The organism is Pseudomonas sp. UBA6310 (genome assembly GCF_002438225.1).
GTDB lineage: Bacteria > Pseudomonadota > Gammaproteobacteria > Pseudomonadales > Pseudomonadaceae > Pseudomonas_O > Pseudomonas_O kuykendallii.
The window spans coordinates 1-54517 of the sequence record NZ_DJTK01000043.1; the positions used below are offsets into that span (position 1 = coordinate 1).

General features: G+C 66.3%; 58 protein-coding genes (1 of these 58 cut by a window edge). 33 read left to right on the plus strand and 25 right to left on the minus strand.

The features are described 5' to 3' along the window. The 4 genes from B3E91_RS09675 to pncB form a co-directional block, all read left to right on the plus strand. Window positions 1-947, plus strand: a 947-nt coding sequence (locus B3E91_RS09675; RefSeq protein ID WP_287029239.1) for a type VI secretion system Vgr family protein, incomplete at its 5' end; no start/stop codon positions are given. A gap of 32 nt (window positions 948-979) precedes the next feature. Continuing rightward, window positions 980-3646, plus strand: a complete 2667-nt coding sequence (locus B3E91_RS09680) for an N-acetylmuramidase domain-containing protein (RefSeq protein WP_287029242.1) — start codon at window positions 980-982, stop codon at window positions 3644-3646. Further along, entirely contained in the window at window positions 3646-4365 is a 720-nt protein-coding gene (locus B3E91_RS09685; protein WP_287029243.1) for a hypothetical protein, read from the plus strand. The genes B3E91_RS09680 and B3E91_RS09685 overlap by 1 nt, the downstream gene beginning before the upstream one ends. 111 nt (window positions 4366-4476) lie before the next feature. Then, window positions 4477-5682 (plus strand): nicotinate phosphoribosyltransferase, encoded by a 1206-nt coding sequence (gene pncB / locus B3E91_RS09690; RefSeq protein WP_287029244.1) that lies wholly within the window; start codon window positions 4477-4479, stop codon window positions 5680-5682. 69 nt (window positions 5683-5751) lie between these two features. Here the strand turns inward: pncB and B3E91_RS09695 are convergent, their stop codons facing one another. Further along, window positions 5752-6807, minus strand: coding sequence for a fatty acid desaturase (locus B3E91_RS09695; RefSeq protein ID WP_287029245.1), 1056 nt, complete (start codon window positions 6805-6807; stop codon window positions 5752-5754). Window positions 6808-6917: 110 nt separating this feature from the next. Between B3E91_RS09695 and B3E91_RS09700 the strand changes: the two genes are divergently transcribed. Beyond that, on the plus strand, window positions 6918-7925 hold the full coding sequence (locus B3E91_RS09700; protein ID WP_287029246.1) for an AraC family transcriptional regulator: 1008 nt from the start codon (window positions 6918-6920) through the stop codon (window positions 7923-7925). Window positions 7926-7983: 58 nt separating this feature from the next. Here the strand turns inward: B3E91_RS09700 and B3E91_RS09705 are convergent, their stop codons facing one another. Further along, window positions 7984-8940, minus strand: coding sequence for an AEC family transporter (locus B3E91_RS09705; RefSeq protein WP_287029247.1), 957 nt, complete (start codon window positions 8938-8940; stop codon window positions 7984-7986). 32 nt (window positions 8941-8972) lie between these two features. Here B3E91_RS09705 and B3E91_RS09710 point away from each other — a divergent pair, with 32 nt between their 5' ends. Next, entirely contained in the window at window positions 8973-9374 is a 402-nt protein-coding gene (locus tag B3E91_RS09710) for a GFA family protein (protein ID WP_287029248.1), read from the plus strand. On the opposite strand, the gene aroE is transcribed toward B3E91_RS09710, so the two are convergent. Both aroE and hemF read right to left on the minus strand, forming a co-directional pair. Further along, window positions 9371-10195: a shikimate dehydrogenase gene (gene aroE / locus B3E91_RS09715; RefSeq protein WP_090231366.1), complete on the minus strand. Its 825-nt coding sequence runs from the start codon at window positions 10193-10195 to the stop codon at window positions 9371-9373. The two genes, B3E91_RS09710 and aroE, sit on opposite strands and share 4 nt — an antisense overlap. 43 nt (window positions 10196-10238) lie before the next feature. Continuing rightward, a complete protein-coding gene (gene hemF / locus B3E91_RS09720) occupies window positions 10239-11156 on the minus strand; it encodes an oxygen-dependent coproporphyrinogen oxidase (RefSeq protein WP_287029249.1) in 918 nt (305 codons plus the stop codon). 183 nt (window positions 11157-11339) lie between these two features. On the opposite strand from hemF, the gene B3E91_RS09725 reads away from it, so the two are divergent. Beyond that, window positions 11340-12320, plus strand: a complete 981-nt coding sequence (locus B3E91_RS09725; RefSeq protein ID WP_287029250.1) for an NADPH:quinone reductase — start codon at window positions 11340-11342, stop codon at window positions 12318-12320. A 9-nt stretch (window positions 12321-12329) separates the two neighbouring features. On the opposite strand, the gene B3E91_RS09730 is transcribed toward B3E91_RS09725, so the two are convergent. The 3 genes from B3E91_RS09730 to B3E91_RS09740 all read right to left on the minus strand — a co-directional run bounded on the left by B3E91_RS09730 (window position 12330) and on the right by B3E91_RS09740 (window position 15149). Next, window positions 12330-12887 (minus strand): L-threonylcarbamoyladenylate synthase, encoded by a 558-nt coding sequence (locus B3E91_RS09730; protein ID WP_282342484.1) that lies wholly within the window; start codon window positions 12885-12887, stop codon window positions 12330-12332. Window positions 12888-12947: 60 nt separating this feature from the next. Next, the gene (gene dprA, locus B3E91_RS09735; protein WP_287029251.1) at window positions 12948-14039 is read right to left on the minus strand and encodes a DNA-processing protein DprA; all 1092 of its coding nucleotides are present in this window, start codon (window positions 14037-14039) and stop codon (window positions 12948-12950) included. Window positions 14040-14120: 81 nt separating this feature from the next. Continuing rightward, a complete protein-coding gene (locus B3E91_RS09740; protein WP_282342481.1) occupies window positions 14121-15149 on the minus strand; it encodes a LysM peptidoglycan-binding domain-containing protein in 1029 nt (342 codons plus the stop codon). A 140-nt stretch (window positions 15150-15289) separates the two neighbouring features. On the opposite strand from B3E91_RS09740, the gene def reads away from it, so the two are divergent. Genes def through B3E91_RS09765 form a run of 5 tightly spaced genes read left to right on the plus strand, consistent with a single transcriptional unit; the run spans window position 15290 to window position 19811 of the window. Then, window positions 15290-15796, plus strand: a complete 507-nt coding sequence (def, locus tag B3E91_RS09745; RefSeq protein WP_090231372.1) for a peptide deformylase — start codon at window positions 15290-15292, stop codon at window positions 15794-15796. 54 nt (window positions 15797-15850) lie between these two features. Beyond that, window positions 15851-16783 carry a methionyl-tRNA formyltransferase gene (gene fmt / locus B3E91_RS09750; RefSeq protein WP_287029252.1) on the plus strand — a complete coding sequence of 311 codons (933 nt, stop codon included), beginning with the start codon at window positions 15851-15853 and terminating at the stop codon, window positions 16781-16783. Next, entirely contained in the window at window positions 16780-18102 is a 1323-nt protein-coding gene (gene rsmB, locus B3E91_RS09755) for a 16S rRNA (cytosine(967)-C(5))-methyltransferase RsmB (protein WP_287029253.1), read from the plus strand. Before fmt ends, rsmB begins: the two co-directional genes overlap by 4 nt. Further along, window positions 18099-19472 carry a Trk system potassium transporter TrkA gene (trkA, locus tag B3E91_RS09760; RefSeq protein ID WP_090231375.1) on the plus strand — a complete coding sequence of 458 codons (1374 nt, stop codon included), beginning with the start codon at window positions 18099-18101 and terminating at the stop codon, window positions 19470-19472. Before rsmB ends, trkA begins: the two co-directional genes overlap by 4 nt. A 15-nt stretch (window positions 19473-19487) precedes the next feature. Continuing rightward, entirely contained in the window at window positions 19488-19811 is a 324-nt protein-coding gene (locus tag B3E91_RS09765; protein WP_287029254.1) for a tetratricopeptide repeat protein, read from the plus strand. 12 nt (window positions 19812-19823) lie between these two features. Here the strand turns inward: B3E91_RS09765 and B3E91_RS09770 are convergent, their stop codons facing one another. The 4 genes from B3E91_RS09770 to B3E91_RS09785 all read right to left on the minus strand — a co-directional run bounded on the left by B3E91_RS09770 (window position 19824) and on the right by B3E91_RS09785 (window position 22449). Beyond that, window positions 19824-20477, minus strand: coding sequence for a 7-cyano-7-deazaguanine/7-aminomethyl-7-deazaguanine transporter (locus B3E91_RS09770; RefSeq protein ID WP_273233654.1), 654 nt, complete (start codon window positions 20475-20477; stop codon window positions 19824-19826). A 114-nt stretch (window positions 20478-20591) separates the two neighbouring features. Further along, window positions 20592-20867, minus strand: a complete 276-nt coding sequence (locus tag B3E91_RS09775; RefSeq protein ID WP_287029255.1) for a PilZ domain-containing protein — start codon at window positions 20865-20867, stop codon at window positions 20592-20594. 70 nt (window positions 20868-20937) lie between these two features. Next, window positions 20938-21825: a lysophospholipid acyltransferase gene (locus tag B3E91_RS09780; RefSeq protein ID WP_273233652.1), complete on the minus strand. Its 888-nt coding sequence runs from the start codon at window positions 21823-21825 to the stop codon at window positions 20938-20940. 69 nt (window positions 21826-21894) lie between these two features. Further along, the gene (locus tag B3E91_RS09785; protein ID WP_287029256.1) at window positions 21895-22449 is read right to left on the minus strand and encodes a DNA-3-methyladenine glycosylase I; all 555 of its coding nucleotides are present in this window, start codon (window positions 22447-22449) and stop codon (window positions 21895-21897) included. Between the two features lie 177 nt (window positions 22450-22626). Here B3E91_RS09785 and glyQ point away from each other — a divergent pair, with 177 nt between their 5' ends. Both glyQ and glyS read left to right on the plus strand, forming a co-directional pair. Beyond that, a complete protein-coding gene (gene glyQ / locus B3E91_RS09790; protein WP_287029257.1) occupies window positions 22627-23574 on the plus strand; it encodes a glycine--tRNA ligase subunit alpha in 948 nt (315 codons plus the stop codon). After that, window positions 23574-25628: a glycine--tRNA ligase subunit beta gene (gene glyS, locus B3E91_RS09795; RefSeq protein ID WP_287029258.1), complete on the plus strand. Its 2055-nt coding sequence runs from the start codon at window positions 23574-23576 to the stop codon at window positions 25626-25628. Before glyQ ends, glyS begins: the two co-directional genes overlap by 1 nt. 123 nt (window positions 25629-25751) lie before the next feature. Here glyS and B3E91_RS09800 read toward each other — a convergent pair whose 3' ends face one another. From B3E91_RS09800 to rsxA, 7 genes are read right to left on the minus strand one after another with little or no spacing between them, the layout of a single operon-like run. Then, a complete protein-coding gene (locus B3E91_RS09800; RefSeq protein WP_090231383.1) occupies window positions 25752-26036 on the minus strand; it encodes an RnfH family protein in 285 nt (94 codons plus the stop codon). 18 nt (window positions 26037-26054) lie between these two features. Beyond that, window positions 26055-26750, minus strand: coding sequence for an electron transport complex subunit E (locus tag B3E91_RS09805; RefSeq protein WP_414708234.1), 696 nt, complete (start codon window positions 26748-26750; stop codon window positions 26055-26057). Beyond that, complete coding sequence (gene rsxG / locus B3E91_RS09810; RefSeq protein WP_287029260.1) at window positions 26741-27373, minus strand: electron transport complex subunit RsxG; 633 nt, start codon at window positions 27371-27373, stop codon at window positions 26741-26743. The genes B3E91_RS09805 and rsxG overlap by 10 nt, the downstream gene beginning before the upstream one ends. After that, the gene (locus tag B3E91_RS09815; protein ID WP_287029261.1) at window positions 27370-28446 is read right to left on the minus strand and encodes an RnfABCDGE type electron transport complex subunit D; all 1077 of its coding nucleotides are present in this window, start codon (window positions 28444-28446) and stop codon (window positions 27370-27372) included. The genes rsxG and B3E91_RS09815 overlap by 4 nt, the downstream gene beginning before the upstream one ends. After that, entirely contained in the window at window positions 28443-29882 is a 1440-nt protein-coding gene (rsxC, locus tag B3E91_RS09820; RefSeq protein ID WP_287029262.1) for an electron transport complex subunit RsxC, read from the minus strand. Before rsxC ends, B3E91_RS09815 begins: the two co-directional genes overlap by 4 nt. Window positions 29883-29884: 2 nt before the next feature. After that, window positions 29885-30421, minus strand: a complete 537-nt coding sequence (locus B3E91_RS09825; protein ID WP_287029263.1) for an RnfABCDGE type electron transport complex subunit B — start codon at window positions 30419-30421, stop codon at window positions 29885-29887. An 11-nt stretch (window positions 30422-30432) separates the two neighbouring features. Continuing rightward, complete coding sequence (rsxA, locus tag B3E91_RS09830; RefSeq protein ID WP_273233644.1) at window positions 30433-31014, minus strand: electron transport complex subunit RsxA; 582 nt, start codon at window positions 31012-31014, stop codon at window positions 30433-30435. A gap of 285 nt (window positions 31015-31299) precedes the next feature. On the opposite strand from rsxA, the gene nifL reads away from it, so the two are divergent. Next, window positions 31300-32844, plus strand: a complete 1545-nt coding sequence (gene nifL, locus B3E91_RS09835) for a nitrogen fixation negative regulator NifL (RefSeq protein WP_287029265.1) — start codon at window positions 31300-31302, stop codon at window positions 32842-32844. Beyond that, complete coding sequence (gene nifA / locus B3E91_RS09840) at window positions 32837-34384, plus strand: nif-specific transcriptional activator NifA (protein ID WP_090231391.1); 1548 nt, start codon at window positions 32837-32839, stop codon at window positions 34382-34384. Before nifL ends, nifA begins: the two co-directional genes overlap by 8 nt. A gap of 69 nt (window positions 34385-34453) precedes the next feature. On the opposite strand, the gene cowN is transcribed toward nifA, so the two are convergent. Both cowN and B3E91_RS09850 read right to left on the minus strand, forming a co-directional pair. Further along, window positions 34454-34759 (minus strand): N(2)-fixation sustaining protein CowN, encoded by a 306-nt coding sequence (cowN, locus tag B3E91_RS09845; RefSeq protein WP_090231392.1) that lies wholly within the window; start codon window positions 34757-34759, stop codon window positions 34454-34456. An 82-nt stretch (window positions 34760-34841) separates the two neighbouring features. Further along, the gene (locus tag B3E91_RS09850) at window positions 34842-35546 is read right to left on the minus strand and encodes a Crp/Fnr family transcriptional regulator (RefSeq protein WP_287029267.1); all 705 of its coding nucleotides are present in this window, start codon (window positions 35544-35546) and stop codon (window positions 34842-34844) included. Between the two features lie 343 nt (window positions 35547-35889). Here B3E91_RS09850 and nifB point away from each other — a divergent pair, with 343 nt between their 5' ends. Genes nifB through B3E91_RS09865 form a run of 3 tightly spaced genes read left to right on the plus strand, consistent with a single transcriptional unit; the run spans window position 35890 to window position 38120 of the window. Next, the gene (gene nifB, locus B3E91_RS09855; RefSeq protein WP_287029269.1) at window positions 35890-37377 is read left to right on the plus strand and encodes a nitrogenase cofactor biosynthesis protein NifB; all 1488 of its coding nucleotides are present in this window, start codon (window positions 35890-35892) and stop codon (window positions 37375-37377) included. Window positions 37378-37437: 60 nt separating this feature from the next. Then, complete coding sequence (locus B3E91_RS09860; RefSeq protein WP_273233640.1) at window positions 37438-37719, plus strand: 4Fe-4S binding protein; 282 nt, start codon at window positions 37438-37440, stop codon at window positions 37717-37719. Then, window positions 37716-38120, plus strand: coding sequence for an ArsC/Spx/MgsR family protein (locus B3E91_RS09865; RefSeq protein WP_287029272.1), 405 nt, complete (start codon window positions 37716-37718; stop codon window positions 38118-38120). The genes B3E91_RS09860 and B3E91_RS09865 overlap by 4 nt, the downstream gene beginning before the upstream one ends. Before the next feature lie 366 nt (window positions 38121-38486). Here B3E91_RS09865 and B3E91_RS09870 read toward each other — a convergent pair whose 3' ends face one another. From B3E91_RS09870 to B3E91_RS09890, 5 genes are all read right to left on the minus strand, one after another. Continuing rightward, entirely contained in the window at window positions 38487-39044 is a 558-nt protein-coding gene (locus B3E91_RS09870) for a nitrogen fixation protein NifQ (protein ID WP_287029274.1), read from the minus strand. 38 nt (window positions 39045-39082) lie between these two features. Further along, window positions 39083-39505 (minus strand): hemerythrin family protein, encoded by a 423-nt coding sequence (locus B3E91_RS09875; RefSeq protein WP_287029277.1) that lies wholly within the window; start codon window positions 39503-39505, stop codon window positions 39083-39085. Beyond that, window positions 39502-40380 (minus strand): SIR2 family protein, encoded by an 879-nt coding sequence (locus B3E91_RS09880; protein WP_287029279.1) that lies wholly within the window; start codon window positions 40378-40380, stop codon window positions 39502-39504. The genes B3E91_RS09875 and B3E91_RS09880 overlap by 4 nt, the downstream gene beginning before the upstream one ends. 143 nt (window positions 40381-40523) lie before the next feature. After that, window positions 40524-41363, minus strand: coding sequence for a ModD protein (gene modD / locus B3E91_RS09885; protein WP_287029281.1), 840 nt, complete (start codon window positions 41361-41363; stop codon window positions 40524-40526). Window positions 41364-41366: 3 nt separating this feature from the next. Continuing rightward, entirely contained in the window at window positions 41367-41744 is a 378-nt protein-coding gene (locus B3E91_RS09890; RefSeq protein ID WP_090231400.1) for a NifB/NifX family molybdenum-iron cluster-binding protein, read from the minus strand. Between the two features lie 273 nt (window positions 41745-42017). On the opposite strand from B3E91_RS09890, the gene nifH reads away from it, so the two are divergent. From nifH to B3E91_RS09960, 14 genes are all read left to right on the plus strand, one after another. Beyond that, on the plus strand, window positions 42018-42902 hold the full coding sequence (gene nifH, locus B3E91_RS09895) for a nitrogenase iron protein (protein ID WP_090231401.1): 885 nt from the start codon (window positions 42018-42020) through the stop codon (window positions 42900-42902). A 108-nt stretch (window positions 42903-43010) separates the two neighbouring features. After that, window positions 43011-44480, plus strand: a complete 1470-nt coding sequence (gene nifD / locus B3E91_RS09900; RefSeq protein WP_090231402.1) for a nitrogenase molybdenum-iron protein alpha chain — start codon at window positions 43011-43013, stop codon at window positions 44478-44480. Between the two features lie 127 nt (window positions 44481-44607). Continuing rightward, the gene (nifK, locus tag B3E91_RS09905; RefSeq protein ID WP_287029286.1) at window positions 44608-46179 is read left to right on the plus strand and encodes a nitrogenase molybdenum-iron protein subunit beta; all 1572 of its coding nucleotides are present in this window, start codon (window positions 44608-44610) and stop codon (window positions 46177-46179) included. Window positions 46180-46321: 142 nt separating this feature from the next. Further along, entirely contained in the window at window positions 46322-46549 is a 228-nt protein-coding gene (gene nifT / locus B3E91_RS09910) for a putative nitrogen fixation protein NifT (RefSeq protein ID WP_090231404.1), read from the plus strand. A 102-nt stretch (window positions 46550-46651) separates the two neighbouring features. Next, complete coding sequence (locus tag B3E91_RS09915; protein WP_287029290.1) at window positions 46652-47356, plus strand: dinitrogenase iron-molybdenum cofactor biosynthesis protein; 705 nt, start codon at window positions 46652-46654, stop codon at window positions 47354-47356. Between the two features lie 9 nt (window positions 47357-47365). Then, window positions 47366-47635, plus strand: a complete 270-nt coding sequence (locus B3E91_RS09920) for a DUF6129 family protein (RefSeq protein ID WP_273233630.1) — start codon at window positions 47366-47368, stop codon at window positions 47633-47635. Between the two features lie 22 nt (window positions 47636-47657). Next, window positions 47658-48434 (plus strand): TOBE domain-containing protein, encoded by a 777-nt coding sequence (locus B3E91_RS09925; protein ID WP_287029291.1) that lies wholly within the window; start codon window positions 47658-47660, stop codon window positions 48432-48434. Between the two features lie 16 nt (window positions 48435-48450). Continuing rightward, on the plus strand, window positions 48451-49257 hold the full coding sequence (locus B3E91_RS09930) for a 4Fe4S-binding leucine-rich repeat protein (protein WP_273233628.1): 807 nt from the start codon (window positions 48451-48453) through the stop codon (window positions 49255-49257). Next, window positions 49242-50195 carry a hypothetical protein gene (locus B3E91_RS09935; protein WP_287029292.1) on the plus strand — a complete coding sequence of 318 codons (954 nt, stop codon included), beginning with the start codon at window positions 49242-49244 and terminating at the stop codon, window positions 50193-50195. The genes B3E91_RS09930 and B3E91_RS09935 overlap by 16 nt, the downstream gene beginning before the upstream one ends. Window positions 50196-50392: 197 nt before the next feature. After that, the gene (gene nifE / locus B3E91_RS09940) at window positions 50393-51796 is read left to right on the plus strand and encodes a nitrogenase iron-molybdenum cofactor biosynthesis protein NifE (RefSeq protein ID WP_287029293.1); all 1404 of its coding nucleotides are present in this window, start codon (window positions 50393-50395) and stop codon (window positions 51794-51796) included. Between the two features lie 3 nt (window positions 51797-51799). Beyond that, window positions 51800-53206 carry a nitrogenase iron-molybdenum cofactor biosynthesis protein NifN gene (gene nifN, locus B3E91_RS09945; protein WP_287029295.1) on the plus strand — a complete coding sequence of 469 codons (1407 nt, stop codon included), beginning with the start codon at window positions 51800-51802 and terminating at the stop codon, window positions 53204-53206. A gap of 29 nt (window positions 53207-53235) precedes the next feature. Then, the gene (locus B3E91_RS09950) at window positions 53236-53664 is read left to right on the plus strand and encodes a NifB/NifX family molybdenum-iron cluster-binding protein (RefSeq protein ID WP_287029298.1); all 429 of its coding nucleotides are present in this window, start codon (window positions 53236-53238) and stop codon (window positions 53662-53664) included. Beyond that, a complete protein-coding gene (locus B3E91_RS09955; RefSeq protein WP_090231413.1) occupies window positions 53661-54071 on the plus strand; it encodes a SoxR reducing system RseC family protein in 411 nt (136 codons plus the stop codon). Before B3E91_RS09950 ends, B3E91_RS09955 begins: the two co-directional genes overlap by 4 nt. Further along, window positions 54068-54517, plus strand: partial view of a NifX-associated nitrogen fixation protein gene (locus B3E91_RS09960; RefSeq protein ID WP_287029301.1) — the 5' portion only. The gene runs 9 nt beyond the window's last position; only the first 450 of its 459 coding nucleotides appear in the window; the start codon lies at window positions 54068-54070; its stop codon lies off the right edge, out of view. The genes B3E91_RS09955 and B3E91_RS09960 overlap by 4 nt, the downstream gene beginning before the upstream one ends.

Consider the following 54517-nt stretch of genomic DNA (forward strand, 5'->3'; position numbering starts at 1 on the left):
CGCCCTTGAACCATCCCAAGCCACGCATCCTCGGCAGCCAGAGCGCAGTGGTCACCGGCCCGCCCGGCGAGGAAATCCACTGCGACGAATACGGCCGGGTCAAGGTGCAGTTCTTCTGGGACCGTCACGGCCAGGCCGACGACAGGACCAGCTGCTGGCTGCGGGTGTCCAGCAGCTGGGCGGGCGACCGCTATGGCGGCATCGCCATCCCGCGGGTCGGCATGGAAGTGCTGGTGAGCTTTCTCGAAGGCGACCCGGACCAGCCGCTGATCAGCGGCTGCCTGTACCACAAGGAACACGTGGTGCCCTACGCGCTACCGGCGAACAAGACCCGCAGCGTGTTCAAGACCCTCAGCTCGCCAGGCGGCGCCGGCTACAACGAACTGCGCATCGAAGACCGCCAGGGCCAGGAACAGATCTACCTGCACGCCCAGCGCGACTGGGACGAAAACATCGAGCACGACCAGAAGGTCCGCATCGGCCACGAACGCCACGACACGGTGGAAGCCAACAGCTACACCGAGCTCAAGGCCGAGGAACACCGCACCACCCACGCCGACCGCCGGGTGGAGGTGAGGGCCGATGATCATCTGGGGATTGGGGGGAGTCAGCACCTGAAAGTTGGCCTGGCGCAACTGATCGACGCCGGAAACGAGATACACCTGAAAGCCGGCCAGAAGATGGTCATCGAAGCCGGCACCGAGCTGACCCTGAATGCCGGAGGCGCCTTCATCAAGCTCGATCCGGGCGGCGTCACCCTCAACGGCGCGCTGGTCAGGATCAACGCCGGCGGCTCGCCGGGCCATGGCACGGGGATTGGCATCAAGCCGCCAATCCTGCCGGGCGCGGCAGACAGGGACAGCGCCGGAAACCTCCTCGACGAAGGGCTGAAGAACAGCCTCGAGGAGCCGCCGAAGCCACGACGGATGCTGAATTTCAGCAGTTGAAGGTAGCGCGACTCAAGGATGAGAAAGGCACCATGACCGAACAACAGAAGATCACCAACTGGAGTTACCCCTTCAAGGCCAGAGCGACCCCTGGAGCCGAGCGGGCCGAGGATGCCTGGCTCTATCAGGAGGCCCTGGCCAATGCGCTGGGCGGCCACTATCCGCTGGGAACGAATGGCCTCTGGCACGGTGGCGTGCACTTCGATCAGGGCACCGCGGGGCTGCTCGACCAGTCCTCGGTGCACTGCATCGCCGATGGCGAAGTCATCGCCTACCGCATCGACGAGCGCTACCCGGTCTCCGAGTACGAGTCGGGGCCCAAGCCCTACTCCACCGGCTTCGTGCTGGTGCGGCACCACCTCGAAGTGCCGAAACCGACGCCGGTCGACGCTACCCAGACGGCCGCCGAAGCCGCAAGCCCTTCCCCCTCGCTGACGCTGTTCAGCCTCTACATGCACCTGCTCGACTGGGATCACTACGGGCTGGAAGCGGCACCCAACCCACCCGCCTTCATAAGCGAAACGCTCTACACCGTTAAGCCCGACAAGGCCACCGACCCCACGCTCGGACTGCGCGTGCGCGCCACGCCCGGCAACGGAACGGTCCTGGCGCTTCTGCCGAAGGGTACCCGGGTGGAAGTCGGCGATACCCATCCGGGCTCGGTGAAATGGCGCCGCTTGATAAACGTAATAGAGGGCAGCGCGCTGCCCTCATTGGCGGGCTGCGACAGCGGCTGGGTCTTCACCGGAGAAATGGAATCGACGCCCGCGCCCAATGTCTTTCTGGTCGGCGAACACGCCAACGACCATGAGCCGAACCTGGCGCCACACCGCGGCCTGAACGTCCGCAAGACCGGTCGCGGAAATGCCAGCGACGCGAAAACCGGCCTGCTTCCCGAAGGCACCCGCGTCTCGCTGGAGCCGGGAACCACGCCCTACCGCAAGATCAAAGCCATTATCGAAGGCACGGCGCTTCCGCCACTGGCCGCAAACAGTGTCCAGAACATCCAGGGTTATGTGCATTTCGATTCGTTACAGGCGACGCGGACCACGCCCGTCTGCGGAGCGGTCCACCTGCTGGACCCGCCCTACCCGATCAAGGCCGGCGAACTGATCGGCCATCCGGGCCACTACCAGAACCATAACGACGGCGCCCCGCAAACACTGCTGCATCTGGAAGTGTTCAGCTGCGACGACGTCCCCGCCTTCATCGCCCAAAGCCGCGCCCTGGCCGCCGCGTTACCCGCAGAACAGAAAACCCAACTGAAGATCCACAAGGGCGCAAGCAAACTGATCCCGCACCGCGAAGGCATCGACGCCAACCACCCGCCCTCGATCACCGATGCCGGCACAACCATCGGGGTAGACCTGATCATTCCCTTGAGCACACTGGAACGCCTGCCGCCCAGCCACAAGATCAGCATCAATACAGCAACCAGTCCCGGCCCGGTCACCCACTGGTGGCGCCTGGATAACCTCCTGGCCGACAACGACGGCAACCCCATCAACGGCTGGCTGGCCGAACAGGACCTGATCACCACCCGACACAGTCCGTGGGAGTGGGAGGGGTTTGAGTGTGTTGAATACACGGAGCCATCGCGATCAGGTTTTTCTTATTACCTAAATGCCTGCAACCAGCTTAATGATAAGGAAAAGACCGACAATAAAGCAGCCATTGAGCAGGCTGAACAGGCCCCACTAAGAAGTCGCCTGCATGAAATCATTGATAGTAACCGCGACGGAAAACTTACAAGAATAGAAATTAGAACTGCCCTGAAAAAACCTTGGTTGTCACAGCCCATCAGCCAACTTATAACTAAGCACACAAGTGAATGGTTTTGGGATCCGTTGCGCTGGAATGGGCTAGACGACCTGATGAGACTTACAACCAATTATCCGAATCAGGACTGGACGGAAGAGAAGAAGAAGATCGAGATTTCAAGCTGGTGGGAGCGGGCCCCAGGAAAACTATCACTTGATGTTAGTGGTGTTATATGGAGCTTTCACGCAACTAGATTGCTCAATCAGATTAAAAGCGGGAGCCGTTGCTACTGCTTCGAACAAGGTGTAGTCGGCAGTCCATGTTCCCAAGGGCTTAAGGATGTATCAAAAGATCATTTTGAGAGCCTAGCTACACAGCTGGATATTGAGCGCGAAGTATTACGGGCAATTGCAATAGCTGAAACTGGAGACAAAGCCCCCTTCAAAGAGTTTGTGGAAGGAGTGCAGCATGCAAAAATACTCTATGAGCGCCATTACATGCGCAGATTATTGCTAAAAAAAGGATATCCAAGCGATTTGATTGAACAGCTTTCAATTGACGATCCAGAGATCGTACATTCATATCAACCCAACTATCAGTACGGCACCGAAAGCGTGCAGTATGAAAGACTCCTAAGAGCAAGAAATATCAACGAGGACGCGGCCAACATGTCTTGCTCTTGGGGAAAATTCCAAGTCATGGGAGAGCATTACAAACATCTTTATAAAACATCGCAGGAGATGGTTGAGGCGCAAAACTACTGTGCCCTGCAGCACCTCCAATACTTCAAGATCTTCTTAATAAAAGAGAAGAATATGCTAGCACCAATGAAAAACAAAAATTGGATTTCTATAGCAGAAAAATATAACGGCCTTAGTCAAGTCGGGTACAACACTAAAATAGAACAAGCCTACGACAAACTAAAAGGGAAATGGTAGTGCGTATTCTACCTTTTTTGCTGTTATTCTTTTCTCAACTCTCCCTATCGCAAGGGGGCTTAACTTGTTCTGTTCTTCAGCCGAATAACGAGGAAATATTCCAAGAAATTATATACAAAAAATGGCTAGCTTGCATATATAGCCCAACCGAGAACAAAGAAACTGTCATAATTCGCTTCTTTAAAAAAGAAAAAAACGCCTATCACACTATTGCGAAAAACAGCACATTACTGCGCCCAGATGAAATGCACTCAAACCCACCAACTCTAGAGGCGACCAACCAAAATAGATTCCAGATTGTATATTCATTCCCAAGAGACACTTACGTCATCGGCCTGCAAGCCGTAGGTTCGAAAATATCCTTATCGAAAATATACAAATCTATAAGATTGAATCTTCCTGAAGAAGATCCGATCACAATCACAATCTCAAAAAAAGAGTCCGAGCTAGAAAAATTAAAATTTGAAACATTAACTCAAGCGAATGCCTTCAATAGCGGGTCAATGCAGTTATCACCCACCAGCATCGGTGAAAAGGTAAAAATATCCGCAATGAAAGCCACTCTTTTCAATGGACCGTCACCTGACAAAAAAACTAATTCCTATTTAATAAAGAACGACGAAATTGAGTTAATAGAGGTCAGTGGCGAGTGGCTATACGTTAGGTACAAAAGTAAAACAACAATAGAGAAATGGATAAATATATCTGACATACTATAAAATATAGGATCGGTTGCACCTACAACAAAGTATAAATTTAGCCTTACACCTCATGCCGTATTAGGACAAGATGCCCCACGACCCTGTCCCAAACGTCATCAGGAGCCACCCATGCGCGAAAGCGTATTCGCTGAGCGGATCGTGCAGAACACGCTGGACACCGACTTCTACAAGCTCACGCAGATGCAGGCGGTGCTGCACAACTACCCGAATGCGGAGGTGGAGTGGGAGTTTCGTTGTCGCAATGACGAGGACCTGCGCCCCTATCTGAGCGAGATCCGTCAGCAGATCGAGCAGCTCGCCGATACCTCGGCGACGGCCGATCAGATCGGGTTTCTCGAGCGGATTCCCTTCATGAAGGCGGATTTCATCCGCTTCCTCAGCCTGTTTCGCTTCAACATGCGCTATGTGCAGACCGGGGTGGAGAACGGTCAGGTCTTCGTTCGCCTGCGCGGGCCCTGGCTGCATGTGATCCTGTTCGAGATTCCGCTGCTGGCGATCATCAGCGAGGTGCGCAATCGGGCGCGTTATCCGGGCGTGTTGCTGGAGCAGGTCAGCGAGCAGCTGTATCGCAAGCTCGACTGGCTGCGCAAGGAGGCCAGCGACGATGAGCTCAGCGGCTTCCAGCTCGCCGACTTCGGCACGCGGCGGCGCTTTTCCTATCGTACCCAGGAAGAGGTCGTGCATATCCTCAAGCGCGATTTCCCCGGGCGTTTCGTGGGCACCAGCAACGTGCATCTGGCCCGCGAGTACGACCTCAAGCCGATCGGCACCATGGCCCACGAATGGCTGATGGCGCACCAGCAGCTCGGCCCGCGGCTGATCGACAGCCAGGCCGCCGCGCTGCAGACCTGGGTGCAGGAGTACCGCGGCCAGCTCGGAATCGCCTTGACCGACTGCATCACCATGGATGCCTTCCTGCACGACTTCGACCTGTACTTCGCCAAGCTCTTCGACGGCCTGCGGCATGACTCCGGGGACCCGTTGGCGTGGGCGGAGAAGGCCATCGCGCACTACCGCAGGCTGGGCATCGACCCGCAGACCAAGACGCTGATCTTCAGCGACGGGCTGACCTTTCCCGCCGCGCTGTCGCTGTATCGCCAGCTGCACGAACGGATCAACGTCAGTTTCGGCATCGGCACCAACCTCACTTGCGACATCCCCGGCGTGGAGCCGATGAACATCGTGCTGAAGATGATCAGTTGCAACGGCGAGCCGGTGGCGAAGATTTCCGACACGCCAGGCAAGAGCCAGTGCAAGGACGAGAGCTTCCTCGCCTACCTGCGCCATGTGTTCCGCGTCGACGGCGGGCGCTGATCCAAGGCGCGAGCTGAAACGAAACGGCCCGGTGATTCCGGGCCGTTTCGTTCATGCCTGACGGAGACGTCAGGAGGTCGCCGGCGCGCCCTGGACGGCGGTTTCCTCCTGCTTGTGCCAGCGGTTGGCCCGGGCAAAGGTGCCGAAGTCGTTGAAGCGTACACCGGCATCGCGCATCACCCGATGGGCCAGCGGCGCGGTCATCTGGCGAATGTAGAAGGGCTCCTTCACCACGAAGTGATGGATCGCGTGGGTGCTGCCGAAGTTGAAGCAGAACGCCTGCAGCGGCCACATCCACCAGGGGTTGAGCACCTGGGTTTGCTGGATCACGTTGCCCGGCTCGACATCGCCGTAGTAGTGCATGTTGGAGCTGACGAAGTGCAGGCAGAAGGTGCGCAGCACGTTGGGGCCGACCAGCACCACCACCGCGATATCGACGATGTTCATCACCTCCCGCGTGGTCGCCGACCATTCCACCGGTGCTCCGAGCAGGCCGCTCGCACCATCGATGGCATGGAAGCCTAGGAACAGGTACCAGGTGCCCCAGTTCAGCAGCGCCAGCGGCGCATAGACCCTGAGCGTGCGCGCCAGGATGCTGCGTTTGTGCGCCCAGGTTTTGGCCCGCAGCATGCGGATGAGCGAGGACATCACGTTGTCGCCGACCATCAGCAGACGGGCGATACCCCAGGGCTCGCCGTTGGTGATGGCGCGCTCCTCCATGTCGGTCTCCGTACCGGAGACCTTGTGATGGTTGAGGTGCAGGTGGCGACGGATCCACGGGTTGATGGTGCTCGGCCGCGCCATCCAGACCAGCGCCAGCATCAGGTTGTGCGGCACGCGCTGCTTGCGGAAGTACATCGAGTGGATCAGGTCGTGTTCGAGCTCATGGGTCAGCGAGGCGAAGAAGGCATTCGCCAGCAGGCAGGCCCACCAGGCAATCGCGCCATTCAGGTAGAGCAGCGCCGAGCCGATCATCCCGGCGAGGGCGAAGGCGAGGATGCCGGCGCCCAGTGCGTCCTGGTGGTTGAGGATTGGGTAGCGTCGACGCAGTTCGACGCCGCGCGCCATCACCGCTTCACGGATGTGTGCGGAGCGCTGCTGATCGGTCAGGGCAGTGGAATTCATTGGCGTGTCCTTTTGTTATCGTCTGTTGAGGCACGCCGCTACTCTGCGACATGCTGACGCGGATCGCCCGACCCTGGACGCCAACCTGTTGACCGGACACGCCAACCTGCATGACTGCCGAACCCACCACCCTGGCCAGCTGGACCCGCGCGCTGCGCAAGCAGCTCGACGCGCTCGGGCTGGACAGCGCCGCGCTCTGCCGCGAAGCCGGCCTCGACCCGGCGTTGATGGATGACCCCAACGCGCGCTATCCACTGTCCGCCACCACGCGGCTCTGGCACCTGGCGGTAGCGGCCAGCGGCGATCCGGCGCTGGGCCTGAAGATTTCCAGCTACGTCAGCCCGACCACCTTCCACGCGCTGGGCTACGCGCTGATCGCCAGCACGACCCTGCGCGAGGTGTTCGAGCGCATCGTGCGCTATCACCGGGTGGTCAGTGATGCGATGGAACTGGACCTGCGCGAGCGCGACGGGCACTACGAATTCCGTTTCCGCGCGCCGCCAGGCAGCCCCGAACCGGCGGCCGAGGCAATGGACGCCTTCGCCGCGATCTACGTGCGCACCTGCCGCGCCCGTCTCGGCCGGGAGTATGCGCCGCAGGCGGTGTACCTGAGCCGCGCCGAGCCCGCCGACAGCCGTCCGTGGCAGGAGGTGTTCCGCGCACCGGTGCATTTCGGCGCGGCGGAGAATCGCCTGGAATTCGCCCGCATCGATCTCGAGCGACCGCTGGACGACGGCAACCCCGAGCTGGCCGAACACAACGAAACCGTACTGAAGAAGACCCTCGAACAGCTCCAGGCGCCGACCTGGACACGCCAGGTGCGCGCGGCGCTGGAGGCGCGCCTGCCGGACGGCGAACCCTCGGCCGAAGCCATCGCCGGGTCGTTGCACCTGAGCCTGCGCAGCCTGCAGCGGCATCTGGCGGAGGAGGGCGTCGGCTACGAGGCGCTGCTGGCCGAGACCCGCCGTGCGCTGGCCCTGCGCTACCTCGACGACCCACGCAACGCGCTGGGGGAAATCGCCTACCTGCTCGGCTTCGCCGACACCAGCAGCTTCAGCCGCGCCTTCAAGCGCTGGACCGGGAAGACTCCCAGCCAGTACCGGGAGGGGGGACGCTAGCCTCGCCAGAGGTGGCGCCGCACATGGCGCATCCTGGCGAGAACCACGCGCACCGCGATCAGACCAGCCCCTGGATACCCGCCAGCACCAGCAGCAGCGAGCCGGCGGCGAGCAGCGTCTGCAGGGTGATGATGCCCGCCATCAGGTGACCGTCGCCGCCCAGCTGGGTAGTCAGCACATAAGACGTCGGCGCGGTGGGCAGGGCGAAGAACAGGATCAGTACGCTGCTTTCCAGCGTCGGCAGACCACTCAGACGCGCCACGCCGAACGCCAGCAGCGGCATCGCCAGCAGGCGCACGGCGCAGTTCCAGCCCAGCGCCGGGACTTCCCCGGCGAGCTCCTGCGGTCGCAGCGCGGCGCCCACGCAGAGCAGGCCGAGGGGCAGGCTGGCGGCACCGAGCATGCTCAGCAGGCGCTCGCTGCCGCCGGGCAGGCCGACGCCAGAGAGGTTGACCACGGCGCCACCCAGGCAGGCGAGAATCAGCGGATTCTTCAGGATCGGCAGGGCCAGCGAGCGCAGGCTGACGCCACGCTCGGCGGTCAGCGCCCATACCGACATCACATTCACCGCCGGCACCATCAGCGCCAGCATCAAGGCCGCCAGGGTCAGCCCCGGCTTGCCGAACAGGCTGCCGACCACGGCCAGTCCGAGGTAGGTATTGAAACGCAGCACGCCCTGGGCGAACGCGCCGAAGCGTGCCGCCGGCCAGCCGCGCAGGCGACGCATCAGCAGCAGCCCGAGCCAGGCGGCGCCCAGCCCGATCAGCACCGCCGCGGCCAGGCGCGGCAACGCCGGGTTGTCCAGCGGCGCGCTGGCGAGGTTGCCGAAGAGCAGGGCGGGGAACAGCAGGAAGTAGTTGATCCGCTCGGCGCCGGGCCAGAAGGCTTCGCTGGGAAAGCCGCTACGCCGCAGGAGGAAACCGCCGATAATCAGGGCGAACAATGGCCACAGGGCCAACAGCAGATCAGTCACGGGAACCCCCGGTAGTGGTGGAGGCCAATCCTGGCGAGCCACGCGGCGGTCGGTCAATGGCCGAGGAGGAATTCATGCAGGAGAGTCACCAGGGCGGCTGCCACTGCGGCGCGCTGCGTTACCGCTTCGCCGCGCCGCTGCGCGATATCGCCCACTGCCACTGCTCGATCTGCCGGCGCACCAGCGGCGGCCTGGTCACGACATGGATCGGCGTGCCGCTCGAGACGTTCGAGTGGCTCCACGGCACGCCGGCGCAATACGCCTCGTCCGACACCTGCACCCGCTACTTCTGCGGCACCTGCGGCGCCCAGCTGGCGCTGTTCACCCGCCTCAGCCCGCTGACCCTGGACGTCACCATTGCCACCCTGGACGAACCGCAGCGAGCGCCCGCCGACCGGCATATCTGGGTGACCACCCGACTGCCCTGGCTGACACTCGACCCGCACTTGCCCAGCGAGGACGAAGAAGCGCTCTAGCCTGCCGCCAGCTGCCGGCGCAGCTCCGCCAGCACCGGCGCGCTGTCCGGGCGCACACCGCGCCACAGCAGGAAGGCCTCGGCCGCCTGCTCCACCAGCATGCCCAGCCCATCCAGGGCCGCGCGCGCGCCGTGCTCGACGGCCCACTGGCAGAACGCCGTCGGCTGGCGGGAATACATCATGTCGTAGCACAGCGTGTGGCCAGGCTCGATCAGGCTGGCCGCGATCGGTGGCACCTCGCCGGTCAGGCTCGCCGAGGTGCCGTTGACGATCAGGTCGACCGGCGCGTCCAGCCAGTCGAAACCGCTGGCCATGATCGGCCCGAGGTCGGCGAACTCGGCGGCCAGCGCCTCGGCCTTCGCCACGCTGCGGTTGGCCACCACCAGCGCCTTCGGCCGTTCGCCGAGGAAAGGCTCCAGCACGCCGCGCACCGCTCCTCCCGCGCCGAGCAGGAGGATGCGCTTTCCGCTCAGCGAGAAGCCTGCGTTCACCGCGAGGTCGCGCAGCAGCCCGGCACCGTCGGTGTTGTCGCCCAGCAGGCGGCCGTCGGCGAGCTTCTTCAGCGTGTTCACCGCCCCGGCGCGTTGCGCCCGTGCGCTGAGCTGGTCGGCGAGCTGGAAGGCCTGCTCCTTGAACGGCACGGTGACGTTCCCGCCCAGGCCCTCGGCGAAGAAACCGCGGGCGAACCCGGCGAAGTCGTCCAGCGGCGCCAGCAGTGCCTCGTAGCTGAGGGCCTGGCCGGTCTGCTCGGCGAACAGGCGGTGGATCAGCGGCGACTTGCTGTGGCCGATGGGGTTGCCGAAGACGCAGTAGCGGTCCATGGAAGCGGCTCCTCGAAGGGTATGGGTCTGCGGCGCGGCGGGCTCAGGGCTGCAGGCCCAGCCAGTCGCGATCGGTGAGGAAATACTCGGTCAGCCGTGCCTCTTCGCTGCCCGGCTCGGGCTTCCAGTCGTAGCCCCAGCGCACCTGCGGCGGCAGCGACATGAGGATCGACTCGGTGCGCCCGCCGGATTGCAGGCCGAACAGCGTGCCGCGGTCGTAGACCAGGTTGAACTCGACGTAGCGCCCGCGGCGGAAGGCCTGAAACTCGCGCTGCTGCTCGCTGAACGGGGTCGCCTTGCGGCGCTGGATGATCGGCAGGTAAGCCTCGAGGTAGGCATCGCCCACCGCGCGCATGAAGGCGAAGCTGGTGTCGAAATCCCAGGCATTGAGGTCGTCGAAGAACAGCCCGCCGATGCCGCGCGCCTCGCCACGGTGCTTGAGGTGGAAGTAGCTGTCGCACCACTTCTTGTAGCGCGGATAGACATCGGCGCCGAACGGCGCGCAGGCGGCGCGGGCCACCTCGTGCCAGTGCACGCAATCCTCTTCCACGGCGTAGAAGGGCGTCAGGTCGAAGCCGCCGCCGAACCACCAGACCGACTCCTCGCCCTCCTTCTCGGCGCTGAAGAACCGCACGTTGGCGTGGGACGTGGGCACGTGCGGGTTCTCCGGGTGGATCACCAGCGACACGCCGAGCGCCTGGAAGCCGCGCCCGGCCAACTCCGGGCGGTGCGCGCTGGCCGACGGCGGCAGGCCGGTGCCGAACACGTGGGAAAAGTTGACCCCGCCTTTTTCGATCAGCGCGCCGTCGCCGATGACCCGCGTGCGGCCACCGCCACCCGCCGGGCGCTCCCAGGCGTCCTCGGCGAAGCGCGCGCGGCCGTCCTCGGCCTCCAGCGCGGCGCAGATACGGTCCTGGAGGTCGAGCAGATAGGCCTTCACGGCCCCGGTCTTGTCGTTCACGAAAATCACCCTGCAAACAGCGGCCAAGGCCCGCGCGGCGGCGGCCGGCGGGCGGAAAAGGGCGCCAGCATAGCATTCGCCCGCGGCCTGCCGCAGTTGACGCTGTCGGCCCGAGGCGGTTGGATAAGGGCCTTTCGCCGCGACGCCAACAGGCGTCGACGACCCATCACCGAGGAGTTGCACATGGCCAAACGTATCCAGTTCAGCCGCCACGGCGGTCCCGAAGTGCTCGAATACGTCGACTACGAACCCGCCCAACCCGGCCCGAACGAAGTCCGCGTGCGCAACCGCGCGATCGGCCTCAATTTCATCGACAACTACTACCGCGACGGTCTGTATGCGCCGCCTGCGCTGCCCTCCAGCCTCGGCACCGAAGGTGCCGGCGAGATCGAGGCGGTAGGCGCCGGGGTGACGCACCTCAAGGTCGGTGAGCGCGTCGCCTACGCCACCGGACCGCTGGGCTCCTACAGCGAACTGCACGTATTGCCCGCCGCCAACGTGGTCCGGCTGCCGGAGAGCATCAGTTTCGAGCAGGCTGCGGCGGTGATCCTCAAGGGCCTCACCGTGCAATACCTGCTGCGCCAGACCTATCCGGTCAAACGCGGCGACATCGTGCTGTTCCACGCGGCGGCCGGCGGGGTCGGCTCCATCGCCTGCCAGTGGGCCAGGTCGCTGGGAGCGAAGCTGATCGGTGTGGTCGGCTCGGCGCAGAAGGCCGAGCAGGCGAAGGCCTTGGGCGCCTGGGCGACCATCGACCGGACCCTGGAAGACATCCGCCAGCGCGTGCTGGAACTGACCGACGGAGCGAAATGCCCGGTGGTCTACGACTCGGTGGGCAAGGACACCTGGGGGATTTCCCTCGACTGCGTGGCGCCACGCGGTCTGATGGTCAGCTTCGGCAATTCCTCCGGCGCGGTCAGCGGCGTGAACCTCGGCATCCTCGCGCAGAAGGGTTCGCTGTACGTCACCCGGCCGACGCTGGGGAGCTATGCGAACAGCGCCGAGAACCTGCAGACAATGGCCGACGAGCTGTTCGAGATGATCGCCAGCGGCGCGATCACGGTGGACGTCGCCCAGCGCGTGGCGTTGAGCGACGCGGCCCGCGCGCAGACCGAACTGGCCGCCGGCCGCACCACCGGCTCTACGGTACTGCTGCCGGACTGACCGCCGCCGTCAGGCCTCGCGCACCACCTTGCCGGTGCGCAGGTCGCGGATCAGGCTGGGGTTCTTGCGTCCGCCCAGATAGCCGCCGAGGACGTGGTCCAGCTGCTTCGGAAAGTACTGCTCGACACGCAGGCGACTGCGCGCGGCGGGACGCCCGGAAGGGTTCGCCGACGTGGACACCAGCGGGCCGGTGAGGGCGCAGAGTTCGCCGACCAGCGAATGGTCGCTGACGCGCAGCGCAACGCTGTCGTGTTCGCCGGTGATCCATTCCGGCAGGCGGTTCTGGTGCGGCACCAGCCAGGTATTCGGGCCGGGCCAGGTGCTCGCCAGCCGCGCCAGCCACGCCTCGGGCAGGTCGTCGAGAAGGAAGTCGAACTGGCGAATGGTGTCGGCGACCAGGATCAACCCCTTCTCCACGGGGCGCTCCTTGAGCGCCAACAGCCGGTACACCGCCTCGCTGCACCAGGGATCGCAGCCCAGTCCCCAGACCGCCTCGGTCGGATAGGCGATCACCCCGCCATTGCGGACCACCCGTGCCGCCTGTTGCACTTTCCAGCTGCTGACCATCGCTCGTCTCCCGTCGCAAAAACCTGCGCAGTGTACCCAAGCGAGGCGGCGCTGGAAGCGCTAGCGCCGCACGCCGAGCCAGCGACCGGCTTCGCTGGCGACGCGGCCGTCCAGTTCGAGATCGGTGAGTGCGGCGAGCACCTTCGGCAACGGCCAGCCACTGGCCTCGGCCAATGCCTCGCTGCTGTAAGGCGCGGCGAACAGCAGCTCCAGCAGCGGATGCGTCGGCGCTGGGGGCTCGCCGACGGACGCGGTGGGCGAAACGACCTGCCAGCCGCGCAGGGCTTCGAGGATGTGCTCGACGCTCTCCACCAGCAGCGCGCCGTCGCGGATCAGCTGGTGGCAACCGCGCGCGCCGGGATGATGGATCGAGCCAGGGATCGCATAGACCTCGCGGCCCTGCTCGGCGGCCAGCCGCGCGGTGATCAGCGAACCGCTGGAGGGGCTCGCCTCGACCACCAGCACACCGACGGACAGTCCGCTGATGATCCGGTTGCGCCGCGGAAAGTTGCTCGCCTGCGGCGGGCTGTCCAGCGGCAGCTCGGACACCAGCGCGCCGCCCTCGCGGGCGATGCGTTCGGCCAGCGCCTTGTGCCGCTGCGGGTAGATGCACTGCAGGCCGGTGCCCAGCACCGCCACGGTGGCGCCGCCCGCCTCCAGAGCGCCCAGGTGCGCGGCGCCGTCGATACCCAGGGCCAGCCCGCTGGTGATCACGAAGCCGCCACGTGCCAGGCTGCGCGCGAAGCTTTGCGCGGTATCCAGACCGGGCCTGGAGGCGCGCCGGCTGCCGACGATGGCCAGCTGCGGACGCTCCAGCAGGTTTACGTCGCCGGCGACGAACAGCAGCGGCGGGGCGTCCGGCAGCTCGGCGAGCAACGCCGGATAGCGCGGGTCATCCCACATCAGCAGATGGTGGTTCGGCTGTTCCAGCCAGGCCAGCGCCGCCGCGGCGCGTTCACGAATGTCCTGGCTGCGTCGCGGCTCCGCACAACCGGCCGGCAGCCCGAGCGCGCGCCAGGCGGCGGCTGGCGCGCTGAGGGCAGCGGAAGCGCCAGCGAAGGCCTGCATCAGTCGGGCGAAGCGCCGTGGCCCCAGTTCGGGCAGGCAGTGCAGGCGAAGACGGGCTTCGAGTTCCGCGGGGGAAAGGCTCATCGGCGATCATCCTTGATCGACGCGCCGGCCAGCGGCCGGCGCCAGATAGCAGAAGCCCCGCAGTGCGGGGCTTCGGGGTGGTCAGGGGTTCTTGACCTTGTCCAGCACCGACAACTGCCGGCTGGCGGCCAGCACCAGCCCGTAACTGAGTTTCTCGTAGGTGCGAAAGACCATCATCAGGCCGGCGCGCTCGTCGGGAATCTTCACCGATTCGCCGGTGACACGGTCGCGCACGGTTTCGCCGGTCTTGTACACCGCGAGCACGTTGCCTTCGGCCAGGCCATCGCGGCGGCCCTTGTTGATGGTCACCACGTCGAACTGACCGATCTGGTTGACGCCGCGCGGCACGTCGAGAATCACGCCATCCTCGATCGTCCGGGCCGGCTCACCGGGCATGAAGGAGGAGTTGATCGCGCGTTCCTCGGTGGGGAACAGGCGATCACCGAGGCGCACTTCCTGTGTCGAGCGGGTCAGCATCACGGTCGCAACGTCGCCTTCCTGGGCGACCATTTCGGCAGTGCCGATGTCGTCGGCGTTGATGCCGAGGAACTCCCCGGTTTTCGGATCCTTGTAGGTGCGGCCCTGGCGGAAGATGCCGTAGGCCGGCTGGTCGTCCTCGAAGGTGCCGCGGGCGTAGACGCGGTCACCGCTGCCACTGACGACGCGTTCGGCATTGCCGGCGACGATGTAGGGCGCGCGGAGGAACTCCTCGGGCGTATCGACGATGCGGTTGCTCAGGAGGAAGCTGTTGATGGCGTTCAGCGGGATGGTCGGGATGGCTTCGGCCATCGGCGTGCTGCGTACCTGCGGCGACAGCTTGATGGTTCCGCGCGAGGCGCCGCGCTCAAGTTGCAGGCGCGGCTGGCCGTCGACATAGAAGAGGGTGAGGACATCGCCGGGGTAGATCAGGTGGGGGTTTTCGATTTGCGGGTTGGCGTGCCAGATTTCCGGCCACTTCCAGGGTTCACGTAGAAACTTGCCGGAAATATCCCAGAGGGTGTCGCCGCTGACCACCGTATAGCGATCCGGATGACCTTCCTTGAGCTGCACGGCTGCCTGAGCCAGACCGCCGAAGGCGAGCAGCACCAGGGCGAACAGTGATTTCCTCATGCGGTGAATCCCTTTATCATGTCCATTCACGTGAAACGCTTGGAAGCCGCCCCGTGCGGGCTTTTCAGGCGTTTTTCAAAGCTGCTCATCATCTTAGCAGCGCTATTTGAATTTATTCCACAAGTGCATCACAAACGCATATGGCGATACTGAATATCCTCGAATTTCCCGATCCGCGCCTGCGCACCATCGCCAAACCGGTGGTCAGCGTCGACGATTCCACGCGCCAGCTGATCGACGACATGTTCGAGACCATGTACGACGCACCCGGGATAGGACTGGCCGCCACCCAGGTCAACGTGCACCAGCGCATCGTGGTGATGGACCTGTCCGAAGACAAAACCGAGCCACGGGTATTCATCAACCCGGAGTTCGAGGTGCTGACCGACGAAATGGGCCAGTACCAGGAGGGGTGCCTGTCGGTACCCGGTTTCTACGAGAACGTCGACCGCCCGCAGCAGGTCCGGATCAAGGCGCTGGACCGCGACGGCCAGCCCTTCGAACTGCTCGCCGAAGGCCTGCTGGCGATCTGCATCCAGCACGAATGCGATCACCTCAACGGCAAGCTGTTCGTCGACTACCTGTCCAACCTCAAGCGCGACCGGATCAAGAAGAAGCTGGAAAAACAGCACCGCCAGCAGGCTTGATCAGGTTTCCAAGGCTTGCTCCGGCAAGCCTTTTTGCATTCTGGAGCTCCTCTTTTGCGCATCGTTTTCGCCGGTACGCCGGAATTCGCCGCCCGCCACCTGCAGGTTCTGCTCGACGCCGGGCAGCCGATCGTCGCCGTCTACACCCAGCCGGACCGCCCGGCCGGACGCGGGCAGAAGCTGATGCTCAGCCCGGTGAAGCAGCTCGCCACGCAGCACGGGATTCCGGTGCTGCAACCGGCGACCCTGCGCGACCCCGCTGCCCAGGCCGAACTGGCGGCGCTGCAGCCGGACCTGCTGCTGGTGGTCGCCTACGGGCTGATCCTGCCGCAGGTCGTGCTCGACATCCCGCGCCTGGGCTGCGTCAACAGCCACGCCTCGCTGCTGCCGCGCTGGCGCGGCGCAGCACCGATCCAGCGCGCGGTGGAAGCCGGCGACAGTGAAAGTGGCGTGACCGTGATGCGCATGGAGGCTGGCCTGGACACCGGGCCGATGCTGCTCAAGGTGCGCACGCCGATCGCCGACGACGACACCGGCGGCAGCCTGCACGACCGCCTCGCCGAGCTGGGTGCCCAGGCGCTGCTGCAGGCGGTCGGCGGGCTCGCCGCGGGAAGCCTGGTCGACGAGATCCAGGACGATGCGCTCGCCACCTACGCGCGCAAGCTGGACAAGGACGAGGCGCGCCTCGACTGGACGCGTCCGGCCGTCGAGCTGGAGCGCCAGGTGCGCGCCTTCAATCCCTGGCCGGTGTGCCATTCGACCCTCGCCGGCGAACCCCTGAAGGTGCTCGCGGCGCGGCTTGGTGAAGGCCAGGGCCGGCCCGGCGAGATTCTCGCGGCCAGCCGTGACGGCCTGAGCGTTGCCTGCGGGGAGGGCGCGCTGCTGCTCACCCGCCTGCAGTTGCCTGGCGGCAAACCGCTGGACTTCGCCGACCATTACAACAGTCGCCGCGAACGCTTCCTGCCCGGCACGGTGCTCGGCCAATGAACCCGCGTCTGGCCGCCGCGCGAGCCCTGGCGGCGGTGTTGTCCGGCAAGGCCTCGCTGGGCAGCAGCCTGCCGCCGCTGCTGGAGCGGGTGGACGCCCGCGACCGTGGCCTGGCTCAGGACCTCGCCTTCGGCACCGCCCGCTGGCAACCGCGCCTGGCGCTGCTCGCCGAGAAGCTGCTGCAGAAACCGTTCAAGGCCGCCGACCGCGATGTCGAGGCCCTGCTGCTTATCGGCCTCTACCAGCTGTTCCATACGCGCATTCCGCCACACGCCGCGATCGGCGAGACCGTCGCCTGCGCCGACGGCCTGAAGAAGTCGTCGCTCAAGGGCCTGCTCAATGCCGTGCTGCGCAACGCCCAGCGCGACGGCGATGCGCTGACCGCCAGCCTGGAGCGCGATCCGGTGCTGCACAGCGCGCATCCACGCTGGCTGCAGAAGGCCCTGAAGGGGTTCTGGCCGGAGCACTGGCAGGCCATCTGCGCGGCGAACAACGCCCATCCGCCGTTGATCCTGCGGGTCAACCGCCAGCACGGCGCGCGCGATGCCTACCTCGCCGAATTGCAGGCCGCCGGCATCGCCGCCGCGCCCTGTGAATTCAGCCGCGACGGCGTGCGCCTGCTCGAAGCGCGCGACGTGAAGACCCTGCCAGGCTTCGCCGAGGGTCGCGTCAGCGTTCAGGACGAAGCCGCGCAGCTGGCCGCCGGCCTGCTCGACCTGGCGCCCGGCCAGCACGTGCTCGACGCCTGCTGCGCGCCGGGTGGCAAGACCTGCCACCTGCTGGAAGCCGAGCCGACGCTCGACGTGCTCGGCGTCGACCTGGAAGAAAAACGCCTGGTGCGGGTGCGCGAAAACCTCGCCCGCCTGGGCCTGAAAGCACGCCTGATCGCCGCCGACGGTCGCGCCACCGGCGATTGGTGGGACGGCCGGCCGTTCCAGCGCATCCTGCTCGACGCGCCGTGCTCGGCCACCGGCGTCATCCGCCGCCACCCGGACATCAAGCTGACCCGCCAGCCGGCGGACATCCCGGCGCTGGCCGCGCTGCAGGGCGAGCTGCTGGACGCGCTGTGGCCAACGCTGGAAGTCGGCGGCGTGCTGCTCTACGCCACCTGCTCGGTGCTGCCGACGGAAAACAGCGAGGTGATAGGTGCCTTCCTCGCCCGCCAGCCCGGCGCGCGCGAACTGGCGATCGCCGGCGGCTTCGGCATCGACCAGCCGCACGGCCGCCAGCTGCTGCCGCAGGAGGACGGCCACGACGGTTTCTACTATGCCAAGCTGGTGAAGATCGCCGCGACGCCGGCGAGCAAGGAGATCGGTTGAAAATCATCATCCTCGGCGCCGGCCAGGTCGGCGGCACCCTTGCCGAGCACCTCGCCAGCGAAGCCAACGACATCACCGTGGTCGACACCGACGGCGAGCGCCTGCGCGCCCTCGGCGACCGCCTCGACATCCGCACCATCCAGGGCCGCGGCTCGTTCCCCACGGTGCTGCGCCAGGCCGGCGCGGACGATGCCGACATGCTGGTGGCGGTGACCAACAGTGACGAGACCAACATGGTCGCCTGCCAGGTCGCCTTCACCCTGTTCCACACCCCGACCAAGATCGCCCGGGTGCGCGAGTCGGCCTACCTGACGCGCTCCGGCCTGTTCGACAACGACGCCATCCCGGTGGACGTGCTGATCAGCCCCGAGCAGGTGGTGACCAACTACATCAAGCGCCTGATCGAGTACCCCGGCGCGCTGCAGGTGATCGACTTCGCCGACGGCAAGGCGCAGCTGGTGGCGGTGCGCGCCTACTACGGCGGGCCGCTGGTCGGCCAGCAGCTGCGCCAGCTGCGCGAACACATGCCCAACGTCGACACCCGCGTGGCGGCGATCTTCCGTCGCAACCGGCCGATCACGCCGCAGGGCGACACCGTGATCGAGGCGGACGACGAGGTGTTCTTCATCGCCGCGACCGGGCACATCCGCGCGGTGATGAGCGAGATGCGCCGGCTGGAAAGCGACTACAAGCGCGTGGTGATCGCCGGTGGCGGGCAGATCGGCGAACGCCTGGCCGAGGCCATCGAGAGCCGCTACCAGGTCAAGGTGATCGAGATGAACCCGGCGCGCTGCCGGCACCTGTCGGACTCGCTGGACAGCACCATCGTGCTGCAGGGCAGCGCCTCGGACCGCGACCTGCTGCTGGAGGAAAACATCGCCGACGCCGACATCTTCCTAGCCCTGACCAACGACGACGAAGCCAACATCATGTCCTCGCTGCTGGCCAAGCGGCTCGGTGCACGCAAGGTGATGAGCATCATCAACAACCCGGCCTACGTGGACCTGATCCAGGGCGGCGACATCGACGTGGCGATCAGCCCGCAGCTGGCGACCATCGGTTCGCTGCTGTCCCACGTGCGTCGCGGCGACATCGTCAGCGCGCACTCGCTGCGGCGCGGCGCCGCCGAAGCCATCGAGATCGTCGCCCATGGCGACTCGCGCTCGAGCAAGGTGGTCGGGCGCATGGTCGAGGAAATCGCCCTGCCGTCGGGCACCACCATCGGCGCCGTGGTGCGTGACGAGCAGGTGCTGATCGCCCACGACGACACGCTGATCGAGTCCGGCGACCACGTGATCCTGTTCCTCGTCGACAAGAAGCACATCCGTGACGTCGAGCGCCTGTTCCAGGCCGGCCTGACGTTCTTCTGATCCGACGGAGGGCGCATGCTCGAATCGCTGGAAAAGATGCTCGCCAGGGGCGTCGACAATTCGCTGCTGCGCTTCGGCCTCGGCAAGGGCTACCTGGACGCCGGCGACTTCCCGCGCGCCGCCGGGCACCTGCGCCGCTGCGTCGAGCTGGATGCCACCTATTCCGCGGCCTGGAAGCTGCTCGGCAAGGCGCTGTTGCAGGCCGGAGATCCAGCGGCCGCACGCGAGGCCTGGGGCCAGGGCCTGCAAGCCGCGCAGGCGCGCGGCGACAAGCAGGCGGAGAAGGAGATGACGGTGTTCCTGCGCAAGCTGGACAAGCCGTCGCCCGCGCAGCGCTGAGGTGCTAGCGGATCAGGACGACAGCGCCGGACTGCGCGGCAGCTGGCGCACGATCCAGTTCAGCAGAATCCCGTAGAGCGGCACGAAGAGGATCAGGCTGACTGTCAGCTTGATCGCGTAGTCGACGCTGGCGATCTCCACCCAGTTCGCCGCCATGAACGGGTCGCTGCTGTGCCAGAAGGCGATGGAGAAGAACACGAAGGTGTCCAGCAGGTTGCCGAGGATGGTCGAGGCGGTCGGCGCGATCCACCACTGGCGCATGCGCCGCAGGCGGTCGAACACCTGGATGTCGAGCAATTGGCCGAAGGCGTAGGCGAGGAAGCTGGCCAGGGCGATGCGGAAGACGAACAGGTTGAACTCGCCCAGCGCGGCGAAGCCGCCGAAGGCGCCATCGTGGAACAGCACCGAGACGATGTAGGAGGCGACCAGCGCCGGCAGCATCACCTTGGCGATCACCCGCCGCGCCGGTTCCTTGCCGAGCAGACGCACGGTGAGGTCGGTGGCCAGGAAGATGAACGGGAAGCTGAACGCGCCCCAGGTGGTGTGCCAGCCGAACAGCGAGATCGGCAGCTGCACCAGGTAATTGCTGGCGATGATGATGAGGATGTGGAAAGCGATCAGACCGGCCAGCGTCGCGCGGCGGGCCGATGAGGAAAACGTCGGCATCTTGCGTCCTTTTTGGAGTGATGGGGTGAGGGAACCCATTTCAGCGGCCGGCATTCTAGCCGCAGTGTCGCCTGCTGGTAAGCGTTTTCGTCGGCTCGGCGGCGAGCGGCGCGCCTAGCCGGCCTCCTCGTCGAGGATGAAGCGCACGCCGACGCCTTCGCCCTCCGTACGCATCACCTGCATCCTCAGCACCGGCGCCTCGATCGGCAGGTCCTGCACCTGGCCGCTGATCAGCGTGCCGATGGCGAGCCCGGCCAGTTGCGGGTGACGGATGAAGACGCCGCCGTCGGAGAGGTCGCGGGTCTGCGCGATGAGCTCGCCGAAGCTCTCATGGCTGATCTTGATTCTGCACTTGAGCGGGATGCGCGGATGACGACGCTGGTTGGACATGAGCAGCTTCCTCGGCATGGTGGCCACTTAATACCGTAGTTCGCCCGTCACGCCCAGCCCGCAGGGCGCTTCAGTACCAGCGGGCTTCCCCTTCCGGGCGCTTCTTGAAGCGCTTCATCGTCCACATGTACTGGCTGGGGTAGGTGCGCACGTAGTTGCCGATGGTCTCGCTCATGGACGCCACCGCCGCCTCGACGTCCTCGCCGTACATGGCCTCCGGCGCCGCTTCGATGATTACCCGATAACCGGAGCCGTCTTCCAGGCGCAACGCGTGGAGGAACACGCCCAGGGATTTCTTGTGGTCGAGCATGCCGGGGACGAACTTGCTGGTCAGCGCCCGCGTGCCGAGGAAGGGCACGAAGAAGCCGGCGGAAAGCGACGGCTCGGGGTCGGCGGGAATCCCTACGGCGCCGCCGCGGCGGACTTCCTTGATCACGCTGAGGATGCCTTCGCGGGTCGATGGCGCAACGCGATTGCCCATCTGCACGCGCTGGCGTTGCAGCAGGTCGTCGACCGCCTTGAGCTTCGGCGGGCGGTAGAAGATGATCGGTTTGCACTGCGCGCAGTAGAAATGATTGAGCACTTCCCAGTTGCCCAGGTGGCTGGTGATGCCGACCACGCCCTTGCCCGAGGCGAGTGCCTGCTGCAGCACCTCGAGCCCCTGGACTTCCCGCACCAGCGCCAGCGACTTGCTCGCCGGCCAGATCCACGCGCAGGCGCTTTCGGTGAGGGTCTTGCCGATGTCGATCAGGCTTCGGCGCAGGAGCTTTTCCAGCGCATCGGCGTCCAGTTCCGGGAAGCACTTGCTCAGGTTGGTCCGCGCCACTTCGCGCGTATCGGTGGGCAGGCGCCACATCAGCCAGCCGATGAATGCGCCGAGCCCCTGCACCACGCGCCAGGGCAGCAGCGCGAACAGGCGCAGGAAGCCTACGACCAACGCGCCTTTGAACTTCTCCACAACGGTCTCCGATTTTCAAAGGCCCGCATTGTACCCGTCTCGCCCACGCCTTTCAGCGCTACGGAGGTATCAGTTCATTGACAGAGCGCTATGACGATCGCATTCGAGGGTGTGGTCCATCACCATTCCGGTGGCTTGCATGTACGCGTAGCAGATGGTCGGGCCGATGAAGGTGAAGCCGAGTTTCCTGAGCGCCTTGCTCATCGCTTCGGCTTGCGCGGTCACCGCCGGCACGTCGCCGCGCCCGTCGAAGCGGTTGATCCTCGGTTGGCCGCCAACGAACGACCAGAGCAGCGTCACCGGGTCCTCGAGCTTCAGCCAGGCCTGCGCATTCCGGCGCGCGGCCTGCAGTTTGAGCCGGTTGCGGATGATGCCGGGGTCCTGCATGCGCTCCTCGATCTCCTCGTCGGTCATCCGCGCCAGGCGCTCGGCATCGAAACCGAACAGCACCTCACGGTAGCGCTCGCGCTTCTTCAGCACGGTTATCCACGACAGTCCCGCCTGGAAACCTTCGAGCAGCAGCATCTCGAACAGCCGCTGCGGATCGCGCTGCGGCACACCCCATTCCTCGTCGTGGTAGGCAATGTAGAGGGGATCGTCGGTGCACCAGAAGCAGCGCGGCATGGGCGTGGACCTGAGGGGGAAGGGCTGGACACTATAGCCAGGATACTGGTTAAAAAAACAGGTATCGAGTGGCGATTCGCGCGTCGACGACCGACGTCGGGCTGCGCGCCCTGCGGGATGGCCGCGGCTTCGGTATACTCCCCGGTTTTTCGTCGCAGCCTCAACGGGTGATCTTTCTTGAGCCAGACCAAGCCCTCCGTGCGCACCTTCCAGGATCTGATTCTCGCCCTCCAGCAGTACTGGGCCGAGCAGGGCTGCGTGGTGATGCAGCCCTACGACATGGAAGTGGGCGCCGGCACCTTCCACACCGCCACGTTCCTGCGCGCCATCGGCCCGGAAACCTGGAACGCCGCCTACGTGCAGCCTTCCCGGCGTCCGGCCGACGGCCGCTATGGCGAGAACCCCAACCGCCTGCAGCACTACTACCAGTTCCAGGTGGTGCTCAAACCCAATCCGGAAAACTTCCAGGAGCTTTACCTCGGCTCGCTGAAGCGCATCGGCCTCGACCCGCTGGTGCATGACATCCGTTTCGTCGAGGACAACTGGGAATCGCCAACCCTCGGCGCCTGGGGTCTTGGCTGGGAGATCTGGCTGAACGGCATGGAAGTCACCCAGTTCACCTATTTCCAGCAGGTCGGCGGCATCGAGTGCTACCCGGTGACCGGCGAGATCACCTACGGCCTGGAACGCCTGGCCATGTACCTGCAGGGCGTCGACTCGGTCTACGACCTGGTCTGGACCGACGGTCCGTTCGGCACCGTGACCTACGGCGACGTGTTCCACCAGAACGAGGTGGAGCAGTCCACCTACAACTTCGAGCACGCCAACGTCGACAAGCTGTTCGAGCTCTTCGATTTCTACGAGTCCGAGGCCAACCGCCTGATCGAGCTGGAGCTGCCGCTGCCGACCTACGAGATGGTCCTGAAGGCGTCGCACACCTTCAACCTGCTCGACGCCCGCCGCGCCATCTCGGTGACCGCGCGCCAGCAGTACATCCTGCGCGTTCGCGCACTCGCCCGCGCCGTGGCGCAGAGCTACCTGCAGGCCCGCGCGCGCCTCGGCTTCCCGATGGCCACTCCCGAATTGCGTGACGAAGTACTGGCCAAGCTGAAGGAGGCCGAATAATGACCGCCAAGGATTTTCTGGTTGAACTGGGCACCGAAGAGCTGCCGCCGAAAGCGCTGAAGAGCCTCGGCGATGCCTTCCTCGCCGGCATCGAAAAAGGCCTCAAGGGCGCCGGCCTCGGCTACGCTTCCGCGCGCGTCTACGCCGCGCCGCGGCGCCTCGCGGTGCTGGTCGAGCAGTTGGACAGCCAGCAGCCGGACCGCAGCGTCAACCTCGACGGCCCGCCGATCCAGGCCGCCTTCGACGCCGAAGGCAACCCCACCGCCGCGGCCCTGGGCTTCGCCAAGAAATGCGGCGTCGACCTCGCCGAGGTCGACCGCAGCGGCGCCAAGCTGAAGTTCAGCCGCAGCATCCCCGGCCAGCCCGCCATCGGCCTGCTGCCGGGCCTCGTCGAGACCTCGCTGAACGACCTGCCGATTCCCAAGCGCATGCGCTGGGCGGCGCGCAAGGAAGAGTTCGTGCGCCCAACGCAATGGCTGGTGATGCTCTTCGGCGACGACGTGATCGACTGCGAGATCCTCGCCCAGACCGCCGGCCGCGAGAGCCGCGGCCACCGTTTCCATCACCCCGACGCGGTGACCATCGCCAGTCCGGCCGCTTACGCCGAAACCCTGCGCGGCGCCCACGTGATCGCCGACTTCGCCGAGCGCCGGGCGCTGATCGCCGCCCGCGTCGCCGAACTGGCCGCGGCCGAGCAGGGCAGCGCGATCGTGCCGCCGGCGCTGCTCGACGAGGTCGCCGCGCTGGTCGAATGGCCGGTGCCGCTGGTCTGTTCGTTCGAGGAACGCTTCCTCGCCGTGCCGCAGGAAGCGCTGATCTCCACCATGCAGGACAACCAGAAGTACTTCTGCCTGCTGGACGCCCACGGCAAGCTGCTGCCGCGCTTCATCACGGTGGCCAACATCGACAGCCTGGACGCGACGCAGATCGTCTCCGGCAACGAGAAGGTGGTGCGTCCGCGCCTCACCGACGCCGAGTTCTTCTTCAAGCAGGACAAGAAGCAGCCGCTGGAAAGCTTCAACGAGCGGCTGAAGAAGGTGGTCTTCCAGGCCCAGCTCGGCACCGTCTACGACAAGGCCGTGCGCGTCTCGAAACTGGCGGCGTTCATCGCCGAACGGGTCGGCGGCGATGCGCGCAACGCCGCGCGTGCCGGCCTGCTGAGCAAGTGCGACCTGGCCACCGAGATGGTCGGCGAGTTCCCCGAGATGCAGGGCATCGCCGGTTACTACTACGCGCTCAACGGCGGCGAGCCGGAAGACGTGGCGCTGGCGCTGAACGAGCAGTACATGCCGCGCGGCGCCGGCGCCGAGCTGCCGACCACCCTGACCGGCGCCGCCGTGGCGGTGGCCGACAAGCTCGACACCCTGGTCGGCATCTTCGGCATCGGCATGCTGCCCACCGGCAGCAAGGACCCCTATGCCCTGCGTCGCGCCGCCCTCGGCGTGCTGCGCATCCTCATCGAGAAGGGCCTGGACCTGGACCTGAACGAGACCGTCGCCTTCGCCATCCGCCAGTTCGGCGGCCAGGTGAAAGCCAACGGTCTGGCCACCCAGGTGCTGGATTTCGTCTTCGACCGCCTGCGTGCGCGCTACGAGGACGAAGGCGTGGACGTCGCCGCCTACCAGGCAGTGCGCGCGCTGCAGCCGGGCTCGCCGCTGGACTTCGACCAGCGCGTGCAGGCGGTTCAGCTGTTCCGCCGCCTGCCGGAAGCCGCTGCCCTGGCCGCCGCCAACAAGCGCGTGTCGAACCTGCTCGGCAAGTTCGACGGCACGCTGTCGGCCGGTGTCCAGGCGCACTACTTCGACAACCCCGCCGAGTTCTCCCTGTACGCCGCGATGCAGCAGGCCGACCAGGCGGTCCGGCCGATGGCGGCGGCGCGGCAGTACAGCGAGGCGCTGGCGCGCCTGGCGGCACTGCGCCAACCGGTGGATGCATTCTTCGAAGCGGTGCTGGTGAACGCCGAGGACGCCTCGGTTCGCGCCAACCGCTACGCGCTGCTGGCGCAGTTGCGCGGGCTGTTCCTCGGCGTGGCGGACATTTCGCTGCTGGGGTGAGGAAGGGGGGATGCCGCCACGCGGCTGACCCCTGCTGCGCGCCGAAGCCGGCGGAAACGCCGGCTGCTAAGGCATGCGGTGGCGAACGCGGTTCAGGGGACGGCTACACCCGTCCCGCCGGCCTCAATCGTCATCGTCGTCGTCATCGTCCATCTTGCGCCGCGGCACCAGTTTGGGGTCGACCAGGATGGCACGGTAGATCTCCACGCGGTCGCCCGGCTGCAGCGGGGCTTCCAGCTTCACCAGCTTGCCGTAGATGCCGACCTTGCTCTTCGCCAGGTCCAGCGCCGGGAAGCGCTTGAGCACCCCCGAACGCTCGATGGCGTCGCGCACGCAGCAGTCCTCCGGCACGTCCAGTTCCAGCCAGGCCTGATTATTGGCCTCGGCATAAGCAACGACGATCTGCATGTTCTTGCTCCCTGAAAGTCAGTGGCAGCCACCGCCGAGCGCGGCGGCGGGTGCGGCCTGGACGCCCTGGCGTGCCTGCTGGCGCTGATCGATCCAGCGCTTGAGCGCGAGCAGGAAGCCCAGCGCGAAGAACGCGCCCGGCGGCAGGATCATCAGCAGGAAGCCCTTGTAGTCGGGGATCACCCGGGTCTCGAGGAAGGCGAACGACGAGCCGAGCAGCAGGTGCGCGTCGGCGAACAGCGTGCCGTTGCCGATCAGTTCGCGGATCGCGCCGATCAGGGTCAGCGCGAAGGTGAAGCCCAGGCCCATGAACAGACCGTCGAGGGTCGAGGCGAACACGCCGTTCTTCGAGGCGAAGGCTTCCGAACGGCCAAGCACCGCGCAGTTGGCGACGATCAGCGCGATGTACAGGCCGAGCACCTGGTACAGCGCGTGGGCCCAGGCGTTCATCATCATGTCCAGCAGTGTCACCAGGGTGGCGATGATGACGATGAACACCGGAATGCGGATGGCCTCGGTCACCGCCTGGCGAATCATCGACACCAGCAGGTTGGCGCAGACCAGCACCAGCGTCGTGCACAGGCCCATGCCCAGGCCGTTGGTCGCCGAGCCGGTGACCGCCATGGTCGGACACATGCCGAGCACCTGGGCGAACACGATGTTGTTGCTCCACAGTCCGTCCTGGGCGATGCGCAGGTAGTTGCTCATTGCGATTCTCCGGCGGCGAGGGTTTCGCCGAACAGTTGCTGGCGATGGCTGGCAAAGAACTCCAGGCCCTCACGGATTTCCTTGACCACCGCGCGCGGGGTGATGGTGGCGCCGGCGAACTGGTCGAAGTCGCCACCGTCCTTCTTCACGGCCCAGCGCTCCAGGGGCGGATTGCCCAGCGAGAGACCCTGGAAGCGGGTGATCCAGGGGTTCTTCTCGACATCGATCTTGTCGCCCAGCCCCGGGGTTTCCTTGTGCTTGAGCACCCGTGCGCCGAGCAGCGCGCCTTCCGGCGAAATGGCCAGCAGCACCTCGATGTCACCGGCATAGCCGCGCCCGTGCACGGCGAAGATCGCCGCCACCGGCTTGCCCTGCAGCGTGGCGCGGTAGACGTCGAGCGGGCCTTCCGGGCCGTCGACCCGCGCGCGGGTCTGCAGCAGGTCGTTGTCGTAACTGCCGTGCGGCAGCACGCGGGACAGATTGTTGCGCAGGTCCTGGGCCTCGGCGGCGAGGATCGGGTCGTGCGTGCGCTGCGCCGCCCAGCCAAGGGCGGCGCAGGTGACCAGGACCACGGCGCCGAGCATCAGGCTCTGGTAGCTGAGGTAGCCGTGCAGACGCTGCCAGTTCATGGCGCCCTCCGGTTGAATGGTTGCAGGGCGGCACCCTGGCGGTTGCGGCCATAGATGCGCGGACGCAGGTAACGGTCGATCAGCGGAGTCGCCGCGTTCATCAGCAACAGGGCGAAGGCCACCGCCTCGGGATAGCTGCCGTAGGTGCGGATCAGGTAGATCAGCACGCCGCAGAGCAGGCCGAAGAGCAGCCGCCCGGCGGCGGACGCCGGGCAGGTCACCGGGTCGGTGACGATGAACCAGAGGGTCAGCATGAAGCCGCCGGAGAGCAGGTGATAGAGCGGGCTGGCGTAGCGCAGCGGATCGATCAGGTACATCACCAGCGCCGGCAGGGCGAGGCCGAGGGTCAGCCCCACGGGCGCCTGCCAGGTGATCACCCGGCGCGCCAGCAGGAAGCAGCCGCCGAGCGCCAGCAGCAGTGCGGAACCCTCGCCCATGCTGCCGGCGCGCTCGCCGAGCAGCGCCTGCAGCGGCCGGTAGATGTCCGCCAGCGCCGCGCTCAATGCGCTACCGCGGCTCAGCTCGGTCTTCACGTGGCCGAGCAGGGTGGCCGAAGCGTAGGCGTCGGTCTGCGCCCCACCGAAGGTGATCTGCAGGGACTCGAGGAAACCCGGCGCCGGCAGGCTGCCCAGCGCGAGCGGCTGCACCCAGCGGGTCATTTCCACCGGGAAGGCGATCAGCAGGATCACGCGTGCCGCCATCGCCGGGTTGAACAGGTTCTGCCCCAGCCCGCCGAACAGCTGCTTGACCAGCCCGATCGCCAGCAGCGCGCCGACCAGCGCCACCCACCAGGGCGCCCACGGCGGCAACGAAAGCGCCAGCAGCCAGCAACTGAGCAGCGCCGAACCATCGCCGAGGGCGCGCAAAGGGCGTTTCTGCAGGCGCAGGCAGAGCGCCTCGATGATCAGCCCGCAGAGGATGCAGGTGAGGAACAGGAACACTGCCGGCCAGCCGTACTGGCTGAAGCCGTAGAGGGTCGCGGGGAGCAGCGCGAGGATCACCTCGAGCATCATTCGCCGCAGGCTGGGCCCGGCGTGGGCGTGTGGCCCGTGGACCACGCTGGTCTCGCTCATTGGCTTTTCTCCGTCTGCGCCATGGCCGCCGCGCGACGCGCCGCCAGCCGCGCCTGTTCGCGGGCGAAGCGGGCCTCGCGCTGCTCGGCGAGCCGGCGCGTGGCGTCCAGCTTGCGTTGCTGGCGGGCCATCGTGGCCAGCTCGTTGCGCGCGTAGTTGAAGTAGTGGGTCAGGGGGATGTTCGACGGGCAGATGTACGAGCAGGCGCCGCAGCCGATGCAGTCCTTCAGGCCGAGGGCCTGCGCACCCTTGAGGTCGCCGTTGCGGATGTAGGCGGCCATCTCCAGCGGCATCAGCCCCTGCGGGCAGCCGCGCACGCAGTTGGCGCAGCGCACGCAGGGCTCCGGCGCGCGCTCGGCGACTTCCGCCGCGGAAAGTGCCAGCACCCCGCTGCAGCCCTTGACCACCGGCACGTCGGCACGCGGCAGTTGCATGCCCATCATCGGCCCGCCCATGACCAGGCGTGCCGGGGTTTGCAGATAGCCACCGGCGCCTTCGACCAGGCGGCTGATGAGGGTGCCGAAGGGCACTTCCCAGTTTCCCGGGTGGGCCATCGCGCCACCGGCCAGGGTGACGATGCGTGACACCAGCGGTTGCCCGTGGCCCAGGGCGCGCGCGACGCTGTAGGCGGTGGCGACGTTGTGCACCAGCACGCCGGCGTCGGCGGCGCGGCCGCCGGCGGGGATTTCGCGGCCGGTCAGCCATTTCACCAGTTGCTTGTCCGAACCCATCGGGTAGCGGCTGGGCACCGACTGCACCTCGACTTCAGTACCGAGCGCGGCCAGGCGCAGCGCGGCGAGGGCTTCGGGCTTGTTGTCCTCGACACCCAGCAGCACCTGGCGCGCCTGCACGGCATGACGGATCAGCCGCGCGCCGGTGATCACCTCGGCGGCGCGCTCGCGCATCAGCAGGTCATCGCTGGTCAGGTAGGGCTCGCACTCGCCGCCGTTGATCACCAGCGTGTCGATGCCGCGGCGCAGGCTCAGCTCCAGCTTCACCGCGGAAGGAAAGGTCGCTCCGCCGAGGCCGACGATACCGGCCTCGCCCACCCGCCGGCAGACGTCTTCCGGCGCCAGGGCGAAGGGATCGGCGGCGACCTCCAGGTCGACCCAGCGGTCGTCGCCGTCGACTTCCAGCACCAGCGTCGGCAGCGGCAACCCGGACGGATGCGGCGCCGGGTATTCGCCGAGCGCGCGCACCAGCCCGGACGTCGGCGCATGCAGCGGCGCGGAGATGTTGCCCTGGCCGGCGGCCAGCAGTTGACCCTTGAGCACGCGCTGGCCGACGCCAACCACCGGCATGGCCATCTCGCCGACGTGCTGCTGCAGCGGGATGAACAACAGTTCGGGCAGCGGAAGTCGACGGATCGGCTGCGCGCTGGACTCTTCCTTGCGACCGGCCGGATGGACCCCGCCGCGCCAACGATTCCATTTCATCCTCATACCTCTCGGGTCGCCAAGGGCCGTTCCCAGCCCCAGGTCAGCAGGCTCGGGGGCACCGGGGTCAGCTGTATCGCCTCGGTGGGGCAGATCGCCTGGCATTTGCCGCAGGCGGTGCAGGCGTCGCCGAACACCTGGTGCAATTGCTTGGCGGCGCCCATCACCGCATCGGTGGGGCAGACCTTGAAGCAGCGGGTGCAGCCGATGCACAAGTGCTCGAGCACCTGTGCCACGCGCGGCACGTCATCGGGCATGTCGGCGAGGTTCATCTCTACGCCGAGGCGCTCGGCCAGCGCCTGGGCCACCGCGCGACCACCGGGCGGACACAGGGTCAGCGGAGCCTCGCCCTTGGCCAACGCCTGTGCGGCGCCGGCACAGCCGATGTAGCCGCACTGGCCGCACTGGCTGCCGGGAAGCATCTTCAGCAGCTCTTCCTCGAGCTCATCGCGCGGCACGCGCAGCAGGCGGTCGGCACCGCCGAGCAGGAAGCCCAGGGCCAGGCCGAGGGCGGTCAGCGGCATTACGGTCATCAGCATGGGAGTGCTCCTTAAAGTCCGCCGAGGCCGGCGAAGCCCATGAACGCCACGGCCAGCAGGCCGGCGCAGACGAAGGCGATCGGCGAGCCGCGGAACAGCGCGGGGGTGTCGGCCAGCGCCAGACGCTCGCGCAGGCCGGCGAACAGCACCATCACCAGGGTGAAGCCGAGCGAAGAGCCGAAGCCGTCGAGCAGCGAGACGGCGAAGCCGGCCTTGCTCGATGCGCTGACCAGCGGAATACCGAGCACCGCGCAGTTGGTGGTGATCAGCGGCAGGTAGATGCCGAGCACCTGGTACAGGCCGGGGCTGACCTTGCGCACCAGCATCTCGGTGAACTGCACGAGCGTGGCGATGATCAGGATGAACGCGAGAATGCGCAGGAACTGCAGCCCCAGCGGCGCCAGCATGAGGTTCTCGACCAGCCAGCAGCAGGCGGCGGCGAGGGTGAGCACGAAGGTGGTCGCCATGCCCATGCCGAGGGCGCTGTCGATCTTGCTCGACACCCCCATGAACGGGCAGAGGCCGAGAAACTTCACCAGGATCACGTTGTTGACCAGGGCGGTCGAGAGCAGCAGTAGCAGATAGTCAGACATGGGGGCACCTCCTTGGCTGTCCCAGCGCAAGCGCCGTGCCAGTCGAAAAAAGTGCGGCAAGCCCCCGTCATCCGCGGCCTGCGCCCAATCGGAGGGCATCGCGGAGCTGTCAGGCTTGGCCCGAAGGGCGGGGCTTTGTCGGGTATGGCACACAGCCCCGGGCGTCTGTATGTAGACCCGGCCGCGCGCCACGCCGCTGCGGCATTGGGGACTGGCGCATATCCCTATCAATGGAACGGTTATTGCTCCTTATCTAGGGTCCTCTCCGTGAGCGAGCGCGCCCGCATGTCCAGATCGACCTCTCTGAACTCCGACCCGTCCTCCGTCCCGAGCGAACCGGGCGATTACGATCAGCTTCCGCCCCAGGTGTTCCGCCAGGCGGTCGAGCAGTCGGCGCTGGCGATCTCCATCACCGACGCCCACGCCCACATCGTCTATGCGAATCCGGCATTCCAGCGCGTCACCGGCTACACCCTGCCGGAGGTGATTGGCCGCAACGAGTCGATCCTCTCCTACCGGGTCACCCCGCCGATCGTCTACGAGAGCATGTGGGCGCAGCTGCTGCGGCAGAAGCCGTGGAACGGCCTGCTGGTGAACCGGCGCAAGGACGGCTCGCGCTACCTCGCCGACCTGACCATCACCCCGGTGCTCGACGAGGAGCAGAACATCACCCATTACCTGGGCATGCACCGCGACGTCACCGAGATGCACCGCCTCGAACGCCAGGTGCGCAACCAGAAGACCCTGATCGAGTCGGTGGTGGACGCTGCGCAGGTGGCGATGGTGCTGCTCGACTCGCGCGAGCGCGTGCTGCTCAGCAACCAGACCTACAAGAAGCTGATCGGCGACCTCGCGCCGGACCCGGCGCAACTGCTGCTTTCCGCGCTCGAGCGCGAGGTGCCGGCGTTCGACCGGGTCAACGCGCTGGCCAGCGGCTTCGCCCCGCTGGAAGTGCGCATCGACCGGCAGGACCGCGAACCGCTGTGGTTCAGCTGCGCCGGCTCGCTCATCGACGAGCAGGACACCAGCGCCGAAGCCTTCTACGAGAACCGCGGCTACCGCTACATGCTGCTGGTCGTGCAGGACATCAGCGAGCTCAAGCGCCAGCAGGACCACATCCGCGCCAGCGGCCTACGGGCCCTGCTCACCGAGCAGGAACGCGTGCGCAGCGTGCGTGAGACGCTGTCCGGGGCGATCTACCAGCTCGGCGGGCCGCTGAACATGATCGCCGCCGCAGCCAAGCTGCTGGAACGCCAGCCGCAGCTCGACCAGCAGGCGCTGAAGAAGATGTTCGATGACGTGCTGCGCGTCGGCGGCATGACCCTGGACAACCTGAACGCGAGCATTCCGGCGCTGGCCCAGGAGCCGCTGCAACCGGTCAACCTCAACGCCATCCTGCAGAACGTGCTGTGGATCCTCACCCCGCGTCTGCTCGGCCTGGGCATCGTCGTGGAGTGGCGTCCGGAGTCGCTGCTGCCCAACGTCAACGGCCTGCCGACCTCGCTGACCATGCTCTTCAAGCAGTTGCTGGACAACGCCATCGAGGGCATCGACGCCAGGCGCCAGGGCTCCCGCGAGATCAGCGTGACGACCCTGGCCCGCGAGGACCATGTCGAAGTTCTGATCGAAGACAGCGGCGCGGGCATCGCCGCCGAGCTGCAGAGCCGCGTGTTCGAGCCGTTCTTCACCACCAAGACGCGCGGCCAGCCGCACATCGGCATGGGCCTGACCATGGCCCAGGACGTTGTGATGCGCCACGAGGGCCTGATCGAGATCGACTCCGCGACCGGCCAGGGCTGCCAGGTAAGGGTGCAGATCCCCTATGTCTGAGTTCAACGAACGTCTCGACCAAGGCACCCTCCAGGCGATCCTCGCCGGCGAGCTGGAAACCCTGTTTCTGGTCAGCCGCGTGCTCTCTCATTCGCTCAACCTGAAGGAAACCCTCAGCTCGGTGCTGCAGGTGCTGCACGAACGCGGCGGCCTGGAGCGCGGCATGGTCTGCCTCGCCCCGCCCGGCGAGGACGGCCTGCTGGTGTATGCCGTGCAGGGCATGCCCGAGCTGACCGTCGGCGGCGTGCGTTACCAGACCGGCGAGGGCATCGTCGGCAGCGTCTTCGTCGAGGGCGCCGGACTGGTCTTGCCGCGCCTGGGCGACGACCCGCGCTTTCTTTCGCGGCTGGGCATCTACGATCCGCAACGCGCCTTCATCGGCATGCCGATCCGCAGCAGCCGGGAGATCATCGGCGTGTTCGCCGCGCAACCGAACACCGTGCACCTGCAGTTGCTCGAGGAGCGCGGGCGCTTCCTCGAGATGGTCGCCAACCTGATCGGCCAGAGCGTGCGCCTGGCCTGGGAAGTGGAAACCGAGAAGCAGGCGCTCAAGGACGAGCGCGACCAGCTGCGCCGAACGGTGCGCGCGCAGTACGGCTTCGACAACATCATCGGCCACTCCTTCGCCATGCGGCACGTGTTCGACCAGGTGCGCCAGGTCTCCAAATGGAACACCACGGTGCTGATCCGCGGCGAGACCGGCACCGGCAAGGAGCTGATCGCCAACGCCATCCACTACAACTCGCCGCGCGCACGCGGGCCGATGATCAAGCTGAACTGCGCGGCGCTGCCGGAGAACCTGCTGGAGTCCGAGCTGTTCGGCCATGAGAAGGGCGCCTTCACCGGCGCCATGACCCAGCGCCAGGGCCGCTTCGAGCAGGCCAACGGCGGCACCCTGTTCCTCGACGAGATCGGCGAAGTGTCCGCGGCGTTCCAGGCCAAGCTGCTGCGCGTGTTGCAGGAAGGCGAACTGGAACGCGTCGGCGGCACCCGCACGCTGAAGGTCGACGTGCGGGTGATCGCCGCGACCCACCGCGACCTGGAAAGCGACGTGGCCAAGGGCAAGTTCCGCGAGGATTTGTACTACCGGCTGAACGTGATGCCGATCGTCATGCCGCCGCTGCGCGAGCGCATGGAGGATATCCCCGACATCGCCCAGTTCCTCATCCAGAAGATCTCCCGCCTGCAGGGCCGCGAGCTGGAACTCACCGACGCCGCCCGGCGGGTGCTGATGCACCACGACTGGCCGGGCAACGTGCGCGAGCTGGAGAACAGCCTGGAGCGCGCCGCGGTGATGTCCAGCGACGGCCTGATCGACCGCGACCAGGTGCTGCTCACCGGGATCAACGAGCAGATCAACGTCGGCCGCAGCGAGCCCGTGGCGCTGGACGACGACAGCCTCGACGAACGTGAGAAGGTGATCGCAGCCCTCGAACAGGCCGGCTGGGTGCAGGCCAAGGCCGCGCGTCTCCTGGGCATGACGCCACGGCAGATCGCCTACCGCATCCAGACACTGAACATCCGCGTGAAGCAGCTGTAAGCCACCTGAAGGGCGCCGCAGCGCCTGCTGGCGATCGCCGCGCGCGGACCGCCAGCAGGCTCGCGCTTCTCAGCAGCAATCGTCCTCGACCCGGTACAGCAGGGTCTGCGCCTCGTCGTCCTGACGCCGCTCGAACAGCTCGTGGATGATGTTCACCTGCGCGTGCAGCAGCAGCCGGGCGTCGTCCTCGGAGCCGTCGCGGTCGCCGAGCTTTTCGCGGAAATAGCGGCACAGCACGCAGTTGCCGTCGTCTTCGGCGATGTGGTGCTGGATGCGCGCGTAGATCAGGCGGATGCAGTGGTCGCAATCGATGTAGGGCAGGTCGCCCTCACCGGCGATGCTGCGGTAGGTGGTCGTGGTGCCGCTGGTGTTCATGCTGCCTCCGGAAATGGGGCCCTCCGTCGCGGGAGAGCGGTCGCTGGAAGGCCATCCTAGGAAGCCGACGCGGCGCGGTCTGTCAGCCAGCCGACAGCGCGTTCTTTTCCTGCGCGCGCCAGCTGCTGTAGCGCCAGCCGCTGCGTTCGCGCAGCAGGTCGGCGCGGTGGATCAGGAAGGTGCCGCCGCCGTCCCGCTCGAGGATGCCCTCACGGGTCAGCCGGGCGATCAGCGACGACAACGTCTGCCGGGTGGTGCCGAGCAACTGGGCGATGTCCTCGGTGTTCAGCGCCAGCGGCAGGCGCCAGCTGCGCGCGTCGACCAGTTCGCCCTTGCGCAGCAGCATGCCGTCGAGAAAGCGCGCCAGGCGCCCCTCGACATCGCGAAAGGCCAGGTCCTCGATGATCTGCATGGCGTTGCCCAGCGACTGCGCCAGCACACGGATCACCACCGGCGCGGCCTCGGGCAGCTCCGCCAGCTTGCCGAGCATGGTCCGCGTCTCCGTCACCAGCACGTCGCACTCGCTGATCGCCTGCAGGTAGGCGCGGCTGTGGGTGCTGTAGATATCGCCGGGCTCGAGGAAGGTCAGCGTCTGCTCCTTGTCCTCGAACGTGAGGAACACGCGAATCCGCCCGCTGCGCAGGATGAACACGCTGTCGCGGATCTCCTGCGGGCCGCCAAGGATCTCGCCCTGCACCAGGCGGCGCACGCGGAAGCCTTCCAGCAGCGCGGCGCGCGAGGGTTCGGAGAGGGCATCGAGCAGGCGTTGGGACTGGTGATCGTTCATCGGCAGGCTCCGGTTCGGCGGTGTCGCGCGAGGCGACCACCCGGCATCCCCAGCAAGGAGCTTGCCGTCGCCGGCCTTCGCGACCAACCGTCGCAGCGGGCCCGCCAGCCGGCGCCCGGGCGGCCTTCGCCCGCGGGCCCGGCGACAGGCCCGACGCCGCGAAGGCGCAGGCCTGTCGCAAACCTCACATTCCTCCCATCGCACGTGGGGCGTTGTTCACACAGATCGCCGAAAGCGCCGGCGCGATTTTCGATATTCGTTTGAAAACAAAGGGTTGTCCTTCGACAGAGGCAACGGCACAGCGCTTGCACTCCGAGCTTCATCTCACCCGGAGGAAGCGTCCATGGACCTGCCCGTTCTGTTCAACGACCCACCGGCGTCTCCTTCGGGCGGCTGCGCGGCCAACTCGTGCGGTTCCAGCGATGACCAGCTCGGTCATCTGCCGGAGGCGATACGCGACAAGGTGTTCAACCACCCGTGCTACTCGGAGGACGCCCACCACTACTTCGCGCGCATGCACGTCGCGGTGGCGCCGGCCTGCAACATCCAGTGCCACTACTGCAACCGCAAGTACGACTGCGCCAACGAATCGCGCCCCGGCGTGGTGTCGGAGGTGCTCAGCCCGGAACAGGCGGTGAAGAAGGTCAAGGCGGTCGCCGCGGCGATCCCACAGATGAGCGTGCTCGGCATCGCCGGGCCGGGTGACCCGCTGGCCAACCCGCAGCGCACCTTCGACACCTTCCGCATGCTCAGCGAGCAAACCCCGGACATCAAACTCTGCGTCTCGACCAACGGCCTGAGCCTGCCGGAGAGCGTCGAGGAGCTGAGCAAGCACAACATCGACCACGTCACCATCACCATCAACTGCGTCGACCCCGAGGTGGGCGCGAAGATCTATCCGTGGATCTTCTGGCAGAACCGCCGCATCCGCGGCATCGAGGCCGCGCGCATCCTCATCGAGCAGCAGCAGCGCGGGCTGGAGATGCTGGTGGAGCGTGGCATCCTGGTGAAGGTCAATTCGGTGCTGATCCCCGGCGTCAACGACGAGCACCTCAAGGAGGTCTCGCGCATCGTCAAGGAGAAGGGCGCCTTCCTGCACAACGTGATGCCGCTGATCGCCGAAGCCGAGCACGGCACCTTCTACGGCCTCACCGGACAGCGCGAACCGACTCATGCCGAACTGCAGGCGCTGCAGGATGCCTGCGCCGGCGACATGAACATGATGCGCCACTGCCGCCAGTGCCGTGCCGATGCGGTCGGCCTGCTCGGCGAGGACCGTGGCGCGGAGTTCACCCTGGACAAGATCGACGCCATGGAAATCGACTACGCCGCGGCGATGGAAACCCGCGCCCGGGTTCACGCCGATATCGCCGAGGAGCTCGCCCAACGCCGCCAGCACGGACCCGCGCCGGTGCCCATCCTGCAAGCGTCCGGGCCGACCGCGCTGATGGCGGTGGCCACCAAGGGCGGCGGCCTGGTCAACGAACACTTCGGCCACGCCCGCGAGTTCCTGATCTACGAAGCGTCCCCCGCTGGCGTGCGTTTCATCGGCCACCGCCGGGTGGAAACGCCCTACTGCGAGGGCGACAGCAGCTGCGGCGAAGGTGAAAGCGCGCTGGCGAAGATCATCGACGCACTGGAAGGCTGCCGCGCGGTGCTTTGCGCCAAGGTCGGCTACGAGCCCTGGAGCGCGCTGGAGAACGCCGGCATCCAGCCCAACGGCGAACACGCCCTGGAACCCATCGAGGAAGCCGTGCTGGCGCTTTACCAGGAGCTGCTCGAGGCCGGCAAGCTGACCGATGACGTCGCCCAGCAGCGGCAGAGCGCCTGACCCGCCACCGATCCAAGAAGGCCCCGGAACAGGGGCCGCCGTTCACCGAGGAGAACCCCGATGGCCCTGGAAATAATCGATAGCTGCGTCAACTGCTGGGCCTGCGTTCCGGTCTGTCCGAACGATGCGATCTACCAGGCCCAGCCACACTTTCTCATCGATGCGGACAAGTGCACCGAATGCGTCGGCGACCACGACGAAGCCCAGTGCGCGAGCATCTGTCCGATCGAGGGCGCGATCCTCGACGAGCTGGGCGATGCGCTGAATCCTCCCGGCTCGCTGACCGGCATCCTGCTGTCGGCCGGCGAGCTTCCTTCCCCGATCCCCCAGGACATCCGATGACCACCCTGCACTTCTATGGAAAGCCCGGCTGCAAAGGCAATCAGCGTCAGCTGGACCAACTCGCCGCGCTGCACGTACCGGTCGAGGTCCACGACCTGCGCGCCGAGGCCTGGACGGCCGAACGTCTGCTGCAGTTCCTCGAGCCGCTGCCGGTGGCCGAATGGTTCAACCCGACCGCCCCGAGGGTCGCTTCCGGCGAGATCCGTCCGCAGGAACTCGGCGCGGAAGAGGCCCTGGAACTGCTGCTCGCCGAACCACTGCTGACCCGCAGGCCGCTGCTGCAACGCGGCGAACGCTTCCTGGTGGGTTTCGAAGCCGGGCAGGTGGACAGCCTGCTGGAGCTGCCGGCGGGTAGCATCGGCAGCGGCCTGGAAGGCTGCGCCTGCGGCAAGCACGGCTGAAATGCCAGCTGTGCGGTGGGCCGCGTAGGGTGGGCTGAAGCCCACCCTACGCGCTGCAACGCGGTGAACGCCTTCTGGTGGGTTTCGAAGCCGGGCAGGTGGACAGCTTGCTGGAGCTGCCGGCGGGTAGCATCGGCAGCGGCCTGGAAGGCTGCGCCTGCGGTAAGCACGGCTGAAATGCCAGCCGTGCGGCGGGCAGGACAAACGGTGGGCTGAAGCCCACCCTAAGCGGCCGTCATTGCTCTGGAATGATCAGGAACCGGACCCGATCGGCACATCGCTTAGCGCCGATGAATCCGCGTTGCCGGACTGATCGCGGGTTGTCGCCCTATGGCCTGCAAGCGGGCCATGAGTCGGACGGACCGCTCAGCTTTCCGGGCCGAAGCACTCGCTGAATTCGATGCAGTCCTGACAGCTCGGCGAGCGGCAGTAACGTCCGGCGCAAAGCAGGCGGTAGAGAAATTTCTTCCACTTCATGTTGAAGCGGTTCTGCTCGGCCAGGGCCGGGAAGTTGCTCGCCAGCAGCGCGCTGAGGTCGTCGCGCGACCAGAGGCCGAGGTCGTACCAGAGGTGATCGCCCCCCAGGCAGCCGTGGGCGAGGATGCTGGCCATCCAGGTTTCACTGGGGTCGTTGCCGGCACGGTGGCTCAACAGCAGTTGCTCCAACGCCTGGCAGTCGTCGCGCCGGTGACTGGCGGCCGCCGGCGCAGTGCCCGGAGCCTGCCCCAGGCCGGGGAAATGCCGCTGCAACAGAACCTCGAAGTCCGCGGGCGCGAGGCCCAGACCGTCTGGCAGGGCGCTGTGGCCGAATCGCTGGCTGGCCAGCATGCGCGCCAGCCAGCGGTCGTTGGGCAGGCCGTGGCTGCTCGCCAGCCAGACCTGTTCGGCATTCAGCAAGGGGCGGCTCAGGTGCAGTGCGCTCATGGGCGACCTCCGGGGAAACGCGACGGAATGGACGGCCTTCAGGCGACCTGCTGTTGCGCTTCCCAGCTTTGCGGACGCTGCAGGTGCAGCGCCAGGCAGGCGTCCAGACTCTGGATGTGTTCGTCGAGGTTGCGCAGCACGCGCTGGTAGAGCGCTTCGCGGCTGCGCCGGCCGTTGGCCTGGCCGAAACTCGCCTGCATGCGTTGCAGCATGTCCAGGGTTTCCTGGTGCTCTTCGCAATGCTCGCGTTGCTTGCCGTAGGCGGTCGCCTGCATGAAGCGCTCTTCCAGGGCGAAGTGTTCGCGAGCCCGCTCGATGATCCGCTCGATCACCTGCGGCGCGGTGTTTTCGCGTTCGGCGAAGGGCAGGGCGCCGAGCAGGCCGAAGAAGGCCTGGCGCGAATTGTCCAGGGCCGGAAGGCCCATGTAGTGCAGGTGCAGCGGGTAGGAAGCGTGGCTCATGGATGTGCTCCGGCGGGATGGCGGACGAGGGGTTCATGATGCGGACTCAAACCGTTCAGGACTTGCTCTGGGGCAAGGTCGAGAACGACGAAGCCGGCGCGTTCGAGAAAACGCCGCTCCTTGGCCGAACACTCCGGCATGCAGGCCCAGCCGGCGGGTTCGCCGGCGCCCCAGACGATGTCGGAGAGCAGCATGCGTTCTGTGTCGCGGTTCAGGCGCAGGCCGATCAGCAAATACTGCATGCCCAGGCGGCGCTGCTTGAGGAACGCCGGCATGCCGAAGCCGCCCATCAGTTCGGTGAGGTAGTCGACGTAGTCGGCGTCCGAGGCGACGTAGAGGGATTCCGGGCGCGCCGCCCCGACCGGTTTGAACAACACCGGCAGGTTGCTATCGAGGGTGTCCTCGGCGACAGCGCGATAACCCTCGCCATCGTGTTGGAACAGCCGGTAGCGGGCGAATTCGCCGCTCAGCCGGGCGATGCCGACCACCAGCAGGTGCGGTCGGGTGGCCCAGAAATCCTGCAGCTGGGTGTCGCGGTTGAAATCGACCACGTAGGGCGGGTCAAGCTCGGCGATCCGCCCATGCAGCGCCGAGGCGCTCCAGGCGTGGTCGCGGTAGGTGGCGTCGAAGAAGCGCACCAGCGCGCTGCGGCCGCGCTTGAGCTCGACGTTCATTGCGGCGCGGGGAAACTCGTACATCAGCTTCTTGGCCATCGGCTGGCCGTTGTTCAGCGCCAGGATCAGGCTCTCGCTGTCGGCCGGAATGGCCTGGCCCTGGGCGTCGACCACGCCATCCAGCGCGGCCGGACCAAGCATCGGCACCAGGGTGCCGGCACGGCGCGCGGCGATCAGTTCTACGGGGAGCTCGGGGGTCATGGCGGGTTCCTCACCGGGTTTTAACGATCCATTGCAAACCCGGCGCCAACTCTTCAACCCATTGAATCAGAAAGGTTTCCTGTGAACACCAGGGTCCTTTGGTGCGGTCTGCTACGCACAGTGCGGCCCTGATGTCGCACTTGCTACACAGTGGCGAGCGGCCGGCCGAAACGTACCTGTACGTCCTTGGGCGGCGCCGAGAACGGCGATGAGGTGACCAGCAGATCGGCCCCGGCAGCGACGTACTCCGCCGCGTTGCCGGCATGGATGCCTCCAGCCGCCGCGAGCAGCGGCCGCGACGGCCACTCCTCCAGCGCGCGGCGCACCGCCGCCAGCGCCGCCGGGGTGAATTTCTCCAGCTGCAGGACATCCGCCTCGGCCCAGCGCAACGCCTCGCCGAGATCGCCGACCTCCACCACGATCTTCTTTTCCGGTTCGCGACGACGCAGCCTGGCGAGGGTGTCGCCCGGCGCCTGGTCGAGGAACAGCCGGTGCTCGGCGAACAGCAGGAGGGTCTCCGACAGGCCGAGCTGGTGCAGCGTCGCGCCGCCCGCGCGAACCGCCTTGATGGCCAGCACCTTGGTGCCCGGCGCACTCTTGCGCGTGCAGGCCACCGGCAACGACGCGGCGGCGGCCACCAGGGCGGCGCTTGCAGTGGCCACGCCGCTGGCCCACTCCATCAGTACCTGCGCGGTCTTCCAGCCCTGGTGCAGCACGCCGGCGCGGGCTTCGACGGAAAGGATCGGCGTGCCGGCGGCCAGCGCCTGGCCGCTATACGCATGCATGTCCACCCGTGCGCCGAGCATCTGGAACAGCCGCGCAGCCTCCTCGACGCCGCACAGCGTCATGGCCTGGCGTGCCGAGCAATCGAGGCGCGCGGCGAGGCCGCCGATGCCGAGGCTATCGGTGGTCAGGTCGCCGGAGGGCACGTCGTCGCGCAGCAACTGGTGAAGCTGCCCGTCATCGAGTACGGATACGCTCATCGCTCAATGCCTCGAGAACAGGTCGTGGATCTTGCACAACACGCGCGCCGGGTCGAAGCCGGGCGCGGGCAGCGTTTCGCCGCGCAGCAGCCGCTGGAAGGCCAGGTGCGGGTCGCCCTGTTCGGTGAGCAGCACCTCCTGCCGACGTTTGCGCAGATGGCGGACGAAACCGTCGCCGGCGCTGGCGGCGACGATCAGCTCGACCCCGTCGAGGGGATGGGCGGCGCCGTCAGCCAGGTGGTGGAAGGTCTGCTCGCGCTGCAGCTCGATGCGTTGCGCCGGACGCTCGGCGAACTCGGTGTCGAACACCAGCCAATGGCGTGCCTGGCCGGCGTGCTTGGCGATCCGAGCGTAATCCTGGGTAGCGAAGGCGATCTTCATGACGGCTCCTCCTGTGAGCGAATCGCCTCCTTATACCCTTACTTGAAAAGTGGGTATAGCGAGACCGATACAAGGTCGTTCAGGCTTGTCGCCACTCCGACAATGGCTTTGTCGTTGTCGCCTCCGACACCGCTACAACGATTTGCGATTTTTTATTATCTTTATTTATTTCAATGGGTTAACTATCAGTCAAAAGCTGGCACAGGCCTTGCGCTAGGGAATTGCGAGGGCGAATTTCGCTTCGTCAATTCCACGCAACAAGGAGAAACCAGCATGGCTCTGCGTCAATGCGCCATTTACGGCAAAGGTGGTATCGGCAAGTCCACCACCACCCAGAACCTCGTCTCCGCCCTGGCCGAAGCCGGTCAGAAGGTGATGATCGTCGGCTGCGATCCGAAGGCGGACTCCACCCGTCTGATCCTGCACGCCAAGGCCCAGAACTCGATCATGGAAATGGCCGCCGAAGCCGGCAGCGTGGAAGACCTCGAGCTCGAAGACGTGCTCAAGGTCGGCTATCGCGACATCAAGTGCGTCGAGTCGGGCGGCCCTGAGCCGGGCGTTGGCTGCGCTGGCCGCGGTGTGATCACCGCGATCAACTTCCTCGAAGAGGAAGGCGCCTACGAGGAAGACCTCGACTTCGTGTTCTACGACGTACTCGGCGACGTGGTCTGCGGTGGCTTCGCCATGCCGATCCGCGAGAACAAGGCGCAGGAGATCTACATCGTCTGCTCCGGCGAGATGATGGCCATGTACGCGGCCAACAACATCGCCAAGGGCATCGTGAAGTACGCCAACTCCGGCAGCGTGCGTCTGGCAGGCCTGATCTGCAACAGCCGCAACACCGCCCGCGAAGACGAACTGATCATGGAACTGGCCCGTCAGCTGGGCACCCAGATGATCCACTTCGTGCCGCGCGACAACGTCGTGCAGCGCGCCGAGATCCGCCGCATGACCGTGGTCGAGTACGACCCGACGGCCAAGCAGGCCGACGAGTACCGCCAGCTGGCGAACAAGATCGTCAACAACCGCAACTTCGTGATTCCGACGCCCATCACCATGGACGAGCTGGAATCCCTGCTGATGGAGTTCGGCATCCTCGACGAGGAAGACGAAAGCATCATCGGCAAGGCCGCACACGAAGAAGCCGCCAGCGCCTGATGCGTGAACCCCCGCGCGGTCGCGAGACCCGCGGGACGTTCGTAGGCAACAAGCCGTCATTACCTATGGCTGGTTCCACGGATTAGTGGGCCGGCGCAGGAGATCAACATGGCAACGCTCAGCAAGGAAGAAGCCGCCGCCCTCATCCAAGAGGTGCTGGAGGTTTATCCGGAGAAGGCGCAGAAAGACCGCGCCAAGCACCTGGCCGTCAACGACCAGGAAAAGACCACCAAATGCGTCACGTCCAACCGCAAGTCGCTGCCCGGGGTGATGACCATCCGTGGTTGCGCCTACGCCGGTTCCAAGGGCGTGGTCTGGGGTCCGATCAAGGACATGATCCACATTTCCCACGGCCCGGTCGGCTGCGGCCAGTATTCGCGCGCCGGCCGCCGCAACTACTACGTCGGCCACACCGGCGTGGACACCTTCGGCGACATGAACTTCACCTCGGATTTCCAGGAGAAGGACATCGTCTTCGGCGGTGACAAGAAGCTGGCCAAGCTGATCAACGAGATCGACGGCCTGTTCCCGCTGGCACGCGGCATCAGCGTGCAGTCGGAATGCCCGATCGGCCTGATCGGCGACGACATCGAAGCGGTGTCGAAGAAGGGCGCGGCGGAGCTTTCCAAGCCGATCGTCCCGGTCCGTTGCGAAGGCTTCCGCGGGGTTTCGCAGTCCCTCGGTCACCACATCGCCAACGACGCGATCCGCGACTGGGTGTTCGAGCGCGAGGGCGGCGGTACCGCCTTCGAGTCGAGCCCCTACGACGTCACCATCATCGGTGACTACAACATCGGCGGCGACGCCTGGTCCTCGCGCATCCTGCTCGAAGAGATGGGTCTGCGGGTGATCGCCCAGTGGTCCGGCGACGGCACCCTGGCGGAAATGGAAAACACCCCGAAAGCCAAGCTCAACCTGCTGCACTGCTACCGTTCGATGAACTACATCTCGCGGCACATGGAAGAGAAGTACGGGATCCCATGGGTCGAGTACAACTTCTTCGGCCCGACCAAGATCGCCGAGAGCCTGCGGGCCATCGCGGCGTTCTTCGACGACCACATCAAGGAAGGCGCCGAGCGCGTCATCGCCAAGTACCAGCCGCTGGTCGACGCGGTGATCGCCAAGTACCGCCCGCGCCTGGAAGGCAAGCGCGTGATGCTCTACGTCGGCGGCCTGCGCCCGCGCCACGTGATCGGTTCCTACGAGGACCTGGGCATGGACGTGGTCGGCACCGGTTACGAGTTCGGTCACAACGACGACTACGACCGCACCGTTCCGGAAATGGGCAACGCGACGCTGCTCTATGACGACGTCACCGGTTTCGAATTCGAGGAATTCGTCAAACGCGTGAAGCCGGACATGATCGGTTCGGGCGTCAAGGAGAAGTACATCTTCCAGAAGATGGGCGTGCCTTTCCGCCAGATGCACTCCTGGGACTACTCCGGTCCGTACCACGGCTATGACGGCTTCGCCATCTTCGCCCGCGACATGGACATGACCCTGAACAACCCCTGCTGGAAAAACCTCACCCCGCCGTGGCTCAAGCCCGTCGAGGAAGAGCAGCGCGCCATCGCCTGATCGCGATACGCGTCTGCCCGACGCCGCGGGTGCGGCGTCGGGTTTCAGCGGGGCGGCCGCCGGCCGTTCCCCACCGCATTATTTCTAGCCGTGATTCGCAGATTGGCGATGCGGCGAGGAGAGCAGCATGCAAAACGCAGACGACATCAAGCCCAGCTACCCGCTGTTCCGCAAGGACGAATACAAGCAGTCGCTGGGTGACAAGAAGGCCAACTTCGAGAACAGCCATGGCCAGGCCAAGGTCGACGAGACCTTCCTCTGGACCACCAGCGTCGAATACAAGGAACTCAACTTCCAGCGCGAAGCCCTGACCATCAACCCGGCCAAGGCCTGCCAGCCGCTGGGCGCGGTGCTCTGCTCGATCGGCTTCGAGAAGACCATGCCCTACGTGCACGGCTCGCAAGGCTGCGTCGCGTACTTCCGCACCTACTTCAACCGCCACTTCAAGGAGCCGCTGTCCTGCGTGTCCGACTCCATGACCGAAGACGCGGCGGTGTTCGGCGGGCAGAAGAACATGTACGACGGCCTGGAGAACTGCAAGGCGCTGTACAAGCCGGACATGATCGCCGTCTCCACCACCTGCATGGCCGAAGTCATCGGTGACGACCTCAACGCGTTCATCAACAACGCCAAGAAGGAAGGCTACATCGACCAGGACTTCGCCACGCCCTACGCGCACACCCCGTCCTTCGTCGGCTCCCACGTGACCGGCTGGGACAACATGTTCGAAGGCATCGCCCGCTACTTCACCCTCAACCACATGGAAGGCAAGGTCGTCGGCAGCAACGGCAAGATCAACCTGGTGCCGGGCTTCGAGACCTACCTGGGCAACTTCCGCGTGATGAAACGCATGATGAGCGAGATGGGCGTCGACTACAGCCTGCTCTCCGACCCGTCCGAAGTGCTGGATACCCCGGCCGACGGGGAATTCCGCATGTACGCCGGCGGCACTACCCAGGATGAAGTGAAGGACGCGCCGAACGCCCTGACCACCCTCTTCCTGCAACCGCTGCAGATGGAAAAAACCCGCAAGCTGGTCACCGACACCTGGAAGCACGAAATACCCAAGCTCAACATTCCGATGGGCCTGGAGTGGACCGACGAGTTCCTGATGGCGGTATCGAAGATCAGCGGCAAGCCGATCTCCGAATCGCTGACCACCGAGCGCGGCCGCCTGGTCGACATGATGACCGACTCGCACACCTGGCTGCACGGCAAGCGCTTCTCCCTGTGGGGCGACCCGGACTTCACCCTGGGCATGACCAAGTTCCTCCTGGAACTGGGTGCGGAGCCGGTTCACGTACTGTGCAACAACGGTGGCAAACGCTGGCTCAAGGCGATGAACAAGATGCTCGAAGCCTCGGCGCCGGTGAACAACGCCACCCAGCTGTTCCACAGCCATGACCTCTGGCACCTGCGCTCGCTGGTGTTCACCGAGAAACCCGATTTCATGATCGGCAACTCCTACGGCAAGTTCATCCAGCGCGACACCCTGCAGAAGGGCAAGGACGCCGAAGTTCCGCTGATCCGCATCGGCTTCCCGATCTTCGACCGCCACCACCTGCACCGTGCCACCACCCTGGGTTACGAAGGCGCGATGACCATGCTGACCACTCTGGTCAACGCGGTCCTCGAGAAGCTCGATGCCGACACCATGCAAATGGGCGTCACCGACTTCAACTTCGACCTGGTGCGCTGATACCGAGCTCCTTATGCGACGTGGGTCCCCTTACCGCGTCGCTTTTTTTGTGCCCGTCATCGCTGGCGGTTGCCTGTCCGGGCCGTCGCGAGGCGATGTCGGAAAGGCGCCCGGCGATTTTTCATTCAGCAAGGAAATGCAGATGGCCAACATCATGATCAGCCAGGACAACGGCGGCAGCCTGCTGTTCTACCTGCCGAAGAAGGACCTGGAAGAAAGGATCGTCTCGCTGGAATTCACCGGCCCGGAAAAATGGGGCGGCGAGCTGCAACTGGCCAACGGCCAGAGCTACTTCATCGATCCGCTCGAGCGGACGCCGAAATTGCCCATGTCGTTCCGCGCCCGCCGGCTTGGCGGCGCGGAAGACTGAACCGTAAACCGATGCGCCGACGCGACAAAGATTGATTCGGGTCGGCATGCCGGGGTTGCGGCGCCCCCTATTCTGCGCCGCACGCCCGAAGGAGAGTTCGCCATGTCCAGCATCAGCAAGGCCGCCGCTCTGCGCATCGCCCTGGCGTCGCGCGCGCTCGGCCTGGAAAACCCGGCCTCGTTCATCGCCGCACTGGGCGGCAAGCTCGGCCTGCCGATCGACGAGAACAAGCTCGCCGGACTCACCGTCGAGGATCTGCGCGCGCTGCTGATCGGCGACGAGGAACTGGAAATCGCCACTGACATCGCCGCGCCCACGCTCAAGCAGGCGGTGCGCTACCTATGGGGCGAGCAGGACGGCGACGAAGCGCTGCCGGCCGCCAGCGCCGTCGAGCTGCCCGGTGGCGCGCACCTGCGGGTCGCCGTGGCTTCCAACAGCCAGGAAATGCTCGACGGCCATTTCGGTTCCTGCCCGCGTTTCCTGATCTACGACGTCAGCACCGAGCAGGCGCTGTTGCGCGAACTGCGTAGCACCGCGGCAGCCGATGCCAGCGACGACCGCAACGCCGCGCGCGCCGAACTGATCGGCGACTGCCAGTTGCTCTACGTGCAATCCATCGGCGGTCCGGCGGCGGCCAAGGTGATCCGCGCGGGCGTGCATCCGCTGAAATTCCCCAAGCCGGCACCGGCGCAGGAAGCCCTCGCCAAACTGCAGGCCGTGCTGCCGGCGCCACCGCCGTGGCTGGCCAAGGTGATGGGTGTGGAAAGCCGCTCGCTGGCGCGTTTCGCCGTCGACCTGGAAAGCTGAGGAGTCCGCATGCTCGAAGAAGCCCTGCTCGATGACCTCGCCGCCCAGGCCGCGCAAGCGCCGCTCGACGATGCGCGCCTGGCCGAACTGCGCCTGGCCTTTCCCGGCCTTTCGCTGACCCTGTGCAGCGACAACGACGTGCCGCCGAAGCTGCAGCCGGTCCGCGGCGGCGAGGGGTTCAGCCTGTACCTGGTCGATGCCCGCGAGCACTGCGCGAGCCTGACCAACGATGCGCAGAATGCCAGCGGCGTGGTGCTGGCACTGCACGACGACGACTGATCCGCACCCAGGAGTGCTGCCCATGTTCGGCTATCTGAACCCCACCCCCGCGCCCGCCCGGACCCGCCGCGATCCCCTGCTGCTGCTCGCCGGCATCGCCCGCCACGGCTCGCTGCACGGTGCCGCCGCGGAGCAGGGCATCGAGCTGGAGCGCGCCGGGGTGATGGTCGAATGGCTGAACAACCTCTCGCCCCTGCCGCTGGTGCACTGCAATGCCGACGGCAGTGCGCGGCTCAGCGAGCACGGCCACCAGGCGCTCGCGCTGCTCGGCGATCGCAGCCACGACTTCAACGCCTTCCTGCAGACCCTGGACAGCCTGAAGGTGCGCTTCGAGGGCTTCCAGCACAGCTACCGCCTGAAAAGGAGATGGGACATGCGCACCAGCGCGAGAAACCAGTTCCTCGGCCGTATCGACGAGATCCGTACCGGGCCGATCAACAGCGAAGTGCACCTCGACATCGGCGCCGAACAACCGCTGGTGGCCACCGTCACCCAGGAAAGCATCGCCCGCCTGGGCCTGGAAATCGGCGGCGAAGCGATCGCCCTGATCAAGGCCTCTTGGGTCATCCTGAGCAGCAACGACAGCCTGCGCTGCAGCGCGCGCAACCAGTTCCGCGGCCTGGTGCAGAGCGTGCGCGAAGGGCCGATCAACACCGAGGTCGGCCTGGCGCTGGCCAGCGGGCGAACGCTCACCGCGGTGATCACCCACGAGAGCGCCGACGACATGGAGCTCAACCGCGGACAGATGCTCACCGCGCTGATCAAGGCCTCGCATGTCATCCTCGCCGTCGATGACTGAGCGGGCGGCGCAGCACATGGTCCGACCGCCGCCTCCCGTCGCCGGCCCCGCGCTCGAGGCGGTGCCCGCGCTGGCGCGTTGCGAAAACTGCCCGCACCGCGCCGAACGCTTCGCCGTGGGCCGCTGCACGCCGCAGAACGCCTGCATCCAGGTGCGCAACGGTCGCCTCAACGACGCCTTCCTCAGCCGCAACCCGGAATGCGCCGAAGGCTGCCTGCACGACCTGTTCTGGGAGCGCCGCGCCATCGCCGTGCGTTATGCGCCGCTGGAGTCGATCTCCTCGCTGATCAACGACCCTGACGAAGTGGTGCGCCGCGCCGTCGCCAGCCGCCTGCCGGTCGCCGAACTGCCGGCGCTGCTCGGCGACCCCGACCGCGAGGTGCGCGTGACCCTGGCCAGCCGCCTGCCGGCCGAACACCTGAGCGCGCTGATCGAGGACAGCGACTACCTGGTGCGCCTGCTGGTCGCCCAGCGCCTGCCGCTGGGCGAACTGCGCCGACTGGCCCATGACAGCGACAGCGAGGTGCGCAAGGCGGTGGCTCGGCGGCTGCCGGCGTTCGCCCTGCGTCTGCTGCGCGACGATCCGGAGCCGCAGGTGCGCACCATCGTCGCCAGCCGTGGCCTGCTGGAAACCCGTGTGGGCCTGCTCAACGACCCGGACTGGCTGGTGCGCCTGCGCGCCGCCGTGCGCGTACCCCTGGAATACCTGGCGCCTCTCGCCGACGACCCCGAAGAAGATATCCGCAACCTGGTGGCCCGGCGTCTCGCTGGCGACCCACTGGACAACGACCTGGATGAGGACGATCCATGCAGCAGCTCCTGAGCCCCAGTTGGCCGACCACCGCCGCCCTGGCCGAACGCATCGCGGAAACCCGGCCACGCCCGCACCATGCCGCGCTTCTGGCGACACTGGCGAAGCTGCTGCCGGACCTGGATTTCCAGTACCGCCGCAGCGTCGGCGGCTGGTACCGCAGCGGCGCGGTGCGTAGCCCCGGCGGCAGCCTGCTCAACGCCTCGCTGGAGGACTGGCTGGAACTGCGCTACCAGCAGCACGACGAGGATTTCGCCGCGGTGCTGCGCGAGCTGGTCGAGACGCAGCCGGTGGTGACCCGCCTGAACGGCTGCATCCACTACTTCGTCGCCCAGTACGCGCCGGGCGCCTCGTCGTTCTGGCAGGTCGAGGTCGAGGAGCTGCAGGAAGTCTTCGAGCGCCGCCTGTTGCCCAACGACCCGAACCCCAACGACCTGCAGGACCTGCTCGAACCGCTGCAGCCGGCCTCGATCACCCCGCAGCCGGTGGCGGCGCCGCGCTATCGGCTGTCGCGTCTGGTGGATGTCCGCGTGCTGCTCGACAGCCAGGCCAATGACGACCCGGTCCAGCGCTTCATCCGCGAATGGCAGATCGGCAGCGCCGCCGACCAGCCGCTGTGCAAGCACTGGCTGGTGCAGCAACAGGAAAGCCTCGATGTGTTCCACCAGCGCCAGACCCGCCTGCGCATGCTGGCGGTGCGCGAGCGTCCGCTGCAGAGCTTTCCCTGGAGTCTGCGCGAGCGCGGCCTGGCGCTGGCCAGGCAGCTGCAGGCCTTCGAGCGCCTGGCCGGCTACCGCGGTGCCTGGTACTTCCACCTGATCGCCGGCGCCAGCGTACCGGCCGAGCTGGCCCAGCACCTGCTGGACGACGAGCAGGCCGGCTTCCACTACCTGCCCGATCGCGAAGCCGCGTTGCTCAAACGCTGGCTGGAATCACCCTACAACTGCTGATCCCCAGCGCCTGCCCGGCTCCGGGCAGGCGTTCCCCGCGTGTCGCCCTCTGACGATGGCTTGTCGGCAATCCCCCGCGGAGCGGCCCGATTGTCGGCTTCGCCACAAAACCTCACATACAAAATCCTTTAAAAACAATCAGATAGTTATGGCATGCCGCTTGCGAGGCTCATCGCATCCAGCCGCAGGTGACCGCCATGCACGCCAAAGACATCGCCCAGTTGCTCGACGAACCCGCTTGCAGCCACAACCACAAGGAAAAATCCGCGTGCGCCAAGCCCAAGCCGGGTGCCACCGACGGCGGCTGTGCCTTCGATGGCGCGCAGATCGCCCTGCTGCCGATCGCCGATGTGGCGCACATCGTCCACGGCCCGATCGCCTGCGCCGGCAGCTCCTGGGATAACCGCGGCACGCGCTCCTCCGGGCCGACGCTGTACCGCATCGGCATGACCACCGACCTCACCGAGCAGGACGTGATCATGGGCCGCGGCGAAAAACGCCTGCTCCACGCGATCCGCCAGGCCGTGGAAGAGTTCTCGCCCGCCGCGGTGTTCGTCTACAACACCTGCGTCACCGCACTGATCGGCGACGACGTCGACGCCGTGTGCAAGGCCGCCGCCGGGCATTTCGGCGTGCCAGTGGTGCCGGTGGACGCGGCCGGTTTCTACGGCACCAAGAACATGGGCAACCGCCTGGCCGGCGAGGCGATGTTCAAGTACGTGATCGGCACCGGCGAACCCCTGCCGTTGCCGCCCAGCGCCGCGCGTCCCGGCATCCGCGTGCACGACATCAACCTGATCGGCGAATACAACATCGCCGGCGAGTTCTGGCATGTGCTGCCGCTGCTCGACGAGCTCGGCCTGCGGGTGATCTGCACGCTGTCCGGCGACGCGCGTTTCCACGAAGTGCAGGCCATGCACCGCGCCGAGCTGAGCATGGTGGTCTGCGCCAAGGCGCTGCTGAACGTGGCGCGCAAACTGGAGAGCAGCTTCGGCGTGCCCTGGTTCGAGGGCAGCTTCTACGGCGTCAACGACACCTCCGAAGCGCTGCGCACCATCGCCCGCATGCTCGGCGACGAGGACCTCGCGGCCCGCGTCGAAACCCTCATCGCCCGCGAGGAAGCGCGCATCGACCTGGCCCTGGCGCCGTGGCGCGCGCGCCTGGATGGCAAGCGCGTGCTGCTCTACACCGGCGGGGTGAAATCCTGGTCGGTGGTCTCCGCGCTGCAGGACCTGGGCATGACCGTGGTGGCCACCGGCACCAAGAAATCCACCGAGGAAGACAAGCAGCGCATCCGCGAGCTGATGGGCGAGGAGGCACGCATGCTCGACGAGGGCAGCCCGCAGGCGCTGCTCGACTGCATGCGCGACTACCGCGCCGATCTGCTGATCGCCGGCGGCCGCAACATGTACACCGCGCTGAAGGCGCGCCTGCCGTTCCTCGATATCAACCAGGAGCGCGAGTTCGGCTATGCCGGCTACCAGGGCATGCTGGAACTCGCCCGGCAGATCGCGCTGACCCTCGAATCGCCGGTCTGGCAGGCCGTGCGCGAACGCGCGCCCTGGGACCAGCCGGCCACCTTGCACGCGGCGGAGGCCTGAGCCATGGCGCAGATCATTCGTCGCGACAAGGCCCTGGCGGTCAATCCGCTGAAGGTCAGCCAGCCGGTCGGCGCTTCGCTGGCGTTCCTCGGCATCCGCAACGCCATCCCGATGATGCACGGCTCGCAGGGCTGCACGGCGTTCGCCAAGGTCTTCCTGGTGCGGCATTTCCGCGAGCCGATCCCGTTGCAGACCAGCGCCATGGACCACGGCAGCGCGGTGATGGGCGCCGATGACAACGTCCTCGAAGGCCTCGCCGGGATCATCGGCAAGCGCAAGCCGGCGCTGGTCGGGCTGCCCACCACCGGGCTCTCGGAAACCCAGGGCACCGATATCCACCGGCTGGTCCGCGAGTTCCGCGCGCAGCACCCTGAGCTGGCGGCGACCCCGGTGATCGCGGTGAACACGCCGGACTACAGCGGCTGCCTGGAAAGCGGCTATGCGCTGGCGGTGGAAGCGATGCTCGATGCGCTGGTGGTCGAGGACCGCAGCCGGGCAGGGCGCCGCCCGCGCCAGGTCAACGTGCTCGCCGGCAGCCTGCTGACCGCCGCGGACATCGAGCAGCTCAAGGAACTGATCGAAGCCTTCGGCCTGGCCCCGGTGGTGCTGCCGGACCTCGCCGATGCGCTGGACGGCCACCTGACCGACGCGCAGTTCACCCCGTTTAGCGTCGGCGGTACGCCGGTAGAAGCCTTCGCCACGCTGGGTGAAGCGGCGCTGACGCTGGTCATCGGCCGCTCGCTGGGCAAGGCCGCGGACATTCTCGCCGCGCGCACCGACGTACCCGACCGTCGCTTCGACAGCCTGATGGGCCTGCAGCGCGTCGATGCGCTGGTCGACTGCCTGCGCCAGCTCAGCGGCCAGCCGGTGCCGGCAAGCCTCGAGCGCCAGCGCGCGCAGTTGCAGGACTGCATGGTCGACACCCACTTCATGCTCGGTTATGCGCGCTACGCCATCGCCGCCGATCCGGACCTGCTGTTCGCCCTCGCCGACCTGGTCGCCTCCATGGGCGGCGAAACCGTCGCCGCGGTGGCGCCGGCGCAGGCGCCGATCCTTGCCGAACTGGCCTGCGCGCAGGTGAAGATCGGCGACCTGCAGGATCTGGAGAAACTCGCCGCCGAGGGCCACGCGCAGCTGCTGCTGGCCAACTCCCACGCCGCACAGAGCGCCGAGCGCCTGGACATTCCGCTGCAACGCGCCGGCTGGCCGTTGTACGACCGCATCGGCGGGCAGATGCAACTGTGGATCGGCTACCGCGGCACCCGGCAAACGCTGTGCAACCTGGCCAACCTGATGCTTGGCGAAATCCACAAGCACGAGGTCCAGCCCTATCGCTCGATCTACGCGGTGCGCCCGGCCGACGGCAGTCCGGCGCACGCACCGCAGGTGCCGTCGCCATGCGCCACCTGAAACTGGTAACGCTTCGAGGAGGAAACCGCATGTCCTTGCGCATCGCTTTCGCCAGCTCCGACCGGCAGCTGATCGATCAGCACTTCGGCGCCGCCGAGGCATTCGCCATCTACGCCTTCGAGCCGCCCGTCACGCGCCTGGTGGAGGTCGCCGAGTTCAGCGAGGCGGACGTATTGATGGACGGCCACGAAGGCAAGCTGGCGAGCAAGATCGAGCTGCTCGGCGGCTGCGCGGCGGTGTACTGCGTGGCGGTCGGCGGCTCGGCGATCAAGCAGTTGCTGGCCGCCGGCATCCAGCCGATGAAGGTCGAGGAGGGCAGCGCCATCGACGACTGCCTGCGCGAGCTGATCGACGCCACCCAGACCGACGCCGCGCCCGTGTGGCTGCGCAGGGCGCTGCACGGCGAGCGTGACGAGAAACGCTTCGACGCCTTGCTCAGCGAGGCCTGGCAGGAATGATCGAGACCCGCGCCCGCGTCGTCCGTGACGCCCACGGCCAATTGCGCATGCATGGCGAAACGCCCGCCGCCTGTGGCGCCTGCCAGGTACGCGGCAGCTGCGCCGGCAACGATGACGCACTGGACATCGCCCCGGACGACGGGCTCTGCGACGGGCAGAGCGTGATCCTCTCGGTCCGCGAGGCCGACCTGCTGCGTGCCAGTTTCTATGCCTACGGAGTGCCCAGCCTGAGCGTGGTGGTCGGTGCGATGGTCGGCTCGCTGTACGGCGATTTCGCCGCCATCGGCGGCGCGCTGCTCGGTCTCTGCGCGGGCCTCGGCCTGACGCACCTGCTCGGCAGCCGCCAACCCCTGCTGGTCAGCCAGCACCTCGACGATTCCCCCCCAGACAGCGGAGAACACCCATGAGCCAGGCAGTCGCCGAACTTCAGCAGGACGAGATCTTCAAGCGCGAGATGGTCAAGCAGATGCGCGCCATCGACAGCTACGGCACCTACGACAGCTGGTCCGACGCGCGCGTGCTCGAGCCCTTCGTGGTGACCAAGGCCCAGCGCCGCGAGATGCCGGTGATCGGCGACCCGGACGAGATCGTGGTGGCGCGGATCAAGGCCTTCTACAACGCCATCGCCACCCTCATCGAACGCCAGTGCAAGCTGATGGCGGTGCCACTGATCAACCTCAGCCACGAAGGCTTCGGCCGCGTGCTGATCACCGTCGGCAAACTGGTGGTGTTCGAGCGCACCCTGCGCGACGTGCACCGCTTCGGCTTCGAGACCTTGGATGCGATGGAAGCCGAAGCCACCAAGCACATCGACGCGGCGCTGGCGATGATCGAGCGCTTCCCCGACGTCGCC

Excerpts from the sequence above, each read along its gene's own strand:
- B3E91_RS09825 (WP_287029263.1), bottom strand. The coding sequence starts at position 30,421 with ATGCTGATGACCGTAATGCCGCTGACCGCCCTCGGCCTGGCCCTGGGC.
- rsmB (WP_287029253.1), top strand. The coding sequence starts at position 16,780 with ATGAACCCGCGTCTGGCCGCCGCGCGAGCCCTGGCGGCGGTGTTGTCC.
- rsxA (WP_273233644.1), bottom strand. The coding sequence starts at position 31,014 with ATGTCTGACTATCTGCTACTGCTGCTCTCGACCGCCCTGGTCAACAAC.
- B3E91_RS09695 (WP_287029245.1), bottom strand. The coding sequence starts at position 6,807 with ATGAATTCCACTGCCCTGACCGATCAGCAGCGCTCCGCACACATCCGT.
- B3E91_RS09870 (WP_287029274.1), bottom strand. The coding sequence starts at position 39,044 with ATGAGCGCACTGCACCTGAGCCGCCCCTTGCTGAATGCCGAACAGGTC.
- modD (WP_287029281.1), bottom strand. The coding sequence starts at position 41,363 with ATGAGCGTATCCGTACTCGATGACGGGCAGCTTCACCAGTTGCTGCGC.
- B3E91_RS09770 (WP_273233654.1), bottom strand. The coding sequence starts at position 20,477 with ATGCCGACGTTTTCCTCATCGGCCCGCCGCGCGACGCTGGCCGGTCTG.
- nifL (WP_287029265.1), top strand. The coding sequence starts at position 31,300 with ATGTCCAGATCGACCTCTCTGAACTCCGACCCGTCCTCCGTCCCGAGC.
- B3E91_RS09710 (WP_287029248.1), top strand. The coding sequence starts at position 8,973 with ATGCAGGAGAGTCACCAGGGCGGCTGCCACTGCGGCGCGCTGCGTTAC.
- cowN (WP_090231392.1), bottom strand. The coding sequence starts at position 34,759 with ATGAACACCAGCGGCACCACGACCACCTACCGCAGCATCGCCGGTGAG.
- B3E91_RS09815 (WP_287029261.1), bottom strand. The coding sequence starts at position 28,446 with ATGAGCGAGACCAGCGTGGTCCACGGGCCACACGCCCACGCCGGGCCC.
- B3E91_RS09930 (WP_273233628.1), top strand. The coding sequence starts at position 48,451 with ATGGTCCGACCGCCGCCTCCCGTCGCCGGCCCCGCGCTCGAGGCGGTG.
- B3E91_RS09700 (WP_287029246.1), top strand. The coding sequence starts at position 6,918 with ATGACTGCCGAACCCACCACCCTGGCCAGCTGGACCCGCGCGCTGCGC.
- B3E91_RS09915 (WP_287029290.1), top strand. The coding sequence starts at position 46,652 with ATGTCCAGCATCAGCAAGGCCGCCGCTCTGCGCATCGCCCTGGCGTCG.
- nifN (WP_287029295.1), top strand. The coding sequence starts at position 51,800 with ATGGCGCAGATCATTCGTCGCGACAAGGCCCTGGCGGTCAATCCGCTG.
- nifB (WP_287029269.1), top strand. The coding sequence starts at position 35,890 with ATGGACCTGCCCGTTCTGTTCAACGACCCACCGGCGTCTCCTTCGGGC.
- B3E91_RS09725 (WP_287029250.1), top strand. The coding sequence starts at position 11,340 with ATGGCCAAACGTATCCAGTTCAGCCGCCACGGCGGTCCCGAAGTGCTC.
- glyS (WP_287029258.1), top strand. The coding sequence starts at position 23,574 with ATGACCGCCAAGGATTTTCTGGTTGAACTGGGCACCGAAGAGCTGCCG.
- B3E91_RS09925 (WP_287029291.1), top strand. The coding sequence starts at position 47,658 with ATGTTCGGCTATCTGAACCCCACCCCCGCGCCCGCCCGGACCCGCCGC.
- B3E91_RS09850 (WP_287029267.1), bottom strand. The coding sequence starts at position 35,546 with ATGAACGATCACCAGTCCCAACGCCTGCTCGATGCCCTCTCCGAACCC.
- B3E91_RS09740 (WP_282342481.1), bottom strand. The coding sequence starts at position 15,149 with ATGAGGAAATCACTGTTCGCCCTGGTGCTGCTCGCCTTCGGCGGTCTG.
- nifE (WP_287029293.1), top strand. The coding sequence starts at position 50,393 with ATGCACGCCAAAGACATCGCCCAGTTGCTCGACGAACCCGCTTGCAGC.
- aroE (WP_090231366.1), bottom strand. The coding sequence starts at position 10,195 with ATGGACCGCTACTGCGTCTTCGGCAACCCCATCGGCCACAGCAAGTCG.
- rsxC (WP_287029262.1), bottom strand. The coding sequence starts at position 29,882 with ATGAAATGGAATCGTTGGCGCGGCGGGGTCCATCCGGCCGGTCGCAAG.
- B3E91_RS09890 (WP_090231400.1), bottom strand. The coding sequence starts at position 41,744 with ATGAAGATCGCCTTCGCTACCCAGGATTACGCTCGGATCGCCAAGCAC.
- dprA (WP_287029251.1), bottom strand. The coding sequence starts at position 14,039 with ATGAGCCTTTCCCCCGCGGAACTCGAAGCCCGTCTTCGCCTGCACTGC.
- B3E91_RS09775 (WP_287029255.1), bottom strand. The coding sequence starts at position 20,867 with ATGTCCAACCAGCGTCGTCATCCGCGCATCCCGCTCAAGTGCAGAATC.
- nifD (WP_090231402.1), top strand. The coding sequence starts at position 43,011 with ATGGCAACGCTCAGCAAGGAAGAAGCCGCCGCCCTCATCCAAGAGGTG.
- B3E91_RS09865 (WP_287029272.1), top strand. The coding sequence starts at position 37,716 with ATGACCACCCTGCACTTCTATGGAAAGCCCGGCTGCAAAGGCAATCAG.
- B3E91_RS09730 (WP_282342484.1), bottom strand. The coding sequence starts at position 12,887 with ATGGTCAGCAGCTGGAAAGTGCAACAGGCGGCACGGGTGGTCCGCAAT.
- B3E91_RS09680 (WP_287029242.1), top strand. The coding sequence starts at position 980 with ATGACCGAACAACAGAAGATCACCAACTGGAGTTACCCCTTCAAGGCC.
- B3E91_RS09920 (WP_273233630.1), top strand. The coding sequence starts at position 47,366 with ATGCTCGAAGAAGCCCTGCTCGATGACCTCGCCGCCCAGGCCGCGCAA.
- rsxG (WP_287029260.1), bottom strand. The coding sequence starts at position 27,373 with ATGAACTGGCAGCGTCTGCACGGCTACCTCAGCTACCAGAGCCTGATG.
- nifK (WP_287029286.1), top strand. The coding sequence starts at position 44,608 with ATGCAAAACGCAGACGACATCAAGCCCAGCTACCCGCTGTTCCGCAAG.
- B3E91_RS09765 (WP_287029254.1), top strand. The coding sequence starts at position 19,488 with ATGCTCGAATCGCTGGAAAAGATGCTCGCCAGGGGCGTCGACAATTCG.
- B3E91_RS09785 (WP_287029256.1), bottom strand. The coding sequence starts at position 22,449 with ATGCCGCGCTGCTTCTGGTGCACCGACGATCCCCTCTACATTGCCTAC.
- B3E91_RS09935 (WP_287029292.1), top strand. The coding sequence starts at position 49,242 with ATGCAGCAGCTCCTGAGCCCCAGTTGGCCGACCACCGCCGCCCTGGCC.
- B3E91_RS09950 (WP_287029298.1), top strand. The coding sequence starts at position 53,236 with ATGTCCTTGCGCATCGCTTTCGCCAGCTCCGACCGGCAGCTGATCGAT.
- nifA (WP_090231391.1), top strand. The coding sequence starts at position 32,837 with ATGTCTGAGTTCAACGAACGTCTCGACCAAGGCACCCTCCAGGCGATC.
- nifH (WP_090231401.1), top strand. The coding sequence starts at position 42,018 with ATGGCTCTGCGTCAATGCGCCATTTACGGCAAAGGTGGTATCGGCAAG.
- B3E91_RS09955 (WP_090231413.1), top strand. The coding sequence starts at position 53,661 with ATGATCGAGACCCGCGCCCGCGTCGTCCGTGACGCCCACGGCCAATTG.
- B3E91_RS09875 (WP_287029277.1), bottom strand. The coding sequence starts at position 39,505 with ATGAGCCACGCTTCCTACCCGCTGCACCTGCACTACATGGGCCTTCCG.
- B3E91_RS09880 (WP_287029279.1), bottom strand. The coding sequence starts at position 40,380 with ATGACCCCCGAGCTCCCCGTAGAACTGATCGCCGCGCGCCGTGCCGGC.
- nifT (WP_090231404.1), top strand. The coding sequence starts at position 46,322 with ATGGCCAACATCATGATCAGCCAGGACAACGGCGGCAGCCTGCTGTTC.
- pncB (WP_287029244.1), top strand. The coding sequence starts at position 4,477 with ATGCGCGAAAGCGTATTCGCTGAGCGGATCGTGCAGAACACGCTGGAC.
- B3E91_RS09800 (WP_090231383.1), bottom strand. The coding sequence starts at position 26,036 with ATGCAGATCGTCGTTGCTTATGCCGAGGCCAATAATCAGGCCTGGCTG.
- def (WP_090231372.1), top strand. The coding sequence starts at position 15,290 with ATGGCGATACTGAATATCCTCGAATTTCCCGATCCGCGCCTGCGCACC.
- B3E91_RS09860 (WP_273233640.1), top strand. The coding sequence starts at position 37,438 with ATGGCCCTGGAAATAATCGATAGCTGCGTCAACTGCTGGGCCTGCGTT.